The organism is Neobacillus niacini NBRC 15566, from assembly GCF_001591505.1.
Lineage (GTDB): Bacteria > Bacillota > Bacilli > Bacillales > Cytobacillaceae > Neobacillus > Neobacillus niacini.
This window is the reverse complement of sequence record NZ_BCVA01000001.1, coordinates 288,358-345,154: the sequence shown is the minus strand read 5'-3', so window position 1 is coordinate 345,154 and position 56,797 is coordinate 288,358. Positions and strand designations below refer to the sequence as shown.

At 37.7% G+C, this 56,797-nt stretch carries 66 protein-coding genes, 1 pseudogene and 1 other annotated feature (2 of these 68 running past the window's edge); of the genes and pseudogenes, 60 read left to right on the top strand and 7 right to left on the bottom strand.

Annotated features, from left to right (window positions below; genetic code table 11):
• From ruvX to BANA01_RS01780, 10 genes are all read left to right on the top strand, one after another.
• On the top strand, positions 1-177 hold the final stretch of the coding sequence (ruvX, locus tag BANA01_RS01825) for a Holliday junction resolvase RuvX (RefSeq protein ID WP_063251384.1). Its footprint begins 240 nt before the window's first position; only the last 177 of its 417 coding nucleotides appear in the window; its start codon lies beyond the left edge, outside the window; its stop codon occupies positions 175-177.
• Positions 178-189: 12 nt separating this feature from the next.
• Positions 190-480 carry a DUF1292 domain-containing protein gene (locus BANA01_RS01820; protein ID WP_063251383.1) on the top strand — a complete coding sequence of 97 codons (291 nt, stop codon included), beginning with the start codon at positions 190-192 and terminating at the stop codon, positions 478-480.
• 183 nt (positions 481-663) lie between these two features.
• Positions 664-1,797, top strand: a complete 1,134-nt coding sequence (mltG, locus tag BANA01_RS01815) for an endolytic transglycosylase MltG (RefSeq protein ID WP_063251382.1) — start codon at positions 664-666, stop codon at positions 1,795-1,797.
• Positions 1,798-1,968: 171 nt separating this feature from the next.
• Positions 1,969-2,610, top strand: a complete 642-nt coding sequence (locus tag BANA01_RS01810; protein ID WP_063251381.1) for an O-methyltransferase — start codon at positions 1,969-1,971, stop codon at positions 2,608-2,610.
• A 6-nt stretch (positions 2,611-2,616) separates the two neighbouring features.
• Entirely contained in the window at positions 2,617-3,546 is a 930-nt protein-coding gene (locus BANA01_RS01805) for a peptidase U32 family protein (protein WP_063251380.1), read from the top strand.
• A 16-nt stretch (positions 3,547-3,562) separates the two neighbouring features.
• Positions 3,563-4,834, top strand: coding sequence for a peptidase U32 family protein (locus BANA01_RS01800; RefSeq protein ID WP_063251379.1), 1,272 nt, complete (start codon positions 3,563-3,565; stop codon positions 4,832-4,834).
• A gap of 1 nt (position 4,835) precedes the next feature.
• Positions 4,836-5,471: a uridine kinase gene (udk, locus tag BANA01_RS01795; RefSeq protein ID WP_063251378.1), complete on the top strand. Its 636-nt coding sequence runs from the start codon at positions 4,836-4,838 to the stop codon at positions 5,469-5,471.
• Between the two features lie 160 nt (positions 5,472-5,631).
• Complete coding sequence (gene greA / locus BANA01_RS01790; RefSeq protein ID WP_063251377.1) at positions 5,632-6,108, top strand: transcription elongation factor GreA; 477 nt, start codon at positions 5,632-5,634, stop codon at positions 6,106-6,108.
• Positions 6,109-6,173: 65 nt separating this feature from the next.
• Positions 6,174-7,934 (top strand): peptidoglycan D,D-transpeptidase FtsI family protein, encoded by a 1,761-nt coding sequence (locus tag BANA01_RS01785; protein WP_063251376.1) that lies wholly within the window; start codon positions 6,174-6,176, stop codon positions 7,932-7,934.
• A gap of 111 nt (positions 7,935-8,045) precedes the next feature.
• The gene (locus tag BANA01_RS01780; RefSeq protein WP_063251375.1) at positions 8,046-8,714 is read left to right on the top strand and encodes a DUF1510 family protein; all 669 of its coding nucleotides are present in this window, start codon (positions 8,046-8,048) and stop codon (positions 8,712-8,714) included.
• A 178-nt stretch (positions 8,715-8,892) separates the two neighbouring features.
• Here the strand turns inward: BANA01_RS01780 and BANA01_RS01775 are convergent, their stop codons facing one another.
• The gene (locus BANA01_RS01775) at positions 8,893-9,099 is read right to left on the bottom strand and encodes a DUF2536 family protein (RefSeq protein WP_174524390.1); all 207 of its coding nucleotides are present in this window, start codon (positions 9,097-9,099) and stop codon (positions 8,893-8,895) included.
• Positions 9,100-9,323: 224 nt separating this feature from the next.
• On the opposite strand from BANA01_RS01775, the gene mtnN reads away from it, so the two are divergent.
• From mtnN to BANA01_RS01755, 8 genes are all read left to right on the top strand, one after another.
• The gene (mtnN, locus tag BANA01_RS01770; RefSeq protein WP_063251374.1) at positions 9,324-10,019 is read left to right on the top strand and encodes a 5'-methylthioadenosine/S-adenosylhomocysteine nucleosidase; all 696 of its coding nucleotides are present in this window, start codon (positions 9,324-9,326) and stop codon (positions 10,017-10,019) included.
• 131 nt (positions 10,020-10,150) lie between these two features.
• Entirely contained in the window at positions 10,151-10,399 is a 249-nt protein-coding gene (locus tag BANA01_RS01765; protein WP_063251373.1) for a YrhC family protein, read from the top strand.
• 419 nt (positions 10,400-10,818) lie between these two features.
• On the top strand, positions 10,819-10,959 hold the full coding sequence (locus BANA01_RS30745) for a YrzI family small protein (RefSeq protein WP_082799353.1): 141 nt from the start codon (positions 10,819-10,821) through the stop codon (positions 10,957-10,959).
• A 31-nt stretch (positions 10,960-10,990) separates the two neighbouring features.
• A complete protein-coding gene (locus tag BANA01_RS28955) occupies positions 10,991-11,131 on the top strand; it encodes a YrzI family small protein (protein ID WP_082799352.1) in 141 nt (46 codons plus the stop codon).
• Positions 11,132-11,158: 27 nt separating this feature from the next.
• Complete coding sequence (locus tag BANA01_RS28950; RefSeq protein ID WP_082799351.1) at positions 11,159-11,302, top strand: YrzI family small protein; 144 nt, start codon at positions 11,159-11,161, stop codon at positions 11,300-11,302.
• 568 nt (positions 11,303-11,870) lie between these two features.
• Positions 11,871-12,587: an RNA polymerase sporulation sigma factor SigK gene (sigK, locus tag BANA01_RS01760; RefSeq protein WP_045517798.1), complete on the top strand. Its 717-nt coding sequence runs from the start codon at positions 11,871-11,873 to the stop codon at positions 12,585-12,587.
• A gap of 111 nt (positions 12,588-12,698) precedes the next feature.
• Positions 12,699-12,860: a hypothetical protein gene (locus BANA01_RS29795; RefSeq protein ID WP_169803635.1), complete on the top strand. Its 162-nt coding sequence runs from the start codon at positions 12,699-12,701 to the stop codon at positions 12,858-12,860.
• Between the two features lie 116 nt (positions 12,861-12,976).
• Complete coding sequence (locus BANA01_RS01755) at positions 12,977-14,776, top strand: M3 family oligoendopeptidase (RefSeq protein WP_063251372.1); 1,800 nt, start codon at positions 12,977-12,979, stop codon at positions 14,774-14,776.
• 108 nt (positions 14,777-14,884) lie between these two features.
• On the opposite strand, the gene pssA is transcribed toward BANA01_RS01755, so the two are convergent.
• Complete coding sequence (gene pssA / locus BANA01_RS01750) at positions 14,885-15,424, bottom strand: CDP-diacylglycerol--serine O-phosphatidyltransferase (RefSeq protein ID WP_063251371.1); 540 nt, start codon at positions 15,422-15,424, stop codon at positions 14,885-14,887.
• A 129-nt stretch (positions 15,425-15,553) separates the two neighbouring features.
• Between pssA and BANA01_RS01745 the strand changes: the two genes are divergently transcribed.
• On the top strand, positions 15,554-16,354 hold the full coding sequence (locus BANA01_RS01745; RefSeq protein WP_063251370.1) for a phosphatidylserine decarboxylase: 801 nt from the start codon (positions 15,554-15,556) through the stop codon (positions 16,352-16,354).
• Between the two features lie 70 nt (positions 16,355-16,424).
• Here the strand turns inward: BANA01_RS01745 and BANA01_RS01740 are convergent, their stop codons facing one another.
• Positions 16,425-16,565: a sporulation histidine kinase inhibitor Sda gene (locus BANA01_RS01740; protein ID WP_063251369.1), complete on the bottom strand. Its 141-nt coding sequence runs from the start codon at positions 16,563-16,565 to the stop codon at positions 16,425-16,427.
• 423 nt (positions 16,566-16,988) lie between these two features.
• Between BANA01_RS01740 and BANA01_RS01735 the strand changes: the two genes are divergently transcribed.
• Genes BANA01_RS01735 through BANA01_RS01700 form a run of 8 tightly spaced genes read left to right on the top strand, consistent with a single transcriptional unit; the run spans position 16,989 to position 22,023 of the window.
• Positions 16,989-17,504, top strand: coding sequence for a YqeG family HAD IIIA-type phosphatase (locus BANA01_RS01735; RefSeq protein ID WP_063251368.1), 516 nt, complete (start codon positions 16,989-16,991; stop codon positions 17,502-17,504).
• Positions 17,505-17,507: 3 nt separating this feature from the next.
• Entirely contained in the window at positions 17,508-18,617 is a 1,110-nt protein-coding gene (gene yqeH, locus BANA01_RS01730; protein ID WP_063251367.1) for a ribosome biogenesis GTPase YqeH, read from the top strand.
• Positions 18,618-18,644: 27 nt separating this feature from the next.
• Positions 18,645-19,475, top strand: coding sequence for a shikimate dehydrogenase (gene aroE / locus BANA01_RS01725; protein WP_063251366.1), 831 nt, complete (start codon positions 18,645-18,647; stop codon positions 19,473-19,475).
• 1 nt (position 19,476) lies between these two features.
• Positions 19,477-19,767 (top strand): ribosome assembly RNA-binding protein YhbY, encoded by a 291-nt coding sequence (yhbY, locus tag BANA01_RS01720; protein ID WP_063251365.1) that lies wholly within the window; start codon positions 19,477-19,479, stop codon positions 19,765-19,767.
• 18 nt (positions 19,768-19,785) lie between these two features.
• Complete coding sequence (locus BANA01_RS01715; RefSeq protein WP_063251364.1) at positions 19,786-20,355, top strand: nicotinate-nucleotide adenylyltransferase; 570 nt, start codon at positions 19,786-19,788, stop codon at positions 20,353-20,355.
• Entirely contained in the window at positions 20,345-20,911 is a 567-nt protein-coding gene (gene yqeK / locus BANA01_RS01710; protein ID WP_063251363.1) for a bis(5'-nucleosyl)-tetraphosphatase (symmetrical) YqeK, read from the top strand. Before BANA01_RS01715 ends, yqeK begins: the two co-directional genes overlap by 11 nt.
• Before the next feature lie 3 nt (positions 20,912-20,914).
• Positions 20,915-21,271, top strand: coding sequence for a ribosome silencing factor (rsfS, locus tag BANA01_RS01705; protein WP_063251362.1), 357 nt, complete (start codon positions 20,915-20,917; stop codon positions 21,269-21,271).
• Positions 21,268-22,023, top strand: a complete 756-nt coding sequence (locus BANA01_RS01700; RefSeq protein WP_063251361.1) for a class I SAM-dependent DNA methyltransferase — start codon at positions 21,268-21,270, stop codon at positions 22,021-22,023. Before rsfS ends, BANA01_RS01700 begins: the two co-directional genes overlap by 4 nt.
• Before the next feature lie 52 nt (positions 22,024-22,075).
• Here BANA01_RS01700 and comER read toward each other — a convergent pair whose 3' ends face one another.
• Positions 22,076-22,900 carry a late competence protein ComER gene (comER, locus tag BANA01_RS01695; RefSeq protein ID WP_063251360.1) on the bottom strand — a complete coding sequence of 275 codons (825 nt, stop codon included), beginning with the start codon at positions 22,898-22,900 and terminating at the stop codon, positions 22,076-22,078.
• Between the two features lie 87 nt (positions 22,901-22,987).
• Between comER and BANA01_RS01690 the strand changes: the two genes are divergently transcribed.
• From BANA01_RS01690 to BANA01_RS01680, 3 genes and pseudogenes are all read left to right on the top strand, one after another.
• Positions 22,988-23,620, top strand: a complete 633-nt coding sequence (locus BANA01_RS01690) for a helix-hairpin-helix domain-containing protein (RefSeq protein WP_063251359.1) — start codon at positions 22,988-22,990, stop codon at positions 23,618-23,620.
• An 80-nt stretch (positions 23,621-23,700) separates the two neighbouring features.
• A pseudogene (locus BANA01_RS01685) lies at positions 23,701-24,159 on the top strand (ComE operon protein 2); the annotation flags it as partial.
• A gap of 61 nt (positions 24,160-24,220) precedes the next feature.
• Positions 24,221-26,554: a DNA internalization-related competence protein ComEC/Rec2 gene (locus tag BANA01_RS01680; RefSeq protein ID WP_063251357.1), complete on the top strand. Its 2,334-nt coding sequence runs from the start codon at positions 24,221-24,223 to the stop codon at positions 26,552-26,554.
• Between the two features lie 62 nt (positions 26,555-26,616).
• Here BANA01_RS01680 and BANA01_RS28945 read toward each other — a convergent pair whose 3' ends face one another.
• Positions 26,617-26,751: a YqzM family protein gene (locus tag BANA01_RS28945; protein ID WP_045517769.1), complete on the bottom strand. Its 135-nt coding sequence runs from the start codon at positions 26,749-26,751 to the stop codon at positions 26,617-26,619.
• Between the two features lie 309 nt (positions 26,752-27,060).
• On the opposite strand from BANA01_RS28945, the gene holA reads away from it, so the two are divergent.
• Positions 27,061-28,077: a DNA polymerase III subunit delta gene (gene holA, locus BANA01_RS01675; protein ID WP_063251356.1), complete on the top strand. Its 1,017-nt coding sequence runs from the start codon at positions 27,061-27,063 to the stop codon at positions 28,075-28,077.
• 53 nt (positions 28,078-28,130) lie between these two features.
• On the opposite strand, the gene rpsT is transcribed toward holA, so the two are convergent.
• Complete coding sequence (rpsT, locus tag BANA01_RS01670; protein ID WP_063251355.1) at positions 28,131-28,391, bottom strand: 30S ribosomal protein S20; 261 nt, start codon at positions 28,389-28,391, stop codon at positions 28,131-28,133.
• Positions 28,392-28,585: 194 nt separating this feature from the next.
• On the opposite strand from rpsT, the gene gpr reads away from it, so the two are divergent.
• From gpr to deoC, 13 genes are all read left to right on the top strand, one after another.
• Positions 28,586-29,737, top strand: coding sequence for a GPR endopeptidase (gene gpr, locus BANA01_RS01665; RefSeq protein ID WP_063251413.1), 1,152 nt, complete (start codon positions 28,586-28,588; stop codon positions 29,735-29,737).
• Positions 29,738-29,831: 94 nt separating this feature from the next.
• Positions 29,832-31,022 carry a stage II sporulation protein P gene (spoIIP, locus tag BANA01_RS01660; RefSeq protein WP_063251354.1) on the top strand — a complete coding sequence of 397 codons (1,191 nt, stop codon included), beginning with the start codon at positions 29,832-29,834 and terminating at the stop codon, positions 31,020-31,022.
• A 31-nt stretch (positions 31,023-31,053) separates the two neighbouring features.
• Positions 31,054-31,368 (top strand): DUF3679 domain-containing protein, encoded by a 315-nt coding sequence (locus tag BANA01_RS01655; protein WP_235847038.1) that lies wholly within the window; start codon positions 31,054-31,056, stop codon positions 31,366-31,368.
• 141 nt (positions 31,369-31,509) lie between these two features.
• Positions 31,510-33,345, top strand: coding sequence for a translation elongation factor 4 (lepA, locus tag BANA01_RS01650; RefSeq protein ID WP_063251352.1), 1,836 nt, complete (start codon positions 31,510-31,512; stop codon positions 33,343-33,345).
• A gap of 91 nt (positions 33,346-33,436) precedes the next feature.
• Entirely contained in the window at positions 33,437-34,579 is a 1,143-nt protein-coding gene (gene hemW, locus BANA01_RS01645) for a radical SAM family heme chaperone HemW (RefSeq protein WP_063251351.1), read from the top strand.
• A gap of 124 nt (positions 34,580-34,703) precedes the next feature.
• Positions 34,704-35,732, top strand: coding sequence for a heat-inducible transcriptional repressor HrcA (gene hrcA, locus BANA01_RS01640; RefSeq protein ID WP_063251350.1), 1,029 nt, complete (start codon positions 34,704-34,706; stop codon positions 35,730-35,732).
• A gap of 207 nt (positions 35,733-35,939) precedes the next feature.
• Positions 35,940-36,527: a nucleotide exchange factor GrpE gene (gene grpE / locus BANA01_RS01635; RefSeq protein WP_063251349.1), complete on the top strand. Its 588-nt coding sequence runs from the start codon at positions 35,940-35,942 to the stop codon at positions 36,525-36,527.
• A 32-nt stretch (positions 36,528-36,559) separates the two neighbouring features.
• On the top strand, positions 36,560-38,392 hold the full coding sequence (gene dnaK / locus BANA01_RS01630; protein ID WP_063251348.1) for a molecular chaperone DnaK: 1,833 nt from the start codon (positions 36,560-36,562) through the stop codon (positions 38,390-38,392).
• Positions 38,393-38,513: 121 nt separating this feature from the next.
• The gene (gene dnaJ / locus BANA01_RS01625) at positions 38,514-39,641 is read left to right on the top strand and encodes a molecular chaperone DnaJ (RefSeq protein ID WP_063251347.1); all 1,128 of its coding nucleotides are present in this window, start codon (positions 38,514-38,516) and stop codon (positions 39,639-39,641) included.
• Between the two features lie 17 nt (positions 39,642-39,658).
• Complete coding sequence (prmA, locus tag BANA01_RS01620) at positions 39,659-40,600, top strand: 50S ribosomal protein L11 methyltransferase (protein WP_063251346.1); 942 nt, start codon at positions 39,659-39,661, stop codon at positions 40,598-40,600.
• Positions 40,601-40,704: 104 nt separating this feature from the next.
• Complete coding sequence (locus BANA01_RS01615) at positions 40,705-41,457, top strand: 16S rRNA (uracil(1498)-N(3))-methyltransferase (RefSeq protein ID WP_063251345.1); 753 nt, start codon at positions 40,705-40,707, stop codon at positions 41,455-41,457.
• Positions 41,458-41,462: 5 nt separating this feature from the next.
• Positions 41,463-42,818 carry a tRNA (N(6)-L-threonylcarbamoyladenosine(37)-C(2))-methylthiotransferase MtaB gene (mtaB, locus tag BANA01_RS01610; protein ID WP_063251344.1) on the top strand — a complete coding sequence of 452 codons (1,356 nt, stop codon included), beginning with the start codon at positions 41,463-41,465 and terminating at the stop codon, positions 42,816-42,818.
• Between the two features lie 85 nt (positions 42,819-42,903).
• Positions 42,904-43,578 carry a deoxyribose-phosphate aldolase gene (gene deoC / locus BANA01_RS01605; RefSeq protein WP_063251343.1) on the top strand — a complete coding sequence of 225 codons (675 nt, stop codon included), beginning with the start codon at positions 42,904-42,906 and terminating at the stop codon, positions 43,576-43,578.
• A gap of 354 nt (positions 43,579-43,932) precedes the next feature.
• Here deoC and BANA01_RS01600 read toward each other — a convergent pair whose 3' ends face one another.
• Complete coding sequence (locus BANA01_RS01600) at positions 43,933-44,865, bottom strand: Na/Pi symporter (protein WP_063251342.1); 933 nt, start codon at positions 44,863-44,865, stop codon at positions 43,933-43,935.
• Between the two features lie 212 nt (positions 44,866-45,077).
• Between BANA01_RS01600 and rpsU the strand changes: the two genes are divergently transcribed.
• From rpsU to BANA01_RS01525, 16 genes are all read left to right on the top strand, one after another.
• Positions 45,078-45,251, top strand: coding sequence for a 30S ribosomal protein S21 (gene rpsU / locus BANA01_RS01595; protein ID WP_007087607.1), 174 nt, complete (start codon positions 45,078-45,080; stop codon positions 45,249-45,251).
• Between the two features lie 15 nt (positions 45,252-45,266).
• On the top strand, positions 45,267-45,713 hold the full coding sequence (locus BANA01_RS01590) for a GatB/YqeY domain-containing protein (protein ID WP_063251341.1): 447 nt from the start codon (positions 45,267-45,269) through the stop codon (positions 45,711-45,713).
• 118 nt (positions 45,714-45,831) lie between these two features.
• Positions 45,832-46,464 carry an NfeD family protein gene (locus BANA01_RS01585; protein ID WP_063251340.1) on the top strand — a complete coding sequence of 211 codons (633 nt, stop codon included), beginning with the start codon at positions 45,832-45,834 and terminating at the stop codon, positions 46,462-46,464.
• A 54-nt stretch (positions 46,465-46,518) separates the two neighbouring features.
• Positions 46,519-47,484, top strand: coding sequence for a flotillin-like protein FloA (gene floA / locus BANA01_RS01580; protein WP_411834222.1), 966 nt, complete (start codon positions 46,519-46,521; stop codon positions 47,482-47,484).
• Between the two features lie 14 nt (positions 47,485-47,498).
• Positions 47,499-47,918 carry a hypothetical protein gene (locus BANA01_RS01575; RefSeq protein WP_063251338.1) on the top strand — a complete coding sequence of 140 codons (420 nt, stop codon included), beginning with the start codon at positions 47,499-47,501 and terminating at the stop codon, positions 47,916-47,918.
• Between the two features lie 94 nt (positions 47,919-48,012).
• A complete protein-coding gene (gene yqfC / locus BANA01_RS01570; RefSeq protein ID WP_063251337.1) occupies positions 48,013-48,315 on the top strand; it encodes a sporulation protein YqfC in 303 nt (100 codons plus the stop codon).
• On the top strand, positions 48,312-49,505 hold the full coding sequence (gene yqfD, locus BANA01_RS01565; RefSeq protein WP_063251336.1) for a sporulation protein YqfD: 1,194 nt from the start codon (positions 48,312-48,314) through the stop codon (positions 49,503-49,505). The genes yqfC and yqfD overlap by 4 nt, the downstream gene beginning before the upstream one ends.
• Positions 49,502-50,470: a PhoH family protein gene (locus BANA01_RS01560; protein ID WP_063251335.1), complete on the top strand. Its 969-nt coding sequence runs from the start codon at positions 49,502-49,504 to the stop codon at positions 50,468-50,470. Before yqfD ends, BANA01_RS01560 begins: the two co-directional genes overlap by 4 nt.
• Before the next feature lie 188 nt (positions 50,471-50,658).
• The gene (locus BANA01_RS01555) at positions 50,659-52,827 is read left to right on the top strand and encodes an HD family phosphohydrolase (protein WP_063251334.1); all 2,169 of its coding nucleotides are present in this window, start codon (positions 50,659-50,661) and stop codon (positions 52,825-52,827) included.
• Positions 52,824-53,297 (top strand): rRNA maturation RNase YbeY, encoded by a 474-nt coding sequence (ybeY, locus tag BANA01_RS01550; RefSeq protein ID WP_063251333.1) that lies wholly within the window; start codon positions 52,824-52,826, stop codon positions 53,295-53,297. Before BANA01_RS01555 ends, ybeY begins: the two co-directional genes overlap by 4 nt.
• On the top strand, positions 53,275-53,658 hold the full coding sequence (locus BANA01_RS01545) for a diacylglycerol kinase family protein (protein WP_063251332.1): 384 nt from the start codon (positions 53,275-53,277) through the stop codon (positions 53,656-53,658). The genes ybeY and BANA01_RS01545 overlap by 23 nt, the downstream gene beginning before the upstream one ends.
• A 179-nt stretch (positions 53,659-53,837) precedes the next feature.
• On the top strand, positions 53,838-54,239 hold the full coding sequence (locus tag BANA01_RS01540) for a cytidine deaminase (RefSeq protein WP_063251331.1): 402 nt from the start codon (positions 53,838-53,840) through the stop codon (positions 54,237-54,239).
• Complete coding sequence (era, locus tag BANA01_RS01535; protein ID WP_157411697.1) at positions 54,229-55,146, top strand: GTPase Era; 918 nt, start codon at positions 54,229-54,231, stop codon at positions 55,144-55,146. The genes BANA01_RS01540 and era overlap by 11 nt, the downstream gene beginning before the upstream one ends.
• A 161-nt stretch (positions 55,147-55,307) precedes the next feature.
• A complete protein-coding gene (locus tag BANA01_RS28940) occupies positions 55,308-55,451 on the top strand; it encodes a YqzL family protein (RefSeq protein ID WP_075686228.1) in 144 nt (47 codons plus the stop codon).
• A gap of 30 nt (positions 55,452-55,481) precedes the next feature.
• A complete protein-coding gene (recO, locus tag BANA01_RS01530; RefSeq protein WP_034675040.1) occupies positions 55,482-56,234 on the top strand; it encodes a DNA repair protein RecO in 753 nt (250 codons plus the stop codon).
• 53 nt (positions 56,235-56,287) lie between these two features.
• Positions 56,288-56,468: a binding site (T-box leader), on the top strand.
• 56 nt (positions 56,469-56,524) lie between these two features.
• A protein-coding gene (locus BANA01_RS01525) for a glycine--tRNA ligase (RefSeq protein WP_034675037.1) crosses the window boundary here: on the top strand, positions 56,525-56,797 show its start. The gene runs 1,110 nt beyond the window's last position; only the first 273 of its 1,383 coding nucleotides appear in the window; it begins with the start codon at positions 56,525-56,527; its stop codon lies off the right edge, out of view.

Below are 56,797 nucleotides of genomic sequence, written 5' to 3'. Positions count from 1 at the left end.
GAGGAAATTGAGAACCAGTTTTCGGTTTCCACCATTTTATGGGACGAGCGTTTAACAACAATGGCAGCAGAGCGAGTCTTGCTTGAAGCGGATGTAAGCCGTAAAAAGCGAAAAAAGGTTATTGATAAAATGGCAGCTTCGATGATTCTACAAGGCTATCTGGATAGCAAAAATTAATGAGGTGAAGTTATGGAACACGGAGAAAATCAAATTACAATTGTAGATGAAAAAGGTAATGAACAATTATGTGAAGTACTTTTTACATTTGAATCAGAGGACTTTGGCAAGTCGTATGTTTTGTTTCAACAAGTAGGCGGAGTGGAAGATGATGAAGAGGGCCCAGAGATTCATGCTTATGCCTTTAATCCTAATGATGAAGACGGCGAAGGGGAATTAATTCCTATTGAAACCGAGGAAGAATGGGACATGGTAGAAGAAATGCTTAACACCTTCTATGACGAGCAAGAAGACGAAGAATAATATCAACAGTAAACGACCCTAAAAAAGGGTCGTTTTTTTATGTATTTTTGAATGCGCTTTCGCAGGAAAATTGACATTTTTCGCTATGTATGCTGAAATAATATCTGATATGCTTTTTTAAAAAATATTAAAAAAAGAGTTTGAAAGATACATGTTTAACCGGCTTATGGGAGGGGCAATAAAATGTCATCAGAAGAGACACACTCGAAAAAAGAGGTAATTCGAAGGAAAATGCTTGAGCACCAAAGTGAGGCAAGAATTGTTCGCAGAATCGTTTTAACTATTACAATTGTTACCCTTTTAATACTTATTTTTATTGGAGGAGGGGGCTATCTCTACATCAAGTCAGCCCTTGAACCCGTTGACAAAGATAGTAAAGTTCAAAAAAAGGTGGAAATTCCGATCGGTTCATCTGTTACGGGAATATCTGAAAAATTAGAAGCTAATGGAATAATTAAAAATGCTAAAGTCTTTAAATACTATGTTAAATTTAAAAATGAAGCAGGTTTTATGGCTGGAGAATATGAAATGAGTCCCTCAATGGAGATACCAGAAATTATTAATCGCTTAAAAACAGGTAAAGTACTCCAACAGGCAGCATTCCAGTTAACGATACCAGAAGGTAAGCAATTAAAAGAAATTGCCCAAATTATGGCTAAGGCCGCAAATAAATCCGAAGATGAAGTCTTTAATCAGTTAAATGATCGAACATTCATCCAAACATTGATGGGAAAGTATCCAGATTTACTAACAACAGATATTTTGAATCCAAATATTAAATATCCACTAGAGGGTTACTTGTTCCCGGCAACCTATCCATTCTATAAGCAGAATCCAACCATTGAAGAAATGGTTGTGACAATGCTAGACCAAACTCAAAAAGTAATCACACCTTATCTGCAAGAAACTAGCGAAGAGGAATTTACAGCTCATCAATTATTAACCATGTCATCATTAATTGAGGAAGAAGCGACACAAAAGGCAGATCGAAAAGATATTTCGAGTGTATTCTATAATCGTATAGAACAAGGAATGCCGTTGCAAACAGACCCAACAGTCCTTTATGCTCAAGGAAAGCATAAGGAAAGGGTATTGTATGAGGATTTGGAAGTGGATTCACCTTACAATACGTATAAACATAAGGGGCTTCCACCGGGCCCTATAGCAAATGCAGGGAAAGATTCTTTAGAAGCTGCAATGAACCCATCTGATACAAAATATTTGTACTTCCTTGCTACAAAAGAAGGAGATGTTATTTTTACCAATACTTTGGATGAACACAATGCAGCAAAAGCTGAGCATATTACCAATCAATAATTAAACAATTAACTAGGGGGAATAGTTTTCTTTCCTCCTTGTTTATGATAAAATAGTTCAAGTGTTTTATGAGCAGATAATAGCGTTTCTATTGAACGCTATTTTTTCATGTCTAAGAAGCAGCATTGTGGAAACAATGCTTTTTAAAGGATAGAGGCAGGTGATGGCAGTTTGTTGAATGATAAACTGCATTCTTATATTGAGGATCTAATTCCAGGGCGTGAACCATTGTTTATCGAGATGGAAAACTACGCTAAAGAAAATAAAGTACCAATTATGGAGCTGGTGGGAATCGAAGCATTGCTTCAGCTTTTAAGAATTCAGGATTCGAAGAAAATCCTTGAGGTAGGTACTGCAATAGGATATTCGGCATTACGGATGGCTGAAGCACTGCCATTTGCGTCCATTGTGACGATAGAAAGAGATTTGGAAAGGATTCAGACGGCTGAAGAATATTTGAGTCGTTCGAAGCACGGCGAACAGATTTTATTGATTAAAGGTGACGCCCTTGAAGTTGAGGACCTTGTTAGGGGACAAGCACCATACGATACCATTTTTGTAGACGCTGCAAAAGGCCAATATCAAAAATTCTTTGAAATGTATTCGAAATACCTAAGTGATGACGGAATGATTATTACCGATAATGTCTTATTTAAAGGACTAGTCACAGAATCAGAGATTGAATCTAAAAGAATTCGAAATCTTGTTAAGAAAATAGACGGTTTCAACCAATGGCTAATGAACCACCCTGATTATCATTCGGTCATTCTCCCTGTTGGGGATGGCGTCGCCATTAGTAAAAAGAAGAGGTGAGTGAAATTGAAAAAAACCGAATTACTAGTAACTCCATTATCTATTGATGATATTTTACCATTAGCAGAAGCCGGTGCTGATGCATTTGTGGTCGGCGAACAGAGATTTGGATTACGCCTAGCAGGTGAATTTAACCGGGAACAAGTAAAACAAGCTATAGGTTTAGCACAAGGACAAGGTAAAAAAGTCTATGTTGCGGTCAATGCTATTTTCCATAATGAAAAAATAGAAGAATTAAGTGATTATATTAAATTTGCTTCAGAGGCCGGTGCCGACGCGATTATTTTTGGTGACCCTGCTGTTTTAATGACTGCTCGTGAAGTGGCACCCGATATGAAACTTCATTGGAGTACTGAAACCTTAGGGACGAATTGGTTTTCATGTAACTATTGGGGTAAAAAAGGCGCGAAAAGAGCTGTTCTTGCGCGTGAAATCAATATGGACGCAATCGTGGAAATCAAAGAAAACGCCGAGGTTGAAATTGAAGTACAGGTTCACGGGATGAGCTGTATGTTCCAATCCAAACGTTCCCTATTAGGTAACTACTATGAGTACCAAGGAAAAGTGATGGAAATCGAAAATCGTAAAATGGAAAAGAATATGTTCCTTCACGATAAAGAAAGAGAAAACAAATATCCAATCTTTGAAGATGAGAATGGTACCCATATTATGAGTCCAAATGATATTTGTATCATTGATGAGCTCCAAGATATGTTAGAAGCAGGCGTAGATTGTTTTAAAATCGATGGCATTTTAAAGTCACCGGAATATCTTCTTGCGGTAACAAAGGCATATCGTGAGGCCATTGACTTATATTTTGAGGACGCAGATTTATACGAAGACAAAAAAGATGAGTTGTTAGAAGCTATTGAAGAAATTCAGCCAGCAACCCGTAAATTAGACACAGGATTCTTTTTCAAGGAAACAGTTTATTAAAAGGAGGAGTTCATTCATGAATACAGTTAAAGATAAGATTTCTGAAGTTATCGATGGAAAACGTGTGATTGTGAAAAAGCCAGAACTCCTTGCGCCAGCAGGAAATCTTGAAAAGTTAAAAATTGCAGTTCAATACGGAGCGGACGCTGTATTTATTGGCGGTCAGGAATATGGTTTACGTTCAAACGCTGATAACTTTACGTTTGAAGAAATGAAAGAAGGCGTGGAATTTGCCAAAAAATATGGGGCGAAGGTTTATGTTACAACGAATATCTTTGCTCACAACGAAAATATTGATGGATTAGAAGAGTATATCCTTGGATTAAAAGAAACCGGGATTGCTGGAATTATCGTTGCGGATCCATTAATTATTGAAACTTGCCGCAGGCTGGCACCAGAAATTGAGATACACATTAGTACGCAGCAATCTATTACAAACTGGAAAACAGCTCAGTTTTGGAAGGAAAGTGGTGCAGAACGTGTCGTTTTAGCACGTGAGGCAAGTGCAGAAGAAATTAGGGAAATGAAAGAAAAGGTCGATGTAGAAATTGAGATCTTTATTCATGGCGCAATGTGTATTGCTTATTCTGGACGTTGTACATTGAGTAATCATATGACAGCAAGAGATTCTAACCGAGGAGGATGCTGTCAGTCATGCCGCTGGGATTATGATTTATATCAACTAGAGGGCAGCACGAACGAAGTGCCGCTTTATAGTGACAATGACGCTCCATTTGCAATGAGTCCAAAAGACCTTAATCTTATCCAAGCCATTCCTCAAATGGTTGAGCTGGGAATTGATAGTTTGAAGATTGAAGGCCGTATGAAGTCGATTCACTATATTGCAACAGTTGTAAGTGTGTATCGAAAAGTAATTGATGCCTATTGTGCAGACCCTGATAACTTTGTCATAAAACGTGAATGGTTAGAAGAGTTAGACAAATGTGCGAACCGTGAAACAGCACCAGCTTTTTTTGAGGGAGTTCCAGGGTATAAAGAGCAAATGTTTGGTAATCATAGCAACAAGACAAAGTTTGAATTTGTCGGTCTTGTGTTGGATTACAACGAAGAAACCCAAATGGTTACACTCCAGCAGCGAAACCACTTTAAACCGGGTCAAGAAGTAGAGTTTTTCGGTCCGGAAATTCAAAACTTTACACATGTGATTGATAAAATCTGGGATGAAAAAGGTAACGAACTGGATGCTGCTAGACATCCGCTTCAGATTGTACAATTCAAATTGGACAAACCGGTTTACCCTAACAACATGATGCGAAAGGAGAACTAGGTTGATGCGCAAACCGGTTGTTATTGGAGTTGCCGGAGGTTCCGGCTCGGGAAAGACGAGTGTAACTAAAGCTATTTATGATAGCTTTAAAGGTCACTCTATTACAATGATTCAACAAGATTTTTATTATAAAGACCAAAGTGATTTACCCTTTGAGGAACGCTTGAAGACGAATTATGATCACCCTCTTGCTTTTGATAATGACTTACTCATCGAACATATTGAAAAGCTATTACATTATGAGCCGATTGAAAAACCAGTTTATGATTATTCCATTCATACTCGTTCAAATGAAATCATTAAAGTTGAACCGAAAGATGTAATTATTTTAGAAGGTATACTTGTTCTTGAAGATGAACGATTAAGAAATTTGATGGATATTAAGCTGTTTGTTGATACCGATGCGGATATTCGAATTATTAGAAGGATGTCGCGTGATATTAAAGAGCGTGGACGGACATTGGATTCTGTTATTGAACAATATACAAATGTCGTTCGCCCGATGCATAACCAATTTATTGAGCCGACTAAGAGATATGCGGATGTTATTATCCCTGAGGGCGGTCAAAATCATGTGGCAATTGATTTAATGGTCACAAAAATTCAAACAATTCTTGAACAAAAGTCAATTTTATGACACAATAGCGTAAAGATTAGGTTAAAATAAATCCATATTGGATGAATACAAGTTGCGCGCCCTTTTGAGAGGACGCGCTCCTATGTATTTTTGTGATACCTACATATCCATAACGACACAATCTATGGGGGATTGTGAAGACTAGAAGGAGTGAGAAGTTTTGGCAATAGAAAAAGTATTTCCAATGACGCAGGCAGGTAAAGACAAACTGATTCAGGAGCTTGAGCATTTAAAATCAGTTAAACGTAAAGAAGTTGTGGAAAGAATTAAAATCGCTAGAAGTTTTGGTGACTTATCAGAAAACTCTGAGTATGATTCCGCGAAAGAAGAACAAGCATTTGTAGAAGGCCGTATTACAACGTTAGAGAATATGATTCGTAACGCTAAGATTATTGAAGAAGGCGATACTGTAAGTGATTCTGTTACTTTAGGAAGATCTGTTACATTTGTTGAACTTCCTGATGGTGACGAAGAAACGTATACAATCGTTGGAAGTGCTGAGGCTGATCCGTTCGAAGGGAAAATCTCTAACGATTCACCGATAGCAAAAAGTCTACTTGGCAAAAAAGTAGGCGAACAAGTATCTGTCCAAACTCCAGGCGGCGAAATGAGCGTCAGAATTACTTCCATTAAGTAATCAAATTTTCACCTATATGTTTGAAATGGGGACACCTCGTCAAAACTTTTGACGAGGTGTTTTTTATGATACGTAAACGGATTAAAGGTTTACTCATCTTATGCATTGCTGGGCTGCTGGTTCTTATCGCTCGATTAATCCAAATCCAGCTGGTCGAAACCGAAACCTTTTCGAAGCACAATGTGAATTTATTGGAAGAAAGCGTCCAACAACGAACACAAGAATTAGTGATTGATAATGGGCGAGGTAATTTTCTTGACCGAAATGGAGATTTACTTACTCATAAAAAAGTGCCCGTTCTAGTTCTCTTTCCTTTCTTAAAGAATATGACTTGGGATAGTCATGCTGTCTCAACCATTTCTGGAATATCAGAAGATAGATTAAAAATGGCCGTAGAAGGTGCAAAAAAACCATTTGCCTATGGAGAACCAGAGCCTTTGAAATTAACTTCATCCCAAATGGAAAGAATCAACAAACTAGAGATTCCAGGTGTATTTGCGATTGATAAAAAATTTGAACGTTCTGATATTCCTGCAGAACAATTAATTGGATTAACAGGTGAAAATGCAAAAGAATTAAAAAAGCGTTATCCAGAAAAAGAGCTCTCTGAGAAAACCTTGATTGGTGTTTCGGGTCTTGAAGAGAGTTTTGATGAATTTTTGCTTCCTGAAGGAAAATCAAAACTTGTTTATCATGTAGATGGGGACGGAGCTCCGTTATTTGGTATTAATGTCAAATATGTTGATCCGGCTAATCCTTTTTATCCCGTAAATGTAAGAACAACGATCGATAAAAGTGTGCAGCAAATGTCTGAGGAGCTAGTGGACAAGCATGGAATTAAAAAGGGAGGTTTAGTGCTGCTAGATATAGAAAGCAATAGTGTCTTAGCCTCTGTTTCCCGTCCGCTCATTAATCCAAATGACCCTTATAGCGGTTCAGGGATTACAAATCGAATGTTGAAGCAAGAAATAATGGGGTCTATTTTTAAAACAGTGGTTGCAGCCGCGGCTATTGATCAAAACCTTGATGACCCGACCCGGTTATTTAATTGCAGTATAAAAATTAATGGGGAACCTGAATTAAAATATAATTATGGCATGCTCTCCTTCACTGATAGTTTTGCGAGAAGTTGCAACAGGACTTTCGGTGAGCTGGCAAGGGAACTTCAAAAGAAAGATAAAGAGTTGTTGGAAGAATATGCTGCGAAACTGTCGTTAACAGGCACTGTAGGATGGAAGGGTGAAATCTACCATACCAATAATTTTAAACAGTTAGTCGATGAGGATAAAGGAAGGGTATTTTTAACAGAAGAGGCTAAAGGCGACCCCAACTTTGCTGCTATGTCAGGAATCGGTCAGCATGAGGTTCGTGCCACACCTTTGGCAGTAGCCAATATGATGGCCACAATTGCCAGAGGTGGAAAAAAAGAAATGGTTCGAACTGTTTCAAAAATCGAATATAAAAATGGTACGACCATGGTTAACTTTGGCAAACAAGAGTTATCTGGTGGCATTATTTCTCCCTATACAGCAATGAAGCTGCAGAAATTATTAAGAGAGGTTATTGTTAATCCAAATGGGACTGGAAAGTGGTTTAAAGACCTTCCATACGAAGTTGCTGGAAAATCAGGTACCGCGGAGACAGGAAAATTCCAAGAGGATAAACAACTGCATAATAAATGGTTTGCCGGTTATTTTCCCTATCAAAACCCTAAATACGCGCTTGTTGCCGTGAATTTGGATGTTCTTGATACAGAGGGAGGCGTTAATTTACTCTTTGCCGATATGGTTAAAATGTTACATGAACATGACAAAGAGGGACAATAAGATTAACTTTAGTGAAAATCCTTCAAGTTATTTTAGATTCATGTTAGAATGTTCACAGCCATATTAATTGTTTAGCGGCGCTCCCGCTTTTCTATTTGGAGGGATATTTTAATGAGTAACGATTTCCAATCTGGCTCACGTTCTAGTTATCGGGCTAAAAGAAAGAAAACGAACCTCGTCTTGAATAGTCTTATTGTTATTGTCCTAGCTCTCATTGTCTTTGTAGCCTACACTATTTTTTTATCAGGTGACGATAAAGCGTCTCCTAAAGAGGAACAAACAAAATCAGCAGTAAACAAAGCCTCAGAAAAAGAGGATAAAAATATTGAAGATAAAAAAGAAGTAGAAGAAACAAAGAAAGACAGTGATTCAGAGGGAAGTGCAGATGAAGAAAGTGTAGAAGCCTCTGTACCTGAACAAGAAGATAAATCTCAGGCAGTTATCACAGAGGGGGACGGAACTTCTAATGTAGTTAGAACCATCGAGAACCCAGCCTGGAAGCCTGTAGGTACAGCACAAACGGGTGAACACACCCCTGTGTACGATAGTTCCTCTGTGGATTGGCAGGAAATGCTAAAGGCCATTTCTTATGCTACAGGATTAGAAGAAAGCAATATGACTGTGTATTGGTTAGGCCGCGATAAAACTTCTGGTACTGGGACGTTCAGTACTGTTGCATCGAAAGATAAAACGCAGAAATTCAATGTCTACCTTCAATGGGTGGATGGTGAAGGCTGGACGCCAGTAAAGGTCGAAGAGCTTTCTGCAATTGAACAATAAAAAATAGGATGGGCTAACCATCCTATTTTTTGTCTAGCTCCAGCGCCTAGGGGCTCGGGGTCATAAGCCAATCCGACAAGAAGGTTAAAGAACAACCTTCTCGCCAGCTTGTCTTATGCCTGTCGCCCCTGGGAAAAATTGAACTGCATTTTTCCTTGGACAAGGCGCTTCCGCTTTTCTATTTACGTTTAAAATGCACAACTGCAGTAAAGTAAGTCTGACCCTTTTCGTTAGCATACATTTGATGGGAGACTGAATGAACACCTAAAAGAATTGCCTTGTTTTCCTCAATTTTTGCCTCGATTTTCTTTTCCAAGACTTTAAGATCTGTTGCATCAAAAAATTCTACTCTATCCTCAATAAATTCAAGTTTAAAATCCAGCATCGTTATCATCCTTTCCCTATGTACATTCTAGTTATTTTCTGAGAATGAATCAATGGGATAATACCAACATCTCAATAAGGATAAAGTATGTGAGTACTCCTCGCAATGGAAGAAAGCTGTCGAATAATGGTAGAATAGTGTTTGCGGATACAATGGATAAATCCGAGGAAGATTATAAAAATAATGTTTATGAGAGAGTAAAACAATAAGAAAGAGGTTTTAATATGAAAGTTGCGATAATTGGAGCAATGGAAGAAGAAGTAAAACTATTAAGGGATCATATCGAGGGTCAAACTCAAGAAACGGTTGCTGGATGTGAATTTACATTTGGAAAAATGAATGGGGCAGAAGTGATTTTGCTGCGCTCAGGCATTGGTAAAGTTAATGCAGCCATGTCGACAACCATTCTCCTTGAGAAGTATAAGCCAGATTGTATTATTAATACTGGCTCTGCTGGTGGTTTTAACCCTGATTTAAATGTTGGAGACGCTGTAATTTCTACAGAGGTTCGGCACCATGATGTGGATGTAACAGCCTTTGGTTATGAATACGGACAGGTACCACAGCTGCCTGCAGCCTTTTTAGCGGACGACAAGCTTGTTCACATAGCTGAAAATGCTGCAAAAGAACTAGATAAATTCCAAGTCGTTAAAGGGCTTATTGTTACAGGGGATTCATTCATGGAAGATCCTGAGCGTGTTAATTTTGTCCGTACCAAGTTCGAAAAATTACAGGCTGTCGAGATGGAAGCAGCCGCTATAGCTCAAGTAGCACACCGTTTCGGAGTTCCTTTCGTTATCATTCGCTCTTTATCCGATATCGCTGGGAAAGAATCTGAAGTTTCCTTTGATCAATTTATAGACCAAGCAGCAACCCATTCTGCAACATTGGTTATGAAAATAGTCGCTGCTTTAGGATAGGCAGTATTGATGAGGGTCCGGCCATAAGATGCCGGACCTTTTTCTTGTTTTTCTAAAATTTACATCCACATTTATTGCTTTATTTATGTTACAGTAGTTTAGTAGATTTTAAGAAAAGCAGGTGACCAACAGTGGATAAACAAACAAAAAAGATTTATGAAAAAATGGTTGATTTTAAACAATTTGCTGTCGTACTACTCGCTGTCGGTGTATTTTTCTTTTTAGGTGTAATTATTCCGTCCGACTCAAAGAGTGAGATGGATGTAAATATAATGATGATTGCCTCAATGTCCTTTTTAGCGGTGTCAATTTTACTTTTTATTCAATCAAAACAGTGCCAGCTCAAACTTATGGATATGGAAGATGGCAACCAGAGATAAGCGTTCCCTTTAGGGACGTTTATTTTTTTTTACTAAAAAACAGGCAAATTGATTATTTTTAAAAAAATTTTAAAAAGTGGTTTACAAAGGATATGTTGATGGATATAATTACCGTAGTTAGTAAAAAATTCCGAAGGAGGTCGAAGAAAATGATGATCAAGTTAATGGCTGCTATCACTGGTAATGCTGTTTGGATGACAACTGCATATGTAAATAAATTGCATTCGACCGACAGGAATGGATTGCTTAACTAATTTTTTTAGTTACTATACATATCCATGCCGCAGGGAGAATGCTGCCCTGCGGTATTTTTGTGCCTAAAAACAGGCCGCAAGGGAGTAATTTCTTGCGGCCTTTTTGTGTGCATTTAATGGATATTAATTACAAATTTGGTAATAAAAGAAAGTGAGGTGATCATAATGACCCTAAATATATTTTTTATCTCAATAACTTTAAAAAAACATAAGGAAAGTTTCCAACAAGCAGCTCGAAATGAAATGATTGAAAAACTTTATGAGCAAAACAAAGAACGTCAATTGTCGCTTTATCATTTACTATAAATTAACCCTAAAAAAAAGGAAGTGTATTTAAATGACCCTTAATATTTTGTTTTTTTCGATTACAGTTAGGAAACGTGAAGAAAGTCTGCAAGAAGCCATTCGTAATGAAATGATTGAAAAGCTTTATGATCAGCACAAAGACCGTCAAGTTACAGCTTACCATTTAATGTAATAAACCCTTTAGGGGAGGTGAAATTTTATGACATTAAATATTTTATTTTTATCAATTACAATAAAAAAACGTGAGATGAGTATGGAAGAAGCGTCTCATCATGAACAAATCAAGAAAATTTATGAAACAACGAAAGATCGCCAACTATCCGTTCATCGCATTATGTATTAAAGCTAAACCATAATAAACAAAGAAAGGTGGGTTTTACGATGATATATTTAATTCAAAAACGTGGAGCAAGCTTATGGAGTATGAAAGATACCACCTAGTTAGCCTATTTAAGGAGGCAGAATAATGCCAGTACACAGCTTTTTATTGTTTCTATTTTTAAAACCAAAAAAGAAAATCCCAAAATGATATATATCGAAATGATGATATATGATCATGAATAACAGAGCTGAATGTTTGTTAACAGAATGTTCACATTCCCTTTAGTTAGATACTGTGAAAATATGATAAATTCGAAGTAGATAAAAGGGTCTATCTAAAGGGGTGGGGAATATGTTCATGGTCGTAATGGCTTTGGTCATAACTGGGGCGATTAGCTGTGTAATATCAGCTGAACTTAGCGTAGAATAACAGTAAAGCATTGATCTTTTAAAGAGGTCAATGCTTTTTTTATGTGTATGCTAAAAGGCTTTATTTTCAAATAAAATGTCTTGGACAGACACAATCGGACTGTTTCTAACATAGGAATTAGTTATAGGCAAAGCCCAAAAAAGCACGGGGGTGTATGTGCATGGCAGGCATTTTTACAGCACTTGGTTATCTCATTAAGGAATTTTTATTTCTTGTCTCTTATGTAAAAAACAATGCTTTTCCGCAGCCCCTATCTGCTGCAGATGAGAGGAAATATTTACGGTTAATGGCGGAAGGGGACTCACATGCTCGTAATATGTTGATTGAACATAATTTACGGCTTGTAGCTCATATCGTTAAAAAGTTCGAAAATACGGGGGAAGATTCAGAGGATTTAATTTCCATAGGAACGATTGGATTAATTAAAGCCATTGAGAGCTATTCAGAAGGCAAAGGAACTAAACTTGCTACGTATGCAGCACGATGTATAGAAAACGAAATTCTCATGCATTTACGCGCTCTAAAGAAGACAAAAAAGGATGTCTCGCTCCATGACCCGATTGGACAGGATAAAGAAGGTAATGAGATTTCACTTATTGATGTACTAAAATCAGAATCAGAAGATGTGATTGATACGATCCAGTTAAACATGGAGCTTGAAAAGATTCGAAAATATATTGATGTTCTTGATGACAGAGAGAAGGAAGTAATCGTTGGCCGATTTGGTCTTGACCTTCAGAAGGAAAAAACACAGCGAGAAATTGCGAAAGAATTGGGCATTTCTCGAAGCTATGTTTCTAGGATTGAAAAAAGAGCATTAATGAAGATGTTTCATGAATTTTATCGTGCTGAAAAAGAGCGTAAGAAAAAGAACTAAAATGAGAGGCGGAGATTCTTCTGCCTCTTTTTCTTGTTTAAACGGCTAGTGCCTATACATGTCACAAAACTGGGACATAACCTATTATAAAAAGGAAAAGGGGGGATTCATGTGTCATATGGTTATCCGAATTCTTGTTTTTACCCAGCCCCTTATCCAGTTTATCCTGTCCCTTATGCAACGGGTGTGGGAGGCTGGTACGCACTCTTCATCGTGTTATTAATACTAGTCCTCATCTTTGGCGGCTGGTGGTATTATACAACTTTCTGTTAAGGAAAAATGAAGCTTGTGCAAGCGAAGCACAAGCTATTTCTTTGAGCAACTATAATAATAGAATTATTCCATAAATATATTATAATGAAAAGGTACATATATGAGGGGGGAAAATGATGACTGCTGCTACATATTCAGATGTTTGGAATCTGGAAGTATTTTTTAAAGGCGGAAGTAATTCAGCTGAACTCGCAGACCACTTAAAGGTAACGAAGGAATTAATTGAGCTTTTTGAGATAAAAGTACATAACTGGAAACTACTCCACACAGTAGAGGATAAGGTTTATTTAAAGGAACTTTTATCCGATTTTGAAATAGCAGGTAAAAAGCTTCGTCAAGCTGCAGCATTTGTAGGCTGCCTTCAAGCGCAAAATACAGAGGATAAAAAGGCATATGCTCTTGAAGCAACCGTAACAGGGCTTAGTGCGTCTTTTCAATCCGTTCTTGGTGCATTTGATAATCAATTATCAACAATCAATGATGAGGTATGGGCACAAGTGTTAGAAGATCCCTACCTAACGGAGCTAACGTTTTCGCTAACAGAAAGGCGCGAGCGAGCAAAAGAAAAGCTTTCAATTGAGGAAGAAGCAATCATTAGTGCACTTGGCGTTGATGGCTATCATAGCTGGGGTCAATTGTATGATCTTATTGTTAGTAAGATAAAAGTTCCTATTGAGGAAAACGGTGAAGTAAAACAACTTTCAGTTGGTCAGGCAGCCAATCGATTTTCCAGTTCAAATCGTGCTATCCGCAAAGAAGTGTTTAAAAGCTGGGAAAAATCCTGGAATGAGCAAGCTGATTATTTATCGAAAACATTAAATCATTTATCAGGTTTTCGGTTAAATGTTTATAAAAAACGCGGCTGGGAAGACGTATTAAAAGAACCGTTAAGCTTGAACAGAATGAAGAAAGAAACGCTAGAAACAATGTGGTCGGTTATTTCTGAAAATAAACAACCGCTCGTGCATTATCTGAATCGTAAAGCTAAACTATTAGGCCTTGAAAAATTAAGCTGGTTTGATTTAGATGCTCCATATGGGAAAACCGAGTCGAAGGTTTCTTACCAAGAGGGTGCAGAATTTATAGAGCAAAACTTTGCTCTTTTTGGTGAAAAAATGGCTGCATTTGCTAAAAAGGCATTTGAAAATCAATGGATTGAAGCGGAGGATCGTCCAGGAAAAGCTCCTGGTGGTTTCTGTACGGGGTTTCCTGAAAGTGAAGAATCACGGATTTTCATGACGTATTCAGGTACACCTTCTAATGTTTCTACACTGGCTCATGAATTAGGTCATGGTTTCCATTCCTATGCAATGAAGGGTGTACATTATCTCAACCGCGGGTATGCCATGAATGTCGCTGAAACGGCTTCAACCTTTGCCGAAATGATTGTTGCGGACGCAGCTGTAAAAAATGCGAAGGACGAAGAAGAAAAGCTCGCTTTGCTCGATGATAAAATTCAAAGAACGGTTGCTCTTTTAATGAACATTCATGCCCGCTTTTTATTTGAAACTCGTTTTTATGAGGAAAGAAAGCGCGGTCCAGTATCCGTTGAAACGTTAAATGTATTAATGGAAGAAGCTCAGAAGGAGGCATACTGTGAAGCTTTAGACGAATACCACCCGCTATTCTGGGCATCCAAGCTCCATTTCTTTATTACGGGCGTTCCGTTTTATAACTTCCCATATACATTTGGCTATTTGTTCTCTCTTGGTATCTATGCGCAGGCGCTTGAGGAAGGTACAGGATACGAAGAAAAGTATATTTCTTTATTAAGAGATACTGCTTCCATGAGTGTTGAAGATTTGGCTTCTAAACATTTGCAAGTGGATTTAGATCAAAAAGAATTCTGGGAAAAGGCAGTGAAAATCTGTATTGATGATATCGTTGAATTTCTTCATTTAACAGAGAATAAATAAAAAATAGAGCCCGGCAGATTCCTGCTGGGCTTTGCTTGTCTCGCTCCGGCGCCTAGGAAAAAAACGCAGTTCATTTTTTCCCTGAAAAAGGCGCTTCATTTTTCTTTATTACATTTTCCTAAGTTTAAATGGGCTAACCATAAGGAATGATAAAATGATGATAATGAATAAAAATGTTTGAGCAGGAACATACGGAATAGCTAAAAAGCTTAAGGTTGCCAAACAGCCTGCGGCTGTAATCGGTAAACCAGTAAAATAACCGTTGCTTTCGGAGATATTGAAGCGAGCCAATCTAAAAGCACCGCAACCGATATAAAAAACAGTGAAGAACGATCCAGGTCCGCCAAATTCATTTAAAATTCCTTGATATAGTAATAGTGCTGGCGCGACTCCAAATGATATAATATCACTCATGGAATCTAATTGTTTGCCTAACTCTGACTCGATATTAAATTTTCTTGCTGCCATACCATCAAATCGATCAGCTAATGCAGCGATAAAGATTAGAAGCAAACTTAATCGTAGATTTCCTTCCATTGCAAAGATTATCGCAAAACCACCAAAAGATAAATTCGTTAAAGTAATAACATTCGCCGTTTGGGACTTCAGTTTCTTAATTGTAGAATCAAAAACGTCTAATAAAAACATTTAGCTCCACCACTCCTTTTCAACAAGCAGGAAGAGAACTTTATTTATTTTCCTAACTCTATTTATTTAATATTAAGCTTTTTAATCAATTTCGTAAAGAGTATTTTTACACTTTTTGGGGGTCATGTAATGTTAAAGCATGTATATCGTTTAATGATAGAGCTAACGAATGGAAGATGGACATCAGTCATTTTACAGCGGTTTGCACGCTCGCGGATTAGCCGAGTAGTTATTCCTTCATTTGCGAAGATATATAAATTAAATCAGGATGAAATGGAAAGAGCACTTCATGAATATGACACGCTGCATGATTTATTTATCAGAACGCTGAAAAAAGACGTGAGAATGATTGATAAATATGAAGACACTGTAGTAAGCCCGGTGGATGCGGTGATCGAGGATGTCGGGACCATTAATCAAACAAGTGAAATGATGGTTAAGGGTAAGGCATATTCCATACAAGAAATGTTGGGAAACGATCAGACAGTAACGAAGTATTTAAATGGTACATATATGGTGCTCTATTTAAGCCCGAGTCATTACCATCGGATTCATAGTCCTGTAGAGGGGATAATCGTTAAACAGTGGGAATTGGGCTCAAAATCATATCCTGTCAATAAGATGGGTTTAAATTATGGGGTCCGAACGTTAGCAAAAAACTATCGCCTGATTACAGAGGTGAACACAGCCAGCGGGCATATAGCGATTGTGAAAGTAGGAGCCATGTTTGTAAACTCGATTGAAAAGACTCATAAAGGAATGAATCTGCACAAAGGAGAAGAAATGGCTTACTTTAGTTTCGGTTCTACAGTAGTATTGTTGTTTGAACAAGGAATTTTTAAATTAGATTCCTCTATCCATACACCAAAGGATATTCGAATTGGTGAAAAAATTGGAGTACTTGTAAAGGAACGGGACGGCGCTTTGTAAGTGCCGTACTTTTTACCAATAGTATTTGTAAAAAAAGAAAAAGCCCTCAGGGGGCATATGGATAATCTCATTAAGATGAAATTTTCATTTTGTTGAATAAGGCACGACGATGAATTTCTGTTTCAATTAGATGTATAAACTCGGGGCTTAGATTTAATTCTCTTGCTTTATAGTACGATTCAATCAATAATTCATCTGACAGTTTACGCAATCTAGAATTCACCTCCATAAGAAAAATAAATGGTTTAAAATGTATAAATGAAGCATAAAATGGTAAGTTCCATTGGTGTACCCTAAATCTACCAAATTACTTTCAATAGGACAACCTTTCCAATTATTCACAATTTGCAGTGGATAACTTGTGGTTAATTTGTTTATAAAGTATATAAATGTGACTGAAACAATGGGTATAATGTTAATAACTTTATCCACAGGAGTGGAAATGCTATGATTTTGTCGAAAAATATTTATTATATTTAGTATTTACAACAAAAAGCATTCATAATTAATGAAAATATGTCGGACTTTGACAAATAATAAAACATAACAGCTATAATAGTTTTATTTTGATACAACGGTTAAAATTGGTTATGATGGTACAGATAAACAGATGAATTAATGAGGTGTAAACTTAGTGCTAAAGATTTTTTTACCTGATGAGCATGTAAAAAGCATATTAGATGTTAAACCGGAAGACCTGAAAAAAAGAGGGATTAAGGGCATTATTACTGATTTGGATAATACGCTTGTGGAATGGGATCGACCGAATGCCACACCTGAGCTCATTAAATGGTTTGAACAAATAAAACAACACAATATACTTGTTACAATTGTTTCTAATAATAATGAATTGCGTGTAAAGGAATTCTCTGATCCATTAAAAATTCCATTTATTTTTCGAGCTCGTAAACCAATGGTGCGTGCATTTAATAAGGCACTTTCCGAAATGGGAATCAAAAAGGAAGAAGCTGTTGTTATTGGGGATCAATTATTAACGGATGTATTAGGTGGAAATAGAAGCGGATTTCATACGATTCTTGTGGTCCCTGTTGCACAAACGGATGGTTTTTTTACTAAATTTAACCGTTTTACTGAACGAAGAATTATGAATTGGTTCAGAAGAAAAGGTATGATTCAATGGGAGGATTAAAGTGTGAGTGAACAAGAGCAATATTTATGTGTAGGATGCGGTGTGAAGGTACAAACGGAAAACCCTGCGGAATTAGGGTATACACCGTCATCAGCACTCGAAAAGGAAAGTATTATTTGTCAGCGCTGTTTTCGTCTTAAACACTACAATGAGGTACAGGATGTCAATTTAACCGATGATGACTTCTTGAAAATCCTAAATGGCATAGGCCAGACCGATGCGTTAATCGTTATGATTGTAGATATTTTTGATTTTAATGGAAGCTGGCTCCCTGGATTACATCGATTTGTCGGCAATAACAAAATTATCTTAGTAGGTAATAAGGTGGACCTGCTGCCAAAATCGGTGAAACATAACAAATTAATTAATTGGATGAAACAAGAATCAAAAGAGCTGGGACTCAGACCTGAGGAAGTGTATTTAGTCAGTGCGGAGAAAGGCAAGTTCATCAAAGAAACAGCAGCTGCCATAGATGAAATGCGTAACGGAAAAGATGTCTATGTGGTAGGATGTACAAATGTAGGGAAATCTACTTTTATAAATAGAATTATTAAAGAGGTAACGGGTGAAGGAGATATTATTACTACATCACACTTTCCTGGCACCACTTTAGACATCATTAAAATTCCACTTGAGGATGGCAAAGCACTGATTGATTCACCTGGTATTATCAATCACCATCAGATGGCCCACTATGTTGATAAGAAGGACTTAAAAATTATTACTCCGAAAAAAGAAATCAAACCAAAGGTGTTTCAATTAAATGAGGGACAAACATTGTTTTTTGGGGGCTTAGCTCGGTTTGATTTTATAAGCGGTGAAAGAAATTCATTTGTGTGTCATGTTTCAAATGAAATTAATATTCATCGGACCAAAACAGAAAATGCCGATGAATTATATCGAAACCATGTTGGGGAAATGCTAGCTCCACCTCGAAAGGATGAATTGGATTCATTTCCTGAGCTAGTAAGACAAGAATTTACGATTAAGGATGCAAAGACGGATGTTGTATTTTCTGGGCTGGGCTGGATTACCGTTAATCAGCCAGGGGTGAAAATTGCAGCATATGTGCCAAAGGGTGTTCAAACCTTGACACGAAAATCCTTAATTTAATTTAGACGGGGAAATGAGGGGAATCAGGTGAAGAAACTTTTTGCGGTTTTGGGAGACCCAATTGGTCACTCAATGTCACCAATTATGCTTAATGATGTTTTATCCTATTATGAAATTGACGCCCATTATCATCCTTTTAAAGTAAGTCCAGAGGATTTAGAAACAGCTATTAGAGGGTTAAAGGCAATTGGAATATCAGGTTTTAATGTAACAATTCCACATAAAAGCGCCATTCTTCCTTTTTTAGATGGTGTCGATGATTTAGCTATGAGTATTGGTGCAGTAAATACTGTGGTTAATGATAATGGTAAACTAATCGGCTATAATACGGATGGGTATGGATTTATAAAAGGTTTAGAACCTTATATAACATCCTTTTCGGACAAGAAAGTCTTAGTCATAGGAGCAGGAGGGGCTGCAAGGGCCATTTATTTCACGATGGCAAAAATGAAGCCGCTGGCAATTGATATTACCAACCGTTCTGTAGAAAGGGCGAAAGAGCTGATAGAGGCATGCCCATTTGAATCAAAATCTAAATCGTTATCTTTGAATGAGGCACAGGCTCATCTTAACGAATACGATGTAGTGATTCAAACAACTATGGTCGGCATGTACCCTAAGGTTTCAGAAACACCGATTAATCTAAGTTACTTAACAAGCGGAGCATTAGTTTGTGATATTGTTTATAATCCACTAGAAACACAGTTCTTGATGGAAGCAAGGCAGAAGGGGGCAACCGTTCAAAATGGAGTTGAAATGTTTGTTTACCAAGGTGCTCTTGCGTTTGAGAAATGGACTGGAATTTTCCCTGATGTAAAAAGAATGCGAGAGAATGTATTAAGACAGTTGGAGGCGTGAAATGTTAACAGGTAAACAGAAAAGATTTTTAAGGTCAAAAGCCCATCATTTAGATCCAATTTTTCAAGTAGGAAAAGGCGGGGTAAATGAAAATATGATTAAGCAAGTTGCTGATGCGTTAGAGGCAAGAGAACTCTTTAAAATAAGTGTGCTGCAAAACTGTGAAGAAGATAAAGATGTTGTTGCAGAGCAGCTAGCTGCGGGAACAGGTGCTGATATCGTCCAAATTATTGGGAATACAATCGTACTTTACAAAGAATCGGTAGAAAAGAAACAAATTTCACTTCCATAGTAAAGGAGAGGGAACATCATGACAAAGGTTGGGATATTGGGAGGGACATTTGACCCGCCTCATTACGGACATTTGTTAATTGCTAATGAGGTACTCACCAAACTTAATCTTGATGAAATTTGGTTTATGCCAAACCAAGAGCCCCCTCATAAAAAGAAATCGGAGTCAGTTGAGAATATAGACAGGCTGCAAATGCTTGAACTTTCTATCAAAGCGAATCCATTTTTTAGAATCGAAAAAAATGAGCTGGAGAGATCAGGTCCATCATTTACTGTCGATACCATGAAGATATTGCACGAACGATATCCAAACCATGAATTTTTCTTCATCATTGGTGCAGATATGATTGAATACCTTCCTAAATGGCATAAAGTAGATGAATTGATTAAGCTCGTAAAATTTGTTGGTGTTGAAAGACCAATGTATAGCACCCAAACAGATTATCCTATCATTTATGTAGACGTACCAGCATTTGATGTTTCGTCTAGTATGATAAGAGACAGAGTACAATCTGGTATGACCGTACGCTATTTATTACCCGATTCGGTCATCGATTTTATTAGGGAGAATCATTTATATGGAACGTGAAGAGGCATTGAAAATAGTTAAAGAACAGTTGACTGACCATAGATATCAGCATACGCTGGGTGTCATGGAAACTGCGATTGCATTAGCTAAACAATACGGTGCAAATGTAAAAAAGGCAGAAACAGCAGCAATCTTTCACGACTATGCAAAATTTCGTCCTAAGGATGAAATGAAACAAATTATCATTTCGCAAAAATTCCCTCAGGATTTACTGAAATATCATTCAGAGCTTTGGCATGCACCTGCAGGGGCCTATTTAGTGGAAATGGAAGCGGGAATAAAGGATAAGGAAGTACTGGATGCCATCCGCTATCATACATCTGGAAGGCCTAGAATGACTCTGCTTGAAAAGGTAATTTATTTAGCGGATTATATTGAACCAGGCAGGCATTTTCCAGGCGTAGATGAGGTTAGAGCCTTAGCCAAAGAAAACTTAAACTTGGCATTAATACAAGCAGTTAAAAATACCATACTATTCTTAATGAAAAAGAATCAACCGGTGTATCCGGATAGTTTTCAAACATATAATGATCTCGTAATGAGTCAGGAGGATTGATTAATGTCTAATCAAGAGTTATTAAAAATTGCTGTAAAAGCTGCAGATGATAAAAGAGCGGAAGATATTTTAGCATTAAATATGCAGGGTATTTCTTTAATTGCCGATTACTTCATCATTTGTCACGGAAACTCGGACAAACAGGTTCAGGCAATTGCCAGAGAAATTAAAGAAAAAGCAGAAGAAAATGGATATAATGTGCGCAGAATGGAAGGCTTTGATGAAGCGACATGGATTTTAATTGACCTTGGAGATGTGGTTGCACATGTTTTCCATCGTGATGAGAGAAGTTACTATAAGTTAGAACGCTTATGGGGCGATGCGCCATTAGAGGATATTCGCAGTGAGCTAACAACATGAGTTATGAGCAGTTTGCCTATCTATATGATGAGCTCATGCAGGATGCTCCTTATGATGAATGGGTGAGATTTGTAAAAGAAAAGTTGGTTCAGTATCAAGTAAGTGGTAAAGATCTACTGGATTTGGCCTGTGGTACGGGAGAGCTCTCCGTTCGTTTCGCAAAGGAGGGCTTTTCGGTTACAGGTGTAGATTTATCTGCTGATATGCTCGCTGTTGCACAGGCAAAAGCACAAGAAGAGGGTTTGCAAATTCCTTTTTTTGAACAAGATATGGCAAATTTAGAAGGACACGAAGAATTTGATATTATCGGTATTTTTTGTGATTCATTAAATTACTTGCAATCTGATGACGATGTCATACATACATTTACTAGTGCTTACAAACACCTAAAGGATGGCGGGTTATTCTTTTTTGATGTTCATTCTATTTATAAAATTTCTCATGTTTTTATTAACCAAAGCTTTACATTAGCAGAGGAACATTTGTCCTATATTTGGAACAGTTTTGCTGGTGATTCCCCTAATAGTGTAGAGCATGAATTAAGTTTTTTTGTTTTAGATGAAAAGAGTGGACAGTATAATCGATTCGATGAACTTCATTATCAAAAAACATACCCTGTTCAACAGTACTCTGAGTGGTTAGAACAAGCAGGTTTTGAATTACTGGAAATCAGTGCAGATTTCAAGAATCAAGAACCACAAGAACAATCAGAACGAATATTCTTCATTTCAAGAAAAAAGCCATCTTTGTAAAAAAGATGGCTTTTCTTGAAAAAAATAAAGGATTTTGTTAAATCTTAACGAATTATTGCTTATAGAACTGTGAGTGAACCTTTTCTAGGTCTTCATTAAATTTTGAATGTGTTGCTTGGAAAACATGTTCAAAAATCTCTCCAAGCTCTTCCTCCATTACTTTAATACCCTCACCTGTGATACCACCCTTAACACAGACTTTTTCTTGTAACGAAGGCAATGTATAATGTCCCTGTTTAATTAACTCTCCAAGACCCACAATCATTTCACTGGCCATCACTGTCGCCGTTTCTTGATCAATCTCAGTTTCTTTAACAGCAGCAAGGATAAAACGTTGTAACAGATAACTGAAAAATGCTGGACCACAGCTGACAATATCAGAGGCCACCCTCGTAATTTTCTCGTCAATTGTTACTGGTACCGAAATTTTTGCAAATAAACTCTCCACTTTTGTTTTCCAACTGTTACTGCATTGTTCTCCATATGTTATAAGAGAAACTCCAGCTAATGCACGGTTTGTAATACTTGGAATAACCCTAATGACAGAACTAGTTGTTTTCGCCGCAAGTTGATTTGTATCGATTGGGCTTGTGATGGAAATGATGCATTTCCTAGTATTTAAATGGGGATTGATTTCTTCAAGGATTTTAAAAACATCCAAGGGTTTTACACAAATGAACACCAAATCGGATTGAGACGCGACAGCAGCTGCATTTTCCCCAACCCTAATATCATTATATTTATCTTTAAGCAGCATCGCTTTTGTTTTTGTTCTATTTGTTATCACCATTGAAGAAGGGGAAAGTGCTTTTCCATCAATCAAAGCCTCGATTAAAATTGTCCCCATATTACCGGTACCAATGATACCAATTTTCATTATTCCGACCCTCCTTCGCATGCAGATTCTCTAATAACAATATGAAAATTGATAGTGAAATATACCAACTGAAAGGATGAATTACTTATGAAGGATTGGATGTATCAGCATAAAATTTATCTCATTATCACTGTAATCATAGCTCTTATGACCGGTTATTATTTTTTTGATGAAAGAAAATCCCCTTCAGAAATTAATGTGGAAGAAGTTGTCCTAACAGACATAAATGGGGAAGAAGAGGCAGCCCAACCGCCGCAAAACCAAATTCAGGAAATCAAAAGCCTCATAGTAGATGTAAAGGGGCAGGTCAAAATGCCCGGAGTTTATTCAACTAGTCAGGATGAAAGAGTAATAGATGTGGTTCAGCGTGCGGGAGGCTTAACGGAAAATGCTGATGAAAGCAAGGTGAATTTTGCGGAACATGTCCAGGATGCAATGGTGATTTATATTCCCGCAAAGGGAGAGGATGGGAGTGTGACGCAGGGATTGACGACTAATCCTTCGGAAACGGGAGGCGCTAAACAAGGGAAAATTAATCTTAATAAAGCGGGTGAAATTGAATTACAAAACCTGCCTGGAATCGGTCCTTCAAAGGCGGCTGCCATTATAGAATACAGGGAAACAAATGGACTATTTAAAAATGTTGAAGATTTAAAAAATATAAGTGGAATCGGTGACAAAACATTTGATAAACTAAAAGATTTAATTACAGTTCAATAAGGAAATCTTATTGACCTATTAAAGTCTCCAATATTACACTTAAGGGAGAAATAAATCGAAATTTGGAGGAGTTGGAGAGAGTGGAACGCATTTCTTGGGATCAATATTTTATGGCTCAAAGCCATTTGCTGGCATTAAGAAGTACCTGCACGCGACTTACAGTGGGAGCAACGATTGTAAGAGATAAGCGAATTATTGCGGGTGGGTATAATGGTTCGATTGCGGGAGGAGACCATTGTATCGATAAAGGCTGTTATGTGATAGATAATCATTGTGTAAGGACGATTCATGCAGAAATGAATGCTCTCCTGCAATGTGCCAAATTTGGCGTACCTACCGCTGAAGCGGAAATTTACGTTACACATTTCCCGTGCTTACAGTGCTGTAAAGCTATTATCCAAGCTGGGATTAAAACTGTCTATTATGCAGAAGATTATAAGAATCACCCGCACGCACTCGAGTTATTTCAGCAAGCAAACGTAAAGACTGAAAAGGTAGAATTAAAAGAATCAGTGATCGATTTACGCCAATTAAATAAATAGTATGTAGACAAGCGCCGGTCTCTCCGGCGTGAAATTCTGCTGAAAAAAGGAGAACGATATGAATGGTAAATATTTTTATTTTGCAATTGCTGCATTATTAGGTGTTTTAACCTCGCTATTCTCTATGCTTCTGTTCCTTCTATTAACCCTTATTTACCTTATTCTTTTGAACAAATATAAGAGATATACCACCCCACAGCTTACATTCGTCCTCTGTCTGTTCTTTATTTTTTATCTCACCGGTGAACATACTGCAGCAAATAATAACTCTAAACTGTCAGACAGCCTATCTATCTTCCATGTGCAATATGCAGAGAACACAAAAGTGGATGGTGATATGCTCCAGGTTACAGCATTAGAAAAAAAGAATAAAGAAAAGCTTATAATACGCTATAAAATTAAATCAGAGGAAGAGAAAGAGAAGTTAAAAAACACCAACTTTTATGGTCGTCTCTGTCAAGTAACTGGACAATTGAAAAATCCTCCCTTTGCTAAAAATCCTAATGCATTTAACTACCGAAATTATTTATCCAGTAAACAAGTTTATAAGATCCTCGAACTAAACACACACCCTTTAAGCAAATGTTCCAGAGTTATATCAAGTCCATTAACTGTGATTAAAGAAATGCGTTTTATTGGCATTCGTTACCTTGAAAAAAGTTTTCCACCTGAAATTGCAGCTCTTTCAGCAGCATTAATTTTTGGTGATAGGAGTATGTTTGATCCAGAGACATTAATGGACTATCAAAGGACAGGCATTGTCCATTTACTGGCCATTTCTGGTCTGCATGTTTCTTTATTAATCGGGATGCTTTTTTATTTAGGCATTAGAATCGGATTAACCAGACAGTTTATGATGAATGTTCTTCTTATTATTTTGCCAATCTACGCGATTTTAACTGGTGCATCCCCATCTGTAATTCGGGCGGTGTTAACGATTTTCCTTGTTTTATTTATTTTAAGATGGAAGAAACAATTAAAACTGTCACCGATTGATGCTATAAGCATCACGCTGATGGTTTATGTGTTATTTACCCCGCTGATTATAACAGATGCAGGCTTTCAGTTATCTTTTTCCGTCAGTTTCGCAATTATTTTTTCTTCCACCAGCATTTTGTCTCGTTACCAGAAAATAGTTTCGGCAATGGTTGTCATATCCGTCATTGCACAACTTGCAGCGCTGCCAATATTACTGTACCACTTTTTTGAGGTTTCCTTTATGAGCATTGCGGCCAATCTTCTCTATATTCCACTCTTTTCGTTTGTTTTTCTTCCCGGTTTCTATCTTTTGTTTTTCATTCAGCTTATTTTTGATGATACTCCATCCATTCTCATAAATTTATTTATGAATATTATCACTTTGGCAAATGGCTTAATCGAACGGCTTGCAGACTTATCTTTTGCTCAACTCATAACCGGAAGACCCAATTGGCTAAGCCTTATCGTTTATATTCTGTTTATCCTGATGATTTTTCTAGTATGGGAAATGGGTTTGCAGAACAAAGGGAAACAAGTTATTATTCTTTTGGCGATTATCTTATTTACATTTCAGAACGTTTGGAATGTAGTAAATCCTTTTGGAGAAATCACCATGATTGATGTTGGACAGGGAGATAGTATATTGATCCACTACCCATTTAGTCAGGGTACTTATTTAATTGATACTGGTGGAACAGTTCAGTTCGAAGAGGAGCAATGGAAAAAGGCTGCAAAACCATTTGAAGTTGGGAGAGATGTCGTTGTTCCATTTTTGAAAGGCAAGGGAATCAAGAAAGTAGATAAATTGATTCTCACACATGGTGATAGTGATCATATTGGAGGGGCTTTGGCTGTTTTAAAGGAAATTAAAGTAAAACAGATCATTATGCCATCTGTTGCAGAACCTTCAAAATCAGAATTAACCATTATCCAGGAGGCTACTAAAAAGGGAATACAAGTAGTAAAGGTAGCTGAAGGAAGCCAATGGAAAAATAAAAAAAGCCTCTTTTATGTTTTAGGTCCTGAAAAAAATTATAAAGGTGAGCGAAATAGCGGTTCCATCGCAATAATCGCAAATATTGGAGGTCTTAAGTGGTTTTTTGGCGGTGATCTCGATCAAGAAGGTGAAGAAAGGATCATTAGGAAATATCCGGATTTGGATATTGATGTTTTAAAGGCCGGCCATCATGGCAGCAAAACTTCAAGCAGTGAGAAATTTATAAACAGTATTACACCATCGATTTCCTGGATCTCGGTTGGTGAAAAAAATCGCTATGGTCATCCCGATAACGAAGTGTTAGAACAACTATCTAACACAACTATTTATAGGACTGACCTGCATGGTGCAGTTACCTTTCGGTTTTATAATGAAAGTGGAACCTTTTCTCCCTTTTTACATAATATAAAGCAATAGCTCATGAGACACATAAGAGACTGCAGATATGCAGCCTCCAAAGGTTCATTATGTAGCGTACATTAGGATCCGATAATTTTAATAACTGTTGCAATAATAAACATTGTAGCAAAAAAACCAAAAGAAACGATAAAACCTACCCCAGAATCAATTGCGTCATTGCGTTTACTTTGCACATTCTTTTCAAATTCATTCACAGTATACCCCTCCTATTTCACATAATAGTATAAGCTTTTTTATTTAAAAAATCCAGCATACATTCAATATCTACTTCCTTTATTGACAAGAGTTGACACAAATACTTTAACCTAAAAAGGTGACACTAAATTTACACAAGGAACTCCGCCAAGCAATTAAATGATCCTAGGGCTTTGATTGCAGGCGTTCATTATAGATCGGGAATTGGCGCTTGTCAGAAAAGCGTCTATTCCCTTTTAACACTTGTCAAAATGTCCAAGCTTCATTACGATAGATAATGGAACGAGAATCGAAGGGGAGCTTGGATAATGGTATTAGATATATGGAAACAAATTAAACAACGGGAAATTGCTCCCATTTATTTATTATATGGTACAGAAGCATTTTTAATCAATGAAACAAAACAATTACTGCTTAATCAAGTTCTGGAGGAAGAAGAGAAGGACTTTAATTTTACCGCCTATGATCTAGATGAAGTCCCTATTGAAGCGGCGCTAGAAGATGCTGAGACTTTCCCTTTTTTAGGTGAAAAGAAAGTAATTTTTCTACATAATCCTAAGTTTTTAACCGCAGAAAAAACAAAGGAAAAAATGGATCATAATCTCTCCCGTCTTGAAGCATACATTAATGACCCAGCACCCTATACGGTTTTGGTTATCTCAGCACCGTATGAGAAGCTGGATGAACGAAAAAAAATTACCAAGCAATTAAAAAGATCAGCCGTCTCAGTAGAGGCTAAAAAGTTAAATGAACATGAGTTAAAAAAATGGGTAAAAGAGAGAGCAACCATGAATGGCATTGTCTTTGACCCGGATGCGCTGGATTTGTTAATCACCTTGGTTGGAACCAATATGTTTATGATTTCCAGTGAGGTTGATAAACTAGCTCTATATGCCGCAGAGGAAAAAAGGATTAACGCGGCAATGGTGGAAAAGTTAGTTTCAAGGTCTCTTGAACAAAATATTTTTACACTAATTGAGAAGGTTGTACAGCGAAAGCCAGAGGATGCACTTCGAATTTATTATGATTTGTTAAAACAAAATGAGGAACCAATAAAAATTTTAGCTTTATTGGCAGGGCAGTTCAGGTTAATTTATCAAGTCAAAGAGCTCTCACGCCGAGGGTATGGACAACAGCAAATTGCTGGTTTTCTAAAAACCCATCCCTTTCGTGTAAAGCTGGCAGCAGGGCAAGCCAATCAATTTAAAGATGAAGAATTGACTCATCTTATGGCGATGCTTGCTAATGCGGATCACCAGATGAAGACTGGCGGAATGAATAAGTCATTACTAATTGAAATGCTGCTCTTTAAAATAAAACGATAAAACAAAAAACGATTCCAACAGGGGAATCGTTTTTTGCATTTCGCTCTTTATTATTATAAAGAGTTAGCTTTTTTAGCAAGACGTGATTTTTTACGAGCAGCAGCATTTTTATGGATAAGTCCTTTAGCAGCAGCCTTGTCTAGTTTGCTAGCAGCAGTTGAGAATGCTTCTTTAGCAGCAGGAGCATCGTTAAGAGTAACAGCAGCTTCTACTTTCTTAACAGCAGTACGCATTGCAGATTTAGCAGTTGTATTTTGAGCATTACGAGCTTCGCTTGTTTTTACACGCTTAATAGCAGATTTAATGTTAGGCATTACTTTCACCTCCTACAAAGAATCGAGACTATATGAACTCGACTTTACCTTCATTCACAATTAATCAGAACAAGAGATATTTTATCAAACCAAACCCTATATTGCAATACTAGATTTAACTACATATAAGAATAACCTGAATGTTTTAGCCGAAAAGGGGCAAAAATAGGAAATAGTTTCTAACTAGATAAATGATGGGAGCGAGACATGTGCAGGAGAACAAGAACATTGATATTGACTTAAGCCAGTATTCCATTCGAACGGATTTAGCGATTGAAGCAAGAGAGATGGTTATTGCCGATAGGGAAGGCTCCGTTCAACAAGGAGAAAATATCTCCCAAATCGAAGGAGTCATTATTAAAGAAAAAGATATAGATGATATAAAAATATCATTAGTGGAGGTCACGGAAGCTGGAGGAAAACAGCTCGGTAAAAAAGCGGGCCGCTATTTAACGATGGAAGTACAGGGGATTAGACAGCAGGACACTCCTTTACAACAAAAGGTGGAAGAAATTTTTTCTAAAGAATTTGCTCACTTCTTAGAAGGAACTGGGATTAAAAAGGATGCCTCTTGCCTCGTGGTAGGGCTGGGGAATTGGAATGTTACACCTGACGCACTTGGCCCAATGGTCTGTGAGAACTTATTAATCACTCGGCATTTGTTCGAATTGCAGCCTGAACATGTAGAGGATGGGTACCGTCCGGTTAGTTCTTTGGTACCTGGTGTGATGGGGCTGACTGGGATTGAGACCAGCGATATTATTTTTGGTGTAGTAGAGAAAACCAAACCTGATTTTGTCATAGCCATTGACGCCTTGGCTGCGAGGTCTATTGAAAGAGTTAATTCTACCATTCAAGTTTCTGATACAGGTATTCACCCAGGGTCTGGCGTAGGAAATAAAAGAAAAGAATTAAGTAAAGAAACATTAGGAGTTCCCGTCATTGCAATTGGTGTTCCTACCGTTGTCGATGCAGTTTCCATTACGAGTGACACCATAGATTTTATTCTTAAGCACTTTGGAAAGGAACTTAAGGAAGGAAATCGGCCTTCAAGAGCCTTGGCACCAGCGGGGATGACATTTGGGAAACGAAAAAAGCTAACGGAGGAGGATCTTCCTGAAGAAAAGCATCGTCAGACCTTCCTTGGGATGATTGGAACATTAGAAGAAGAAGAAAAACGAAAATTAATATACGAGGTCCTCTCTCCTTTGGGACACAATTTAATGGTTACTCCAAAAGAAGTAGATGTGTTTATTGAAGATATGGCTAATCTGATTGCAAGCGGGTTAAATGCTTCGCTTCACAGTAATATTGATCAGGGAAATGCAGGTTACTATACGAGATGAATTATAAGTGTTCACCTCTCAATTACGAATAATGGTTCTAGCAATTCTAGTAATGTCATAAGTATTTACTAGAATTAAATTGAGAGGTGGAACCATGAAATCTACTAAGAATTCTGGATTGTTTTTGACTGTGCAAGGTACTAATCTAATAAAAGTAACCTCTTTTATCCTATTGTTTATGCTATTAGTGTTTTCTATTAGTGGGTTATTAACATCTTTAAAGCCTCAATTTCGGCCAGTGTCGGCTTCGGTTAATACCGCTGCAAATCAGGTGAATGGGAAAATGCTTTATCAACTAATGGCTTGGGAGAATCATCATTTTTTATCTATAGAAGATAATTTAACAGCGAGCCCTAAGTTAACCAACTTAATTTTCCAGCTCTCAAGCAATATAAATTTAAATGACCCAAGGAGCCTCTTAGGCAGAGAACTTCCAGGATTTTTTCAGTTTGATGGAAAAATCGTTGTGGCTGGTGAAGGTTCCAATTATACGAACATGCCGATGGAATCAGCACCGCCTATTGAAATAATGAAGGCGGAGCGTGAAGCTTCCCTGCAAAATTTAGAGGGCATTGATCAAGGCAGCAGCAGTGGTGATAAACCATCACCTTCACTTACAACAGGCGGTAAAAAGGTAGTACATCTCTACTTTACGCATAATCGCGAGTCCTACTTACCATATTTACAAGGGGTAACCGATCCTAACCTTGCGTACCATTCCCAGTTAAATGTCACAAAAATCGGGGATCAATTAAAAGCGGGTCTAGAGGCAAGAGGTATTGGAACATCCATTGATAAATCAGATGTAATGGGGTCTGTAAAAATGGCTGGTGCCTATTCGAAATCTGGTGAATTGGTAAGGGAAGCAATGGCAACAAATAATGATATTCACTATTTAATTGATATCCACCGGGATGCCCGACGTAAGGATAAAACCACCCCTATTATTAATGGACAGGCATATGCGCAGCTAGTTTTTGTGGTTGGAGGAAAAAACCCTAATTATGAAAAAAATCTAAAATTAGCAACAGACCTCCATAACTTATTACAAGAAAAATATAAAGGAATTAGTTGGGGAGTTTTAATGAAAAAGGACGCTGGCTCAAACGGTGTATACAATCAAAATCTTTCTGAAAATGCTTTGTTAATTGAATTCGGCGGAGTTGATAATACATTTGAAGAGTTAAACCGTTCAGCTGAAGCGCTTGCAGATGTTTTTAGCGAATACTTTTGGCAGGCAGAGAAAGTAAATTATGATGTAGACCAATCCACAGATAAACAATAGAAGTAAAGGAGCATGTCCTATGAAAATGTTCATGCTGAAATTTTTTTGTATCGTTTCACTTATGTTTATTTCGGTGTTAGCTGGTATGCAATTAGCGAATGACGGTATTCATAAAATGAAGGGCTATGACGACCCTAATTTTCAAAATGCTGTTGCCTTAAATGATAATGGTGACCATGTTAAGGCAACATTCTTGGGAAATGACATATCAAGCCATGACATCGATGAAAAGAAAAAGAAGCTTGAAGAAATAAGTGCCTTTAATCTATTTTCTTCGATGGGGAAGAAAATCTCGGAAGGTGTTTCTACTGCTTCTGAAAAACTTATTAACCTTATTACTCAATAATAAATATCAGCGGTTCCTCCTCGGAAACCGCTATTTTTATTTGTAAAACCCACCATCATCTTGTTTTCATTGAATCTTATTTCCCGTACTGATATAATCAAAAATAGTGTAATTGTGCGAGTTATAGTAGGAGTGAAACACATGAATAGAGAAGAAAAACTAAAAAGACAATCAAAGATTCGAAATTTCTCAATTATTGCCCATATTGACCATGGGAAATCAACATTAGCAGACCGTATACTAGAAAAAACGAATGCATTAACTTCACGTGAAATGAAATCTCAACTTTTAGATTCAATGGATTTAGAAAGAGAACGCGGGATTACGATAAAGTTAAATGCTGTTCAGTTGAAATACAAAGCGAATGATGGAGAAGAGTATATTTTCCATCTTATTGATACACCCGGGCATGTCGATTTTACCTATGAGGTTTCACGAAGTCTTGCTGCGTGTGAAGGTGCCGTTTTAGTTGTTGACGCGGCGCAGGGGATTGAGGCGCAAACCCTGGCCAACGTTTATTTGGCATTAGATAATAACCTAGAAATTTTACCTGTTATTAATAAAATCGATTTACCAAGCGCTGAGCCAGAAAGGGTTCGTAATGAGATCGAAGAAGTTATTGGACTAGACGCCTCTGGAGCGGTACTAGCCTCTGCTAAAGCAGGTATTGGGATTGAAGATATCCTTGAACAGGTAGTTAAAACGGTTCCTGCTCCGACTGGTGACCCTGATGCCCCGTTAAAAGCTCTAATTTTTGATTCCCTTTATGATGCCTATCGTGGTGTTGTTGCCTACATTCGTGTAGTAGAAGGAAGCGTCAAAGTGGGCGATAAAATTAAAATGATGGCAACAGGTGCAGAATTTGAAGTGAATGAAGTAGGTGTATTCACACCAAAATCATTATTGCTAGATGAACTAACCGTTGGGGATGTTGGATTCCTTTCAGCTTCAATTAAAAATGTCGGTGATACCCGTGTCGGTGATACAATAACTAATGCGAAAAATGGTGCAACCGAACCGCTTCCAGGATATCGTAAATTAAATCCAATGGTGTATTGTGGACTGTATCCAATCGATACTGCGAAGTTTAACGATTTACGTGAAGCATTAGAGAAGCTGCAGTTAAATGATTCTGCACTCCAGTTCGAGCCTGAAACATCACAAGCCCTAGGTTTTGGTTTTCGCTGTGGGTTCTTAGGTCTCCTTCATATGGAGATTATTCAGGAGCGGATTGAGCGGGAATTTAAGATTGATTTGATTACAACAGCACCAAGTGTTATCTATGATGTACACATGACAAATGGAACGCAATTAAAAGTGGATAACCCTTCAAATCTTCCGGATCCACAGAAAATTGACCACGTTGAAGAGCCTTACGTGAAAGCAACGATGATGGCTCCAAATGAATACGTAGGTGCAATTATGGAGCTTTGTCAGCAAAAACGTGGTATTTTTATGGATATGCAATACCAAGGTGAAAACCGTGTAGGCATCATCTATGAAATTCCGCTAGCAGAAATTGTTTATGATTTCTTTGATCAACTTAAATCTAGCACCCGAGGCTATGCATCATTTGATTATGAATTAATTGGCTACAAACCGTCTAGCTTGGTTAAGATGGATATATTGTTAAATGCTGAAAAGGTTGATGCCTTAAGCTTTATCGTCCATAAAGATTTTGCCTACGAACGCGGCAAAGTCATTGTTGAGAAGCTAAAGGAATTAATCCCAAGGCAGCAATTCGAAGTTCCTGTCCAAGCCGCTATTGGTCAAAAAATTGTTGCTCGTTCAACCATTAAATCCATGGGTAAAAACGTATTGGCTAAATGTTATGGGGGAGATATCTCTCGTAAACGAAAGCTGCTCGAGAAACAAAAAGAAGGTAAAAAGCGGATGAAACAGGTTGGTTCTGTTGAAGTCCCACAAGAAGCCTTCATGGCTGTCCTTAAAATGGATGATAACAATACAAAAAAATAAAAACGAAACGGGAGGTTAGGACAAGTCTTATTAATAGGCAAAATCCAGCCTCTTTTTCTTTCAAGAGACTAACCGAATAGAAGGTGAAAGTATGATTAAAGCTGCCTATCTCCATATCCCCTTTTGTGAACATATTTGCCATTACTGTGATTTTAATAAAGTTTTCCTAAAAGGGCAGCCGGTAGATCAATATTTAGAGGCACTTGAGCAGGAAATGATACTTACTTTACAAAAATATCCAACAGATCAACTGGATACCATATTTGTGGGTGGCGGTACACCGACCTCCTTAAATGCGAAGCAGCTTGAGAAATTTTGTGACAGTATTAGCAGAAACTTACCGATGAGTAAACAACTTGAATTTACTTTTGAAGCGAATCCAGGAGATTTAAGCAAGGAAAAATTACAAATATTAAGGAATGCAGGTGTAAACCGACTCAGTCTTGGTGTTCAAACCTTTAATGATGAACTATTAAAGAGTATTGGTCGTGTCCATCGTGCCGAGGATGTTTACCAGACTGTAGAGAATGCAAAGTCTATTGGCTTCAAAAATATTAGCATTGATTTAATCTTCAGTCTGCCGACCCAAACCATAACAGATTTTAAAGATTCATTGATTGAGGCTTTTTCACTGGACATTCAACATTATTCGGCGTACTCGTTAATTATTGAACCAAAAACCGTTTTTTACAATCTTATGCAAAAAGGGAAACTTCCTACACCGGGAGAAGACGCGGAAGCGGAGATGTATAAACTGCTAATGGAACAAATGGAACAGTATGGATTTAGCCAGTATGAAATTAGTAATTTTTCAAAGCCTGGCTATGAAAGCAAACATAATCTAACATACTGGAAAAACGATTTTTATTATGGATTCGGTGCAGGAGCACACAGTTATGTGAATGGCTGGAGACGATCGAATGCAGGACCATTAAAAAAATATATGGAACAAATTGCTGACGGAAATCTCCCTATTTTTCAAGAACACCAAACTTCAAAAGCAGAACAAATAGAAGAAGAAATGTTTTTAGGTCTGCGAAAAACAGATGGTGTGTCTATATCCCATTTTATCGAAAAGTTTGATATGGACCCACTTCAAATTTTTGAAAATGAGATCTCTGATTTAATTGCCAAAAAATGGATCGAAGTAAAAAAAGATAATATATATTTAACTAAAACAGGGCGGCTGCTAGGAAATGAAGTTTTTCAATCATTTTTAGGTGTCATAAAGTAAGATTTTAAAAAGGCGCTTTTGTATTTTCTTGATAGCAAATGATTGACACCCTCCCCCTTTTTTTGATAATTTATTAATAGAATTAGCACTCGACTTCAATGAGTGCTAACAGAGGTGATGAAAGGTGTTAACAGATCGTCAATTATTGATTCTTCAGGTTATTGTTGATGATTTTATTCGGTCTGCACAACCTGTCGGCTCAAGGAGTTTGTCTAAAAAAGAAGAAATTTCATTTAGTTCAGCAACCATTCGGAATGAAATGGCTGACCTTGAGGAATTAGGCTATATAGAAAAAACTCATACTTCTTCAGGTCGTGTTCCTTCTGAAAAAGGCTATCGGTACTATGTAGACCATTTACTGTCGCCTCAAGTCTTAAATAAGCAGGATATTTCGATTATTCAATCGATCTTTGCGGAAAAGATTTTTGAATTCGAGAAAATCATACAAAAGTCAGCAAAGATTTTATCTGAGCTTACCAATTATACTTCAATCGTTTTAGGTCCAGCTGCAAGCTTTAATAAACTTAAAAGAATACAAATTATTCCTTTAAATAAGGAATCAGCTGTAGCTATCTTTGTTACGGATTCAGGACATGTTGAAAATCGGACATTTTATTTGCCTCCTTCCGTTGATGCAAGTGATTTGGAAAAAACAGTAAACATATTAAATGAACGGTTAACAGGGGTAGCTCTTGAGGATTTAAACGATAAAATTTATAAGGAAGTAGCAACCCTGCTGAGGCAGCATATTCGGAATTACGATTTAATGCTGCACACCATTGCCGATTCACTTAAAATGCCGGTTAATGAAAAACTCTTCTTCGGTGGAAAGACAAATATGTTAAGCCAGCCCGAATTTCATGATATCAGTAAAATACGTACTCTTCTGCAAATGATTGATCACGAAGAGTGGATCTATCCGTTAATCAAAAATGACTCTGCTGGTATCCATGTAAAAATCGGCAGGGAAAACAACAACAGTGCAATGGAAAATTGCAGTCTTATTACCGCAACCTATTCTGTTGGTGCGGAGAGTTTGGGCACCATTGCGATTCTTGGACCAACGAGAATGGAGTACTCACGTGTCATAAGCTTACTGCAGTTTTTAAGTAATGATTTAACCTCAGTATTAACAAACCTGTATCAAAAATAATAGCAGTGGAAATATTGAGTAAGGGTGTAATACTGCGTATTACACTTAGGTAAAATACTGCGTATTACACTTAGGTAAAATACTGCGTATTACACCTAAGTAAAATACTCTTTTTCACTGAGGGTGAAATGATTTGTTTTCACCCACCTTTTCATGAAATTAAACAATTACTATAAATGTTTAACAACCTTTAAGGAGGTGAGTAAGTTGACAAACGAAAAGAACAACACAGTTAATGAAGAAGTTGAATTTGAAAACAGTGAACAAGTTGAACTTACCAATGAGGAAGTTGAAACAGTTTTTGCTGGAGAAGAAACCAAAGAAGATTCAATCGATATAGACTATGCTGCTGAGATTCAAAACCTCACTAGTAAATTAGAAGAAGCAGATAATCGTTATTTGCGTCTTCAAGCAGATTTTGATAACTTCCGCCGTCGTACTCGATTAGATATCGAGGCAGGTGAAAAATATAGAGCACAAAAATTGGTCACTGATTTGCTCCCGGTTTTAGATAACTTTGAGAGAGGTTTAAAAGTTGAAGCTGATAACGAGCAGACCAAAACGTTGCTTCAAGGTATGGAAATGGTATATCGAAGTTTAGTGGAGGCCTTGAAAAAAGAGGGTGTCGAGGCAATTGAAGCTGTTGGTAAAGAATTTGATCCGAATTTCCATCAAGCCGTTATGCAAGGAGAAGATGAAGATTTTGGTTCAAATATTGTGACTGATGAATTCCAAAAAGGGTACATCTTAAAGGATCGTTTGATCCGCCCATCAATGGTTAAGGTAAACCAGTAAGACCTACATATTATATTTAGGAGGAAAAGGTTATGAGTAAAATTATCGGTATTGACCTTGGTACAACAAACTCATGTGTCTCCGTACTAGAAGGCGGCGAGCCAAAGGTTATTCCAAATCCAGAAGGAAACCGTACAACACCATCCGTAGTAGCATTTAAAAACGGTGAACGCCAAATTGGGGAAGTAGCTAAGCGTCAGGCTGTTACGAACCCAAATACCATCATGTCGATTAAACGTCATATGGGAACAGATTATAAAGTGGAAGTAGAAGGTAAAAACTATACTCCACAAGAAATGTCAGCTATTATCCTTCAATATTTAAAATCTTATGCTGAAGATTATCTAGGCGAGCCAGTTACAAAAGCTGTAATTACTGTACCTGCTTACTTTAATGATGCAGAGCGTCAAGCAACAAAGGATGCAGGAAGAATTGCTGGTTTAGAAGTTGAGCGTATTATCAACGAGCCCACTGCTGCAGCGCTAGCATACGGTTTAGATAAAACCGACGAAGACCAAACCATTCTTGTTTATGACCTTGGCGGCGGTACATTCGACGTTTCTATCCTTGAATTAGGTGACGGCGTATTCGAAGTTAAATCTACTGCTGGTGATAATCGTCTAGGCGGAGATGACTTTGACCAAGTAATTATTGATTACCTAGTTGAGCAATTCAAAAAAGAAAATGGGATTGACCTATCTCAAGATAAGATGGCATTACAGCGTTTAAAGGATGCTGCAGAAAAGGCGAAAAAGGACTTATCCGGAGTAGCTTCAACGCAAATTTCTTTACCATTTATCACTGCTGGGGCTGCTGGTCCACTTCACCTTGAAGTAACAATGACTAGAGCGAAATTTGATGAGCTATCTGCTCACCTTGTTGAACGTACAATGGGACCAACTCGTCAAGCATTAAGTGACGCAGGTTTATCTCCATCTCAACTTGATAAAGTTATTCTTGTTGGGGGTTCGACGCGTATTCCTGCTGTTCAAGAGGCTATTAAGAAAGCAACAGGTAAAGAGCCGCACCGCGGAGTAAACCCTGACGAAGTAGTGGCAATGGGTGCTGCTATTCAGGGTGGCGTAATCACTGGTGATGTTAAGGATGTTGTTTTACTTGACGTTACACCACTTTCACTTGGTATTGAAACAATGGGCGGCGTATTTACAAAGTTAATCGACCGTAATACAACGATTCCAACATCAAAATCACAAGTATTCTCAACTGCAGCAGATAACCAAACGGCTGTAGATATACATGTTCTTCAAGGGGAACGTCCAATGGCAAATCTAAATAAAACTTTGGGCCGCTTCCAATTATCTGATATTCCACCAGCTCCACGTGGAATTCCACAAATTGAAGTAACGTTTGATATTGATAAAAACGGTATTGTAAATGTACGTGCAAAAGATCTTGGTACGAATAAAGAACAACAAATCACAATTAAATCTTCAACAGGTCTTTCAGATGAAGAGATTCAAAAAATGGTCAGAGAAGCTGAAGAAAACGCTGAAGCTGACAAACAGCGTAAAGAAGAAGTGGAGCTTCGTAATGAAGCCGATCAGTTAGTTTTCACAACCGAAAAGACATTAAAAGATCTTGAAGGAAAAGTGGACGCTGCTGAGGTTGCAAATGCAAATGAAGCGAAGGATGCTTTAAAAGCTGCAATTGAAAGCAACGACTTAGCTGAAATTCGTGCTAAAAAGGACGCATTACAAGAAATCGTTCAAGCGTTAACCGTTAAGCTTTATGAACAAGCTGCTCAGGCAGCCCAAGGAGCACAAGGTGCAGAAGGCGGAGCGAGTGGCGCTAAAGATGACAATGTAGTCGACGCTGAATTTGAAGAAATTAAGGAAGAAAAATAAAATTTCGATTAACGAACCAATGAAAAAGTCAAAGTCAGCATCGGCTTTGGCTTTTTCTTTGTAATTTATGTTTTTATTGTGTTAGAATAATCTTTATGTGACAGATTCGGGAGTGGTAATCATGAGTAAACGAGATTACTATGAGGTGCTTGGTGTTAGTAAAAGCGCTTCTAAGGATGAAATAAAAAAAGCATATCGGAAGCTCTCAAAACAATATCATCCAGATATTAACAAAGAGCCTGATGCTGCAGATAAATTTAAAGAAATCGCTGAAGCTTATGAGGTTCTAAGCGATGATCAGAAAAAGGCGCATTATGATCAATTTGGTCATACTGATCCAAATCAAGGCTTTGGCGGCGGCGGTGATTTCGGCGGTGGTTTCGGTGGCTTTGAAGATATATTTAATACCTTTTTTGGCGGCGGTGGTTCGCGCAGACGTGATCCAAATGCCCCAAGACAAGGTGCAGACCTGCAATATACAATGACTATTTCTTTTGAAGAAGCGGCTTTCGGAAAAGAAACAGATATTGAAATTCCTCGTGAAGAAACCTGTGGTACATGTGACGGTTCTGGTGCTAAAAAAGGAACAAAGCCAGAAACCTGTCAACACTGTCATGGAACAGGACAGTTAAATATAGAGCAAAATACACCATTTGGCAGAGTGGTTAATCGCCGTACTTGTCATCATTGTAACGGTACAGGTAAAGAGATTAAACATAAATGTTCAACCTGCGGCGGAACTGGTAAAGTGAAAAAGCGGAAGAAGATTCATGTTAAAATCCCTGCAGGTATTGATGATGGTCAACAATTAAGAATCTCAGGACAAGGTGAGGGCGGTATTAACGGAGGCCCTTCTGGAGATTTATATATTGTTTTCCACGTACGAGAACACGAGTTTTTTGAGAGAGATGGCGATGATGTTTATTGTGAAATGCCTATCACTTTTGTTCAAGCTTCGCTTGGGGATGATATTGAAGTCCCTACCTTACATGGTAAGGTAAAACTTAAGGTTCCAGCCGGAACTCAAACTGGAACGAAATTCCGACTTAAAGGAAAAGGGATTCCTAATGTTCGTGGTTATGGAGTAGGGGATCAGCATATAATCGTTCGCATTATTACTCCTACAAAATTAACGGATAAACAAAAGCAGCTTCTTCGTGAGTTTGCGGATCTTAGTGGAAACTCGCCAATAGGTGAACATGAAGAGGGCTTCTTCTCAAAAGTAAAACGAGCCTTTAAGGGCGAATAAGGATTGGAGTTGGTAGAATGAAATGGTCTGAACTTAGTATTCACACTACAAACGAGGCGATTGAACCAATATCGCATATTTTACATGAGGCCGGTGCTAGCGGTGTAGTTATTGAGGATCCTTTTGAACTAACGAAGGAGAGGCAAGATCAGTTCGGGGAAATCTACCAACTCAATCCTGATGATTACCCTGAGGAAGGAGTTATCGTTAAAGCATATCTTCCTGTTAACAGCTTCTTAGGTGAAACGGTAGACGCGATAAAAGATTCAATTAATAACCTTATTATTCACAATATTGATATTGGAATAAATAAAGTGACCATTAGTGAAGTGAACGAGGAAGAATGGGCGACAGCTTGGAAGAAATACTATCATCCTGTTAAAATTTCAGAGAGGTTTACGATCGTTCCTACTTGGGAGATATACACTCCAGTCAGCAGTGATGAACTAATCATTGAACTGGATCCTGGAATGGCATTCGGCACCGGAACACATCCAACGACTGTAATGTGTATCCAAGCTCTGGAAAGAACGGTTCAACCTGGTGACAGGGTAATAGATGTTGGAACTGGTTCAGGTGTGCTAAGTATTGCTGCAGCTATGCTCGGGGCAGAAGATGTACGTGCTTATGATTTAGATGAAGTTGCTGTAACATCAGCTCGGCTCAATATTAAGTTAAATAAAGTAAGTGATATAGTAACCACTTCACAAAATAATCTTTTAGATGGTGTCGAAGAGAGTTCAGCTGACGTGGTTGTTGCTAATATATTAGCTGAAGTTATTTTACGTTTTACAGATGATGTCGCTCGTGTTGTTAAACCTGGAGGAACGTTTATTGCCTCAGGTATTATCCAGCAGAAGAAAGATCAAGTAAAAGAAGGACTCATTCAGTCCGGATTTGAAATAACGGAGACCATCTTAATGGAAGATTGGGTTGCGATTATTGCTAAAAGGATATAATGCTTAAAAAAGGGGATAATGCCCCTTTTTTCTATTTGCCTGCTTTAAATGAAACCATGGTTGCAGTAAAATAAAGAGTAAAATGTTTTAGAGGGGTGCATCGTGTGCAACGCTACTTTGTTAAACAACGAGCAAATGAAAACAGTTTTGTGATTGATGGCGATGACCGTCATCATATAATTAAGGTAATGCGGATGGCGATCGGGGACAAAATCATTTGTGTTGATCCAAGTGGAAATACGGCAGTTTGTGAAATTGCAAAAATTACCGATGAACAAGTCGTTGCAGACGTTGTACAATGGAAAGATGAGAAGTCGGAGCTTCCTATTTCAATTACGATTGCAAGCGGACTTCCAAAAGGGGACAAACTTGAATGGATTATTCAAAAAGGTACTGAACTTGGTGCCCATGAATTTATTCCTTTTGCCGCACGTCGTTCTATCGTAAAATGGGATGAAAAAAAAGCCGGCAAAAAAGTAGAGAGATGGCAAAAAATTGCCAAAGAAGCTGCGGAACAATCCCATCGTGGAATTGTACCTGAGATAATAAGTCCGATGAATTTTAAAGCTCTGATAGAGAAGAGCAGAAATTTTCATTATAAATTAGTTGCTTTCGAAGAAGAAAGCAGAATTGGCGAAACGTCTGTTTTCTCAGCAACATTACAAAACATGAAACCAAGGGAATCACTGCTATTAGTTTTTGGTCCTGAGGGTGGACTTGCAGAAGAAGAAGTCAATACTTTACAGGAAAATGGTTTTGCCCTATGCGGATTAGGTCCGCGTATTTTAAGAACGGAAACTGCGCCTCTATATGCTCTATCGGCGATTTCCTACCATTTTGAATTAATGAGGAGATGAATACAATGCCAACAGTCGCTTTTCATACACTTGGATGTAAGGTGAATCATTATGAGACTGAAGCAATCTGGCAATTGTTCAAGCAAGAAGGCTACGAACGAGTTGATTATGAATCCATTTCGGATGTCTATATTATTAATACTTGTACGGTAACAAATACTGGTGACAAAAAAAGCCGCCAAGTGATTCGACGTGCTGTCCGGAAAAATCCTGACGCCGTCATTTGTGTTACAGGATGTTATGCTCAAACATCACCTGCTGAAATTATGGCTATACCTGGTGTGGATATCGTAGTTGGAACCCAGGACCGCGTGAAAATGCTTGAATACATTGAACAGTATAAAACAGAACGCCAGCCAATAAATGGTGTAGGCAATATTATGAAAAATCGTGTTTATGAAGAGCTTGATGTTCCTGCATTTACGGATCGTACACGTGCTTCGTTGAAAATTCAAGAGGGTTGTAACAATTTCTGTACTTTCTGTATTATCCCTTGGGCACGCGGGTTAATGAGATCACGAGATCCGAAGGAAGTTATTCGCCAAGCACAGCAGCTTGTTGACGCCGGTTATAAAGAAATTGTATTAACCGGGATACACACAGGCGGCTACGGTGAGGACATGAAGGATTACAACCTAGCCTTACTGCTTCGTGATTTAGAAGCCCAAGTTAAAGGAATTGCTAGACTTAGGATTTCTTCTATTGAAGCAAGTCAAATTACCGATGAAGTGATTGAAGTAATCAAACATTCAAATATCATCGTCCGTCATTTGCATATCCCAATCCAGTCAGGATCTAATACTGTGTTAAAAAGAATGCGCCGTAAGTATACAATGGAATTCTTCGGTGAAAGATTAGACCGTCTTAAAGAAGTACTCCCTGGACTTGCTGTTACATCTGACGTTATTGTTGGCTTTCCTGGTGAAACAGAAGAGGAATTTATGGAAACATACAATTTTATTAATGAACATAAATTTTCTGAACTCCATGTTTTCCCTTATTCCAAACGCACAGGAACACCTGCCGCACGGATGGAAGACCAAGTTGACGAAGAGGTTAAAAATGAACGTGTTCACCGGTTGATTACGCTCTCTGATCAGTTGGCAAAAGAATATGCTTCGCATTTTGAAAATGATGTCTTAGAAATAATCCCAGAAGAAGAATTTAGCGATGGGTTATATGTAGGGTATACGGATAATTATCTAAAAGTGGTTTTCCCTGCCACCGAAGAAATGATTGGTAAACTTGTTAAAGTGAAAATTACAAAAGCTGGTTATCCATACAATGAAGGACAATTTGTCAGAATTGTTGAAGACGATATTAAAGCAGAAGTATTTACAAAAGAAGAAGCTGCGATTTAAGGACCTGTTTGGTCCTTTTTTTATTGGGATTTGGGTACTCTAATGTTAGGATCAAATTTATTATTGAAAAGGGGCATATAAAAAAATGGCTACTACCAATATTGCTGCAATGATTGACCATACCTTATTAAAAGCAGACGCAACCCGCCAGCAAATTGAAACTCTTTGCCAAGAGGCAATAGAACATGAATTTTTTTCAGTTTGTGTAAATCCAACCTGGGTAAGCACTGCTAGAGAATTGCTTAGTGGAAGCGGAGTTAAGGTATGCACGGTTATTGGTTTTCCTTTGGGAGCAACCACTTCGGAAACAAAAGCGTTTGAAACAAACAACGCGATAGAAAACGGTGCTGACGAAGTTGATATGGTCATCAACATCGGTGCTTTGAAGGATAAAAATGACGACTTAGTTGAAAAAGATATTCGTGCTGTTGTTGAAGCTGCAAAAGGTAAAGCCTTAACAAAGGTAATTATCGAAACAAGCTTACTTACAAGGGAAGAAAAGATTCGTGCCTGTCAGCTTGCTGTAAAGGCTGGTACTGATTTTGTAAAAACATCAACAGGTTTCTCAACTGGCGGTGCAACAGTGGAGGATATTAAGCTTATGAGAGAAACAGTTGGACCTGATATTGGAGTTAAAGCTTCGGGCGGAGTTCGAAATACTGAAGATACTGAAAAGATGATACAGGCTGGAGCAACTAGAATTGGAGCAAGTGCAGGAGTCGCAATTCTACAAGGATTAACAGCCACCACTGACTACTAAAAAAGACGGCCAAGGCCGTCTTCAGATTGTAGAGAAAGTGAATTTGCAATTTGAGGACAGATTGTAGCTCTGCCCTCAGGATATTCCTCAATCCAGGGTCTTGAGGACAAAACGGAAGTTCTGCCAGCGGGATTTGTCCTCAATCCAGGGTCTTGAGGACAAAGTGTCAGAAGGATTTGTCCTCAATTCAGGGTCTTAACGACAAAACATAAGCTCTGTCAGGGGGATTCGTCCTCAATCCAGGATCTTGAGGAAAAATCGTACGCACACCATCTATATAAGAAAACCGCAACGCAAAAAGTGGCTGTCGAGGACTTTTCCGACAGCCTGAAGACGGCCAAGGCCGTCTTTTATTTATTTACTTGTTTTGCCACCATGGATTTTCAAAATCATTTCACCAAATTTTGTTGCAAATGGTAAAACCATAATGGATGAAACCACATTAAAAATAACACTTATGTGTGCTAACTGAATCATTTTCTCATCCGCTAATACATGGGCATTTTCAGACAAATATGGAATAAAGGGAGTAAAAATTAGAACACCCGCCACATTGAGCCAAACATGTGCAAATGCCGCCAATCTTGATTCTTTCCCGCCCCCAATTGAAGCAATTAGTGCTGTAATGCATGTCCCAATATTTGCCCCAAATACAATCGCGATCCCAGCATCAAGGTGAAGAAGACCTGCAGTTAAAAAACCCATGGTGATACCTGTCATAGCTGTACTTGATTGAATAATTGCGGTAATAAATGCTCCAGTTAAAATACTTAGTAAGATATTGTCGTTAATAGAGAGGATATAATTATTGATAAATGGGAGTGCAGTTAAGGGGTGAGCAAGAAGCTCAAATCCTTTCATTGCTGTAAACACGGAGGCGATTCCAAAGGTGACCATTCCGATACTTCTAATTTTAATTGGTTTAAAAAAGGTAAGAAATGCTCCAATAATAGCCAAAGGTACTAAAACTTTATCAAGATTAAAAGTTATCAGTTCAGTTTTAAATGTGGTTCCGATATTTGTGCCTAAAATAATCCCGATGGATTGAGGAAAAGTCATGATCTTTGTTGAAATCAATCCAATGGTGATAACCATTACTGCAGAACTGCTCTGTAATAATGCAGTAACAAACGTCCCAGTCACCATACCTTTTAACGGTGTACTTGTAAGTTTCGTTAACCAACCTTTTAGTTTATTACCTGATAGGTTAAATAATCCAAACCTTATTATGGTCATGCCAAATATAAATAATAAGATAAATAAAATAAATAATAGTATGTATAGCATGTCTTCTCCCCCTCCATAAATTGTATGCCTTTGGGAAAAGGACATGCCAGATTTATAGTGGTTGTTCAAAAAATTGTGGATAAATGAATAAAAATATCAAAAGCTTGTTTCAACTCTAGAAATACAGTTGACCTTGTTTCTATGATATATTATAATTGCAAGGTACATGGATTGAATGTAAGTGTGTTGTGTTTCGGAGGGAGGGAAAGAGAATGTCTAAAACCGTCGTTCGTAAAAACGAATCGCTTGAAGATGCTCTTCGTCGCTTCAAACGTACAGTATCAAAAACTGGTACTTTGCAAGAGGCAAGAAAGCGCGAATTCTACGAAAAGCCAAGTGTAAAGCGTAAGAAAAAGTCTGAAGCAGCAAGAAAACGTAAGTTCTAAGAGAGGGTGTAATTTATGAGTCTTCTCGAGCGTTTAAACAATGACATGAAACAAGCGATGAAAAATAAGGAAAAAGACAAACTCACAACAATTCGGATGGTAAAAGCTTCATTGCAAAATGAAGCGATTAAGCTTGGTACAAAAGAGCTTTCCGCCGATGATGAGTTAACGATCCTTTCTCGCGAAGTAAAGCAACGCAAAGAATCCCTCCATGAATTTGATAAAGCAGGTCGTCAAGACCTTGTTGATAAATTGCGTGCAGAGTTGGCTATTGTCGAACTGTATTTACCGAAGCAGCTTTCCGAAGAAGAGTTGTCAGAAATTGTTCAAGAAACAATCTCTGAAGTCGGTGCAAAATCAAAAGCGGATATGGGAAAAGTGATGGCTGCGATTATGCCTAAAGTAAAAGGTAAAGCAGACGGTTCACTTGTAAATAAATTTGTACAACAACACCTTTCATAATTATTCTGACAACCAAAGCCGCAAGCGTTAGCTTGCGGTTTTTCATTGTTTTTGGATAATTTGAAACTTATTTGGATATAAAACGTATACATAGTGTCGACAAGAAGGGAGGGTCATTATGGTTGAGTTCCTAACAAATCCAATCGTTGTAACACTGCTATTAACCATTGCAGGAACGGCAATTGTCTATGAGTTGTTTTCGTCAAAGTTTGGAATATCAGGATTCATAGGTTTATTTGCACTACTACTTTTCTTTTATGGACATTTTCAAGCTGGTCTTGCTGGGTTTGGAACAATTCTGTTATTTGCAGTAGGAATCATGCTCATTTTCTTAGAATTTTTTCTTCCGGGAGCCATTTCGGGCACACTAGGATTGGCAGCATTAATAGCAAGTCTGTTTATAGCAGGAGAAAATCCATTGAATATGGGAATCTCCATTTTCATTGCAATTTGTATTTCCATTGCAGTCCTATTTATTATGATAAAGGTCTTAGGCAGAAAATTGGTTTTGTTTAATCGAATGATTTTATTTGATACAGCTAAAAAAGAAGATGGCTATGTTTCTAACGTAAATCGTACAGATTTATTAGGAAAAGAAGGGATTGCGTTAACTGTATTAAGACCATCTGGAACAGCGGTTTTTAATAATGAAAGAATCGATGTTGTGAGTGAAGGTGACTTCATCGATCAAAATGCAAAAATTACTGTGATAAAGGTTGAGGGAGTACGTATCGTAGTCAGGAAAGTATAATGAATTACTAACAAGGAGGTAAGCGCTATGGAATTAACGAGTGGAAGTTTATTTATGATTGGTATTATCGTTGTTGCGTTAATTTTTCTAGGAATATTATTATCATTTGTTCCGGTAATGCTATGGGTATCTGCCCTTGCTGCAGGGGTTCGTATCAGTATTTTTACATTAGTAGGGATGAGACTTAGACGGGTTACACCAAGCCGAGTTGTAAATCCCCTAATTAAGGCACACAAGGCAGGTCTAAATGTAACAACAAATCAGCTTGAAAGTCATTACTTAGCGGGTGGTAATGTTGATAGAGTGGTAAATGCCTTAATTGCTGCCCATCGTGCGAATATTGAGCTAACATTTGAACGCTGTGCTGCAATCGATTTGGCAGGGCGTGATGTATTAGAAGCGGTACAAATGAGTGTTAATCCTAAAGTCATTGAGACACCTTTTATTGCTGGTGTTGCCATGAATGGTATTGAAGTAAAAGCAAAAGCGAGAATTACCGTTCGTGCTAATATCGACCGTCTAGTCGGAGGTGCCGGTGAGGATACTGTTGTAGCTCGTGTAGGCGAAGGGGTTATTTCGACGATTGGTTCCTCAGCCGACCACAGCAAAGTACTCGAGAACCCAGAATTGATTTCCCAAACAGTCTTGGCCAAAGGTTTAGACGCAGGTACAGCTTTTGAAATTCTGTCGATTGACATTGCTGATATTGATTTAGGAAGGAACATCGGTGCTGAACTGCAGACAGAGCAAGCAGAAGCCGATAAGAAAATAGCCCAGGCAAAAGCTGAAGAGCGGAGGGCTATGGCTGTTGCTACTGAGCAGGAAATGAAGGCAAGAGTAGAAGAAATGAGAGCAAAGGTTGTAGAGGCAGAGGCGAAAGTGCCACTGGCAATGTCAGAAGCATTAAAATCAGGTAATATTAGTGTTATGGAATATATGAATTATAAAAATATCTCTGCTGATACAGATATGCGCGGATCTATCGGCAAGATGACTGGTGATAAAAAAGACGACCGGTAAAAGGAGGTCGGGGCATGGAAACAATATTATTTTTAATTATCGCCGGTATTCTCTCCTCAATCTTTGGCAGAGCAAAGGGCAATAATAGTCCGGGTAGAAGAAAACCTTTTACAGCAAAGGGTTTTGATGATTTTCGTACAAAGGTTGAACAACACATGGAGAACACCTCCACAAAAACAAGACAAATCTCGACTGGGCAGCCAGTGGCGCAGAAATTGCAAAATACAGTGGAAAACGTTCAACTGATGAATTCTGTTCCACCAAGGATGCCAGAAAAACTAGTTAAGCCGCATGAATCAACAAGGATAGAAGTTGAAACAGATGGTGCAGCATTAGAAAAACCAGATGAAAAAACCATCATTAATGGGATTATTTGGGCAGAAATCCTTGGTGAACCGCGAGCTAAAAAACCTTACATTCCAAGAAAAGGCTAAATTAATTTTTCCTAATCCGAAGCATTAAAAGAAAAAGAAGTGCTAGAACCCCCTTTCATTTCATAAATATGAGATGAAAGGGGGTTCTTTTTTTATGGCAAAAAAATGGGGCCTGCGTGTCCGAAACTGGATGGCACAAAAAATGGATCTTCCTCAAGATGTCATGATGGATTTGCCCCGAATCACAATGATTGGGCAAATCCATATTTACATCGAGAATCATAGAGGGTTAATTACCTTTACTGATAAAGAATTGCGTCTGTTGTTAAAGCAGGGTCAATTACAAATTAAAGGGAAGTCATTCGTGATAAAAACCATATTACCTGAAGAAATTTTGCTAGAAGGAAAAATTGATCAGGTTATTTATATAAATGATAATCCAGGAGGAACCAAATGAAAAACCAATGGATCGAATTCATATCTGGCAAGGTAACCGTTAAAGTAACAGGAAGAGGCATAGAAAGATTCTTAAATGTCTTAATCAGGAACGGTCTCATTGTATGGAATGTAAAACGACACGGGACTGAAACGATAACCTTTACAATGAGATTGCAGGACGCATTAAAAATTAGACGTTATGCAAGAGAAAGAGAATGCTCAATTACATTTTTAAAAAGGGCAGGTATGCCTTTTTTATTTAAACGGCTATTGAAAAATAGCGGTTTTGTAGGGGGGGCTCTTCTCTTTTTATTAATTATTATGTTTTTATCAAATGTCATTTGGGGTATTGAAATAAAAGGAGCAAAACCGGCCACAGAGTATCAGATTCGAAAAGAATTGGACAAGATGGGAGTAAAGATTGGTAAAGTCCAATTTTTTGTGGATAACGTAGAAGGAATTCAACGGAAATTGACTAATAATGTTGGTAACCTTACCTGGGTTGGTGTGGAATTAAAGGGGACAACCTACCATCTTCAAGTGGTTGAGAAGAAAGAACCTGAAAAGCCAGAACAACTGGCACCAAGAAATCTAGTTGCAAAAAAGAAAGCTGTTATTGATTCCATGTATATTGAAACAGGACAAAAAATGGTTGATATACATGACCATGTAGAGCAGGGGCAGCTGCTAGTATCAGGTGTGATTGGAAGGGAAGGTCAAACCGAGCAAGTTGCAGCCGTTGGAGAAGTTTGGGGGGAAACTTGGTATAGAAGCCATGTTGAATTACCGTTAGAAACGAAATTCTTTGTCTTCAATGGCCAGGAAAAGCAAAAGTTTTCATTCGTCTTAGGTAATCTAGAAATTCCTATTTGGGGATTTGGCGAACCAGAATTCAAGGAATATGAAACGGAAAAAAATGTGAATAAAATCCATTTCCTAAAATGGGAGCTGCCTATCTCAATTGGAAATGAAACATTACGAGCACGTGAAGAGACTATCCGGACCTATACGGAAAAAGAAGCCGAAAAAAATGCACTTGAATTAGCAAAAGATAAAATAAAAAATGGTTTGGATGAAGAAGCTATCATTAAAGACCAAAAAATTTTACACAAAGAGTTGAAAAATGGTAAAGTTATCCTAGATATCCATTTTAAGATAATCGAAAATATAGCGGTTGGACAACCAATACCTAAGGAGACTACTGAATGACAGTTAACTTAAAAACAATAAATGTACAACTTGAAAATCCAACAGAAGCGATAGCTCTCTTAGGCAACGCAGATACAAATTTAAAAATAATTGAAGAAGAACTACAAGTATCCATCGTCACGCGCGGTGAGTCAGTCAGCTTGTCTGGTGATGAGGAAAGAGTAGTACTTGCCAGTCAAATTCTTGATAAGCTTATTTTTGTCATTAGAAAAGGTGTAACAATCAGCCAGAGGGATGTTTTGTCAGCCATCCAAATGGCGCAAAAAGGTACACTGGATTACTTTGATAATCTCTATGACGAGGAAATTGCCAAGAATGTAAAAGGAAAGAGTATACGAATCAAAACGCTTGGGCAAAGACAATATATTATGGCAATAAGACAACATGACCTTGTATTTGGGATTGGTCCCGCAGGAACAGGAAAAACGTATTTAGCCGTAGTTATGGCTGTCAATGCGTTGAAAAATGGGCAAGTTAATAAGATTATTCTAACTCGTCCTGCGGTAGAGGCGGGAGAAAGTCTTGGATTTTTACCAGGTGACTTGAAAGAAAAGGTTGACCCGTATTTACGTCCCTTATATGACGCTTTAAATGACGTTCTTGGGGCTGAACATACTCAAAGATTAATTGAGCGTGGTACAATTGAAATTGCTCCGCTAGCCTATATGAGGGGCCGGACATTAGACGATGCCTTTGTCATATTAGATGAAGCACAAAATACTACACATGCTCAAATGAAGATGTTTTTAACACGGCTCGGTTTTGGTTCGAAAATGGTTATTACAGGTGACCAAACACAAATAGATTTACCAAAAGGGGCAAAGTCAGGACTAATCGCTGCCGAGAACATCTTGTTGGGGGTTAATGGAATATCCTTTGTTTTCTTAGAACAAAGTGATGTGGTTCGTCATCCGTTAGTAGGCAGAATCATTGAGGCTTATGAAAAAAAACCACAGCAAAATTAAAGTATTGAATGAAGGGATAAACCTGCCTAGGGGTTTATCCTTTTTGCCATCTAATCATAACAATTGGCATGTAAAAAGTAGGCTTTCTTTTATTAGAAGATGAAACTTCAGGGAAAAACTGTTATCATTTTACATAAAGCGGATTACATACTTGATTAGGGTTATTTAGGTGCTTTGGAGGGAGTTCGTTGAAAAAAATACAGCAATACTTAATTCAAATAAAAAAGCTTCTAGATTATACCTTCTTCAGAGTGTTAGTTTTTGTGATTTTAGGAGTTGTCTTATTTATCTCTATGTATGGAAATGTGAAGCCGGAAAAACTTGATATAAGTCTTTTAACGGTAGCAGATAAAACCATTCGCTCCCCGGCAACGGTCGAAGATAAAATCAGTACAGAAAAAAAACGTCAAGAGGCATTGGATCAAGTCCAGGACGTCTACACACTGAAAAAGGAATATTCTACGAATCAAGTAGATTTAATTACTTCGATATTTGACTCGGCTTCAGATGTAAATGACGAAATAGAGGATGAAACAAAAAAACAAAATGTCCTCGACGGAGACCCTTTAGATGTCTTTGAACCAACCGTTGAAGAAGAAATGACCATGTTAAAGGGAAAATTAACAGATCGGGTAACCAAGGATCTTTCAGAGCGTGTTTTTACTGCACTGGTACAAGCTAGCAATGATGAATTATCCATTGCAAAAGATTTAACGGTAACGGCTATTAATAATGTCATGAATAAACGAATTTCTGCGGATGATGTAGAAAATGCAAAAAAAAGTTTAGAAGAAGAATTAAAATTTACGACCTTAAATGGTGACTTAAAAAATGCAGCGATTGAATTAGGAAGATATGCTGTTATTCAGAATGAATTTTATGACCCGGAGGCAACTGAAGAGTTGCGTAAGCAAGCTGCGGAATCAGTAGAACCTGTAAAAATCCTGCAAGGGCAAATTATTATCGAAGAGGGGAAATTAATTCGTCAGGAAGAATTTCGCCAGCTAGAACTAGTGGGTCTGTTAGATAATAAACAATCGTATAAACCGTTTATTGGTTTACTGATTCTTATTTCGATTATCCTGACCTCGGTTTACTTTTACTTCTACCAGTTGAAGGAAAATCCAGAAAAGAGACAGACCAATCTTCTCTTGTTTGGGATTGTTTTTATTTTGACGTTTTTTATATTGAAAATTATCAGTATGCTGCAAATCTTTAACTATTCCGGGATAGGTTACTTATTCCCTGCCGCAATGGGCGGAATGCTTATTAAGATATTAATTGAAGAGAAATTAGCGATTCTATCCTCTATCATCTTTTCGATTTTTGGCAGTATTTTATTTAATGAAGGAGTCTCCGGAACACTGAATTTTTCAGTAGGGATTTATATATTGTTTAGTGCACTTGCAGGTGTGCTCTTTTTAAGCGGGCAGAATCAGCGCTCTAAAATCTTACAGGCTGGATCTTTTGCAGCTGCTATAAATCTATTCACTATTTGGGCACTAATGTTTTTGCCGAATGGACAATTTTCTGGATTAGAATATGGGTATTATATTTTAACAGCCATTTTTTCAGGAATTGGTTCAGCTGTCCTGACAATGGGGCTATTACCACTTTTGGAGACTAGCTTTGGTATACTCTCAACAATGAAGTTGATCGAGCTTTCTAATCCAAATCATCCATTACTGCGAAAAATATTGATGGAAGCACCTGGAACCTATCACCATAGTGTTATGGTTGCTAACCTAGCAGATGCAGCCTGCGAAGCGATAGGAGCAAATGGTTTACTAGCAAGGGTAGGCTGTTATTATCATGATGTCGGTAAAACAAAACGGCCCAACTTTTTCATAGAAAATCAAATGCACCTTGACAATCCGCATGATCGTCTGCCGCCAGATAAAAGTGCTAATATCATTATTTCACACGTGACAGATGGGTCTGCAATATTAAAAAAATACAATATGCCAAAGGAAATCATTCATATTGCTGAACAACATCATGGTACGACACTTTTGAAGTTTTTTTACCATAAGGCGCTGCAAGGCCAAGAAAATGTTAATGAAGAGGATTATCGTTACCCTGGTCCAAAACCACAGACAAAAGAATCTGCTATTGTAGGTATTGCCGATAGTGTGGAAGCTGCGGTTAGATCTATGAACCAGCCTACACCGGAAACAATCGAGTCGCTTGTTAAGAAAATCGTCTCCGACCGTCTCCAAGATGGGCAATTAAATGAATGTGATTTAACCTTAAAAGAATTAGAAACGGTATCCCACTCTTTTTGTGAAACATTAAAGGGGATTTTCCACTCTAGAATTGAATATCCAGAAATGACAAAGAAGGTGGCTGAAGTATGAATAAGTTGATGATTGATTTAGTAGATGAAACGAATCAACTGTCAGATGAGCAAATGCAAGACATCGAAACACTATTGAATTTTGCAGCTGATAAAGAAAATGTCGAGGACAATAGTGAGGTATCCGTTACATTTGTATCAAATGAAAGAATTCACGAAATTAACCGTGAATATAGAGAAAAGGATGCGCCTACGGACGTGATTTCATTTGCAATGGAAGAGCTGGGTGAAGGTGAAATTGAATTAATAGGGGAGGAGCTTCCTCGTGTCTTAGGAGATATCATCATTTCCATTCCAAAGGCAGAAGAGCAGGCCAAGGAATATGGACATTCATTTATTCGAGAACTTGGATTTTTATCTGTTCACGGTTTCCTGCATCTTCTGGGCTACGATCATATGGAAAAGGAAGAGGAAGAAAAAATGTTCTCTCGACAAAAGGAAATATTAGATGAGTATGGACTCACGAGATAAGCATGTTCATTTATGGAAATCTTTTTCTTTCGCCATAACTGGAATTAAGACAGCCCTTTGGTCTGAGAGAAATATGCGCATCCATTTATTTGTGTCTTTTATCGTAATTGGGTGTTCCGTTTTCTTTTCAATTAGTAAACTGGAGTGGTTATTTGTTATTGTAGCAATAGGCGGAATCTTATCATTAGAATTAATCAACACTGCTATCGAGCGTGTAGTCGACTTAGTGACCGAGGACTACCACCCGCTTGCTAAACAAGCTAAAGACTTAGCGGCCGGAGCGGTTTTTATTTATGCTATTACTGCGGTTGTAATTGGAAGTATTATCTTTTTACCATATATTTTTAGATGGTTAATTTGAAAAGGAATTACGAATTCGGTAGAATAACTTATCAGCTTTGTGCGATATAGGTAAATTAGTTGACTTTTATGAAAATTCAAATTTTTATATTACTTTTTCGCTACAAATGATGATTTTGTGAAATTTTTAGGGTAAAATAAAGAAAGCGGCAGATTATTGCTGGAAGGGAAGAATGAACTTTGAACATCGAGAAATTAATCGAAGAATCAAAGAAAGCAAGAGAAAAAGCTTATGTTCCTTATTCTAAATTTGGTGTAGGAGCAGCATTATTAACAACAGATGGAAAAATATATCATGGCTGTAACATTGAAAATGCCGCTTATAGCATGTGCAATTGCGCTGAACGTACTGCATTATTTAAGGCTTATTCTGAAGGTGATCGAAACTTTACAATGCTTGCAGTTGTTGCTGATACTGATCGACCTTGCTCGCCATGCGGGGCATGCCGGCAAGTAATCTCGGAGCTCTGTCACAAAGACATGAAAGTCGTTTTAACTAACCTTAAAGGTGACGTTTTAGAACTAACAGTAGCTGAGTTACTTCCAGGTGCCTTTTCTCCGGAGGATTTACATGCTGAGTAATGTTGATAAAGGTTATAAATCCGGTTTCATTTCAATTATTGGGCGCCCCAATGTAGGAAAGTCTACCTTTTTAAATCGAGTAATAGGTCAGAAGATTGCAATTATGAGCGATAAACCTCAAACTACTCGTAATAAAATTCAGGGTGTATTGACCTTAGATGATACCCAAATGGTGTTTATTGACACACCAGGGATTCATAAGCCAAAGCATAAACTCGGCGACTTTATGATGAAAGTTGCGCAAAATACACTAAAAGAAGTTGATTTAATTCTATTTATGGTAAATGCTGAGGAAGGTTTTGGTCGTGGCGAGGAATTTATACTCGAAAAATTCCAAACCATCAACACACCTATTTTCCTTGTTATAAATAAAATTGACCAAATGCACCCGGATGAATTACTGCCATTAATTGAATCATATAAAGAAAAGTATTCCTTTAAAGAAATTATTCCCATTTCAGCACTCGAGGGAAATAATGTCGAACGACTGTTAGAACAAATTAAAGCCTATTTACCTGAAGGACCTCAGTATTATCCGGCGGATCAGGTAACCGATCACCCAGAAAGATTTATTATCACCGAGCTAATTAGAGAGAAAGCGCTGCACTTAACACGTGAAGAAATCCCTCATTCTCTTGCTGTTGTCCTAGATAAAATGGAACGGCAGAAGGGAAAGGATATAATCCATGTGATGGCAACTGTCATTGTCGAGAGGGATTCTCAAAAAGGGATTATTATTGGGAAACAAGGAAGTATGCTCAAAGAAATTGGGAAACGAGCCCGTGTGGACATTGAAAATCTTTTAGGCTCAAAAGTTTTCTTGGAGCTTTGGGTAAAAGTTCAAAAAGATTGGCGGAATAAAATGTCCCAGCTTCGCGATTTTGGTTTTAATGAAGACGAGTATTAATACCATACACCCTAATAAAAATATTAACATTCTTATAAAATTATGCATGGACAACATTAACAATATTTTCGTCTTATGATTTTTCCATAGGCAGGCTATGATAATTGTAAGGTTTGGGATTCTTAAAAAGGCTAGTTAAATCATGAAAGGTGGGGTTTTCGATGATGGATTTTACGTGGAAAGTATTCCTACAGACAGGCAATATTGACACTTATCTTCTCTTTAAAGAGCTCGAGAAGGAAAACCAAGAAATACCCGGAAATCAGAATGAAGATCTAGCGCAAATGGATTTTCCCGTTTCATAAGTTGTCTAATGTATCGGGATGGTGACAGCTATGCTTCAAAAGTGTGAAGGCATCGTCATTAGAACTACAGATTATGGTGAGACCAATAAAATTATAACTCTATTTACTAGGGAGTGGGGAAAGATCGGCGTTATGGCAAGAGGGGCAAAAAAGCCTAATAGCCGGCTTTCCTCCATTACCCAACTGTTTACCCACGGTTATTTTCTAGTACAAAGAGGTACTGGATTAGGCAGTGTACAACAGGGAGAAATGATTACCAGCTTTCGCGGTATTGGGGAAGATATATTCCTCACCGCCTATGCTAGTTATATCGTTGAATTGACTGATAAATGTACGGATGATAAAAAACCAAACCCATATCATTTCGAACTTCTTTTTCAAACACTTAATTTTTTAAATGAAGGATACGATCCAGATATTCTTATGAATATTTATGAAATGAAAATGCTGAATGTGTTGGGATTACATCCTATTCTAAATCAATGTTCCGTTTGCGGCAGCACAGACGGACTTTTTTCTTTTTCCATTCGGGAAGGCGGGTTTATATGCCATCGTTGTATAGAAAAGGACCCATACCATTATAAATTATCGCCATCATCTGTAAAATTATTACGACTCTTTTATTATTTTGATCTTACGAGATTAGGAAACATTTCAGTAAAACAAGGGACAAAGGATGAGCTGAAACAGGTTATTACGGCTTACTACGAAGAGTATTCCGGCCTATATTTAAAAACAAAGAAATTTCTCCAGTCCATGGAAAAATTTCGAAATCAAATTTAGATTGACTTATTGACTTTTATTTTAGATTTCGTTATTATGTGTCTTAATAATAAATAGTTGCTATGATGGAAAAGAGTACTTAGCAATCTCTGTAAAAGCGAACCTAGGATGGTGTGAGCTAGGGTATAGGGACCTAAGGAAGGCGTTCTTGAGCAAATCATGTGTACAACACATAAAAGAGGCTGCTGTATTGCAGCAAATAGGGTGGAACCGCGGGTAACTCTCGTCCCTATGCTTATCTTAAGCATAGTGACGAGGGTTTTTTATTTTATTGAAGAGGAGTAATGAAAATGAAAGTATCAATGGAGCAGATTGTTTCTCACGCGAAACATAGAGGATTTATTTTTCCAGGTTCAGAAATTTACGGCGGTTTGGCAAATACGTGGGATTACGGTCCACTTGGAGTAGAGTTTAAAAACAATATTAAACAAGCATGGTGGAAGAAATTCGTTCAAGAATCACCATACAATGTTGGTTTGGACGCTAGTATTCTAATGAACCCAAGAACTTGGGAAGCTTCCGGTCATATCGGAAACTTTAACGATCCAATGATTGATTGTAAA

Excerpts from the sequence above, each read along its gene's own strand:
- prmA (WP_063251346.1), top strand. The coding sequence starts at position 39,659 with ATGAAATGGTCTGAACTTAGTATTCACACTACAAACGAGGCGATTGAA.
- rpsT (WP_063251355.1), bottom strand. The coding sequence starts at position 28,391 with ATGCCTAACATTAAATCTGCTATTAAGCGTGTAAAAACAAGCGAAGCT.
- BANA01_RS01585 (WP_063251340.1), top strand. The coding sequence starts at position 45,832 with ATGGTTGAGTTCCTAACAAATCCAATCGTTGTAACACTGCTATTAACC.
- rsfS (WP_063251362.1), top strand. The coding sequence starts at position 20,915 with ATGTCTAATCAAGAGTTATTAAAAATTGCTGTAAAAGCTGCAGATGAT.
- BANA01_RS01575 (WP_063251338.1), top strand. The coding sequence starts at position 47,499 with ATGGAAACAATATTATTTTTAATTATCGCCGGTATTCTCTCCTCAATC.
- floA (WP_411834222.1), top strand. The coding sequence starts at position 46,519 with ATGATTGGTATTATCGTTGTTGCGTTAATTTTTCTAGGAATATTATTA.
- BANA01_RS28950 (WP_082799351.1), top strand. The coding sequence starts at position 11,159 with ATGACATTAAATATTTTATTTTTATCAATTACAATAAAAAAACGTGAG.
- BANA01_RS01755 (WP_063251372.1), top strand. The coding sequence starts at position 12,977 with ATGACTGCTGCTACATATTCAGATGTTTGGAATCTGGAAGTATTTTTT.
- recO (WP_034675040.1), top strand. The coding sequence starts at position 55,482 with ATGCTTCAAAAGTGTGAAGGCATCGTCATTAGAACTACAGATTATGGT.
- ybeY (WP_063251333.1), top strand. The coding sequence starts at position 52,824 with ATGAATAAGTTGATGATTGATTTAGTAGATGAAACGAATCAACTGTCA.
- BANA01_RS01560 (WP_063251335.1), top strand. The coding sequence starts at position 49,502 with ATGACAGTTAACTTAAAAACAATAAATGTACAACTTGAAAATCCAACA.
- comER (WP_063251360.1), bottom strand. The coding sequence starts at position 22,900 with ATGAAAATTGGTATCATTGGTACCGGTAATATGGGGACAATTTTAATC.
- BANA01_RS01700 (WP_063251361.1), top strand. The coding sequence starts at position 21,268 with ATGAGTTATGAGCAGTTTGCCTATCTATATGATGAGCTCATGCAGGAT.
- sigK (WP_045517798.1), top strand. The coding sequence starts at position 11,871 with ATGGCAGGCATTTTTACAGCACTTGGTTATCTCATTAAGGAATTTTTA.
- BANA01_RS01745 (WP_063251370.1), top strand. The coding sequence starts at position 15,554 with ATGTTAAAGCATGTATATCGTTTAATGATAGAGCTAACGAATGGAAGA.
- BANA01_RS01715 (WP_063251364.1), top strand. The coding sequence starts at position 19,786 with ATGACAAAGGTTGGGATATTGGGAGGGACATTTGACCCGCCTCATTAC.
- hemW (WP_063251351.1), top strand. The coding sequence starts at position 33,437 with ATGATTAAAGCTGCCTATCTCCATATCCCCTTTTGTGAACATATTTGC.
- rpsU (WP_007087607.1), top strand. The coding sequence starts at position 45,078 with ATGTCTAAAACCGTCGTTCGTAAAAACGAATCGCTTGAAGATGCTCTT.
- BANA01_RS01545 (WP_063251332.1), top strand. The coding sequence starts at position 53,275 with ATGAGTATGGACTCACGAGATAAGCATGTTCATTTATGGAAATCTTTT.
- BANA01_RS28940 (WP_075686228.1), top strand. The coding sequence starts at position 55,308 with ATGATGGATTTTACGTGGAAAGTATTCCTACAGACAGGCAATATTGAC.
- yhbY (WP_063251365.1), top strand. The coding sequence starts at position 19,477 with ATGTTAACAGGTAAACAGAAAAGATTTTTAAGGTCAAAAGCCCATCAT.
- dnaK (WP_063251348.1), top strand. The coding sequence starts at position 36,560 with ATGAGTAAAATTATCGGTATTGACCTTGGTACAACAAACTCATGTGTC.
- BANA01_RS01680 (WP_063251357.1), top strand. The coding sequence starts at position 24,221 with ATGAATGGTAAATATTTTTATTTTGCAATTGCTGCATTATTAGGTGTT.
- BANA01_RS30745 (WP_082799353.1), top strand. The coding sequence starts at position 10,819 with ATGACCCTAAATATATTTTTTATCTCAATAACTTTAAAAAAACATAAG.
- BANA01_RS01600 (WP_063251342.1), bottom strand. The coding sequence starts at position 44,865 with ATGCTATACATACTATTATTTATTTTATTTATCTTATTATTTATATTT.
- gpr (WP_063251413.1), top strand. The coding sequence starts at position 28,586 with ATGGGAGCGAGACATGTGCAGGAGAACAAGAACATTGATATTGACTTA.
- BANA01_RS01785 (WP_063251376.1), top strand. The coding sequence starts at position 6,174 with ATGATACGTAAACGGATTAAAGGTTTACTCATCTTATGCATTGCTGGG.
- BANA01_RS01780 (WP_063251375.1), top strand. The coding sequence starts at position 8,046 with ATGAGTAACGATTTCCAATCTGGCTCACGTTCTAGTTATCGGGCTAAA.
- spoIIP (WP_063251354.1), top strand. The coding sequence starts at position 29,832 with ATGAAATCTACTAAGAATTCTGGATTGTTTTTGACTGTGCAAGGTACT.
- BANA01_RS28955 (WP_082799352.1), top strand. The coding sequence starts at position 10,991 with ATGACCCTTAATATTTTGTTTTTTTCGATTACAGTTAGGAAACGTGAA.
- lepA (WP_063251352.1), top strand. The coding sequence starts at position 31,510 with ATGAATAGAGAAGAAAAACTAAAAAGACAATCAAAGATTCGAAATTTC.
- BANA01_RS01655 (WP_235847038.1), top strand. The coding sequence starts at position 31,054 with ATGCTGAAATTTTTTTGTATCGTTTCACTTATGTTTATTTCGGTGTTA.
- holA (WP_063251356.1), top strand. The coding sequence starts at position 27,061 with ATGGTATTAGATATATGGAAACAAATTAAACAACGGGAAATTGCTCCC.
- BANA01_RS01775 (WP_174524390.1), bottom strand. The coding sequence starts at position 9,099 with ATGCTGGATTTTAAACTTGAATTTATTGAGGATAGAGTAGAATTTTTT.
- BANA01_RS01690 (WP_063251359.1), top strand. The coding sequence starts at position 22,988 with ATGAAGGATTGGATGTATCAGCATAAAATTTATCTCATTATCACTGTA.
- deoC (WP_063251343.1), top strand. The coding sequence starts at position 42,904 with ATGGCTACTACCAATATTGCTGCAATGATTGACCATACCTTATTAAAA.
- yqfC (WP_063251337.1), top strand. The coding sequence starts at position 48,013 with ATGGCAAAAAAATGGGGCCTGCGTGTCCGAAACTGGATGGCACAAAAA.
- BANA01_RS01590 (WP_063251341.1), top strand. The coding sequence starts at position 45,267 with ATGAGTCTTCTCGAGCGTTTAAACAATGACATGAAACAAGCGATGAAA.
- mltG (WP_063251382.1), top strand. The coding sequence starts at position 664 with ATGTCATCAGAAGAGACACACTCGAAAAAAGAGGTAATTCGAAGGAAA.
- yqeK (WP_063251363.1), top strand. The coding sequence starts at position 20,345 with ATGGAACGTGAAGAGGCATTGAAAATAGTTAAAGAACAGTTGACTGAC.
- dnaJ (WP_063251347.1), top strand. The coding sequence starts at position 38,514 with ATGAGTAAACGAGATTACTATGAGGTGCTTGGTGTTAGTAAAAGCGCT.
- BANA01_RS01820 (WP_063251383.1), top strand. The coding sequence starts at position 190 with ATGGAACACGGAGAAAATCAAATTACAATTGTAGATGAAAAAGGTAAT.
- BANA01_RS01800 (WP_063251379.1), top strand. The coding sequence starts at position 3,563 with ATGAATACAGTTAAAGATAAGATTTCTGAAGTTATCGATGGAAAACGT.
- yqfD (WP_063251336.1), top strand. The coding sequence starts at position 48,312 with ATGAAAAACCAATGGATCGAATTCATATCTGGCAAGGTAACCGTTAAA.
- mtnN (WP_063251374.1), top strand. The coding sequence starts at position 9,324 with ATGAAAGTTGCGATAATTGGAGCAATGGAAGAAGAAGTAAAACTATTA.
- pssA (WP_063251371.1), bottom strand. The coding sequence starts at position 15,424 with ATGTTTTTATTAGACGTTTTTGATTCTACAATTAAGAAACTGAAGTCC.
- era (WP_157411697.1), top strand. The coding sequence starts at position 54,229 with ATGCTGAGTAATGTTGATAAAGGTTATAAATCCGGTTTCATTTCAATT.
- mtaB (WP_063251344.1), top strand. The coding sequence starts at position 41,463 with ATGCCAACAGTCGCTTTTCATACACTTGGATGTAAGGTGAATCATTAT.